We start from the raw sequence: 56513 nt of genomic DNA, 5'->3' as shown, positions 1-56513 counted from the left end.
CGAGGCCCTCCCACGCGTAGCCGAAGGACCGCAAGACCCCCTTTAGAGGGCGAGGATCCTCTCTTGGACGCGGCGGAACCCCTCCCAATCCTCCTCCTCCTGGTGGTCGTGGCCGAGGAGGTGCCAAAGCCCGTGGGCGGCGAGAACCAAAACCTCCTCCTCCAAAGGGGCTCCCCGGGCCTCGGCCTGCCTCCTCGCGGTGTCCAGGCTGATCCAGATGTCCCCGAGGTGGGGGGGAACGAAGGGGTCCCCCGGCTCGTAGTGGGGGAAGGAGAGGACGTCCGTGGCCTCGTCCTCCCCCCACCATTCCCGCTTCAAGGCCCGGATGCGGCGGTCCCCCGTGAGGATCACCGTCACCCCCTTGTCCCCCACGCCGAGCTCCTCCATGAGGGCGGCCAGGGCCCGCCTAAGCCTGGGGACAAGCCCCCGGGGAGGGCGCTTATTGCGCACCACCTCCACCACGCTCCGCCTCCTCGTAGGCCTTGATGATGCGGGCCACCAAGGGGTGGCGCACCACGTCCGACTCCTTGAAGTAGACGAAGGCGATCCCCTCTATGCCCTTGAGGATGCGAATGGCCTCCACCAGGCCGGACCGCTGGTGCTTGGGCAGGTCAATCTGGGTCACGTCCCCCGTGATGACCATCTTGGAGGAGAAGCCCATGCGGGTGAGGAACATCTTCATCTGCTCCGGGGTGGTGTTCTGGGCCTCGTCCAGGATGATGAAGGCATCATTCAAAGTTCTTCCACGCATAAAGGCCAAAGGCGCCACCTCAATGATCCCCGACTGCAGGTACTGCTCAAACCGCTCCGCGTCAATCATGTCAAAGAGGGCGTCGTAAAGGGGCCTGAGGTAGGGGTCCACCTTGGCCTGGATGTCCCCCGGCAGAAAGCCCAGCTTCTCCCCCGCCTCCACCGCCGGGCGGGTGAGGATGATGCGCTTCACCCGGCGCGCCCGAAGGTGGCTCACGGCCATGGCCACGGCCAGGTAAGTCTTCCCCGTGCCCGCGGGGCCGATGCCGAAGGTGATGTCGTGCCGGGCGATGGCCTCCACGTACCGCTTCTGCCCCGGGGTTTTGGGGCGCAGGCGGCCCGGGAGCTGGAGCTCCAGCTCGGGCTCGGTGGCCTGGTAAAGCCCCTCCCCTTCCGCCGCCAGGCGGACCGCCTGCTCCAGCGTGGCCTCGTCCAGCTCCGCTCCCTGGCGCAGGAGGGCGAGGAGGTCCCGGAGAGCCCTCTCCGCCTTCTCCACGGCCTCGGGAGGCCCCAAGACCTCCACCTGCTCCCCCGGGAGACGAGGCGGACCTCGTCCCCCAGGTAGGTCCGGAAGAGGCTCCGCAGGCGCTTCAGGTTGCGGTCGGCCTGGCCCAGAAAGGCCAGGGCCTCCTCGCTCCCCAGGGGGATCACAACCCTTTGGGCTTCTTCAGGATTTCGTGCCATATCATTCCCTGAACCACATCCTTGGCGCGGGTGCCAAGCCGCCTGCCCTTGGGCCGCTCGGGCGCCTCCCCGGAAGGCACCACCGGCTCCGCCTCCTGGAGGCCCGTCTCCCGGGGCCGGGGGGGCGGGACCTGGAGCGCCTCCAGGGAGGTCTCAGGCCGCCGCGGAGGGGGCGGAGGGGGCGGGGGCGCCTCGAGCTCCCCCTCCACGGGAAAGGGAAGGTCGGGCGGGGGGTTCCGGCGGAAAAGCCCCTGGAGGGCCGGGAGGACGATGAAGAAGAGGACGAAGAGGAGGCCCAAAAGGTCGTCTAAGCTCATTCCTCACCCTCGGGCTTCGCCGCGCGGCTGATGGACTCCCGCATGTCGGTGTCGGCCTCGATGTTCTTCAGGCGGTAGTAGTCCATGACCCCGAGGTTCCCCTTCCGCAGGGCCTCCGCCAAGGCCAGGGGCACCTGGGCCTGGGCCTCCACCAGCTTGGCCCGCATGGCCTCCACCAGGGCGCGGTTCTCCTGCTCGGCGGCCACGGCCATGGCCCTCCGCTCCTCGGCCTTGGCCTGGGCGATCTTCTTGTCGGCCTCCGCCTGGTCAATCTGGAGCTGGGCGCCGATGTTCTTGCCCACGTCCACGTCGGCGATGTCCACGGAGAGGATCTCAAAGGCGGTGCCCGCGTCCAGCCCCTTCTCCAGCACGGTCTTGGAGATGCGGTCGGGGTTCTCCAGGACCTCCTTGTGGGAGTTGGCGCTGCCGATGGTGGTGACGATGCCTTCCCCCACCCGGGCGATGATCGTCTCCTCCCCCGCCCCGCCCACCAGGCGGTCAATGTTGGCCCTGACCGTCACCCGGGCGGTGGCCAGGAGTTGGATCCCGTCCTTGGCCACGGCGGCCACCATAGGGGTCTGGATGACCTTGGGGTTCACGCTGACCCGCACCGCCTCCAGGACGTCCCGGCCCGCGAGGTCTATGGCCGCCGCCCGGTCAAAGGTGAGCTTGATGCCCGCCTTGTCGGCGGCGATGAGGGCATCCACCACCCGGTCCACGTTCCCCCCGGCCAGGTAGTGGGCCTCGAGGCGGTCCAGCCTCACGTCCAGCCCCGCCTTGGTGGCCTTGATGAGGGGGTAGATGATCTTGGCCGGGGGGACGCGCCTTAAGCGCATGGCCACCAGGGTGAGGAGGGGGACCCTGACCCCCGCCGCCCAGGCCGAGATCCAAAGCCCCACCGGGATGAAGCTGAAGAAGAGGAAGACGAAAAGCAGGACGACCGCTGCCAGGAAAACGATGCCCAGTCCTTCCATACCTACTCCTCCAACGGTTCCACCACGACCGTTATGCCCCGGACCTCCACCACGCGCACCGGGGTCCCCTTGGGGATGAACCCCCGGTTCGCCACCACGTCCACCCGCTTGGCCCCGAAGCGGGCCACGCCCCCGGGCCTCAGGTCCGTGAGGGCGGTCCCCACCGCCCCCACCTCCACCGCCTCCTCGGTGGCGTGCCCCTGGATGGCGCTTTCCAGGACCAAGGCCCGGGCGGGCCTCGTCCGCGGGAGGTAGCGGAAGACCAGCACCAGGCCGAGCCCCAAGGCGATCACGGCCACGGAGAGGACGAGCAGGGCGTTCTCCCCGAAGGTGAAGTAAACGGAGGCCAAAATGCTCCCCACCCCCAAGACCCCGGCGATGCCGAAGCCTGGGAAGAGGAAGGCCTCCGCGAGGAGGAGGGCGACCCCGAGGAGGAAGAGGAGAAGCTCAAAGGCCCCGGAAAGCCCCGCAAGCCACCCCCCGGCGAAGTAAAGGGCGAGGGCGGCAAGCCCTAAGGCCCCCGCCACCCCGAACCCCGGGGTGAAAAGCTCCACCAAAAGGAGGAGAAGCCCCAAGGCGAGGAGGATCCCCGCCACGGCGGAGCTCGTGAGGAAGCGGGCCACCTGGACGCGGGGGCCCGGGGAAAGCCGCTCCACCTCGGGGCTGAAGCCTGCGGCCTGAAGGGCCTCGGAGAGGCTTGCCGCCTTGAGGTCGGCCACCTTGAGCTCCACCGCCTTGTCGGCGGAGAGGGTCAGGGGCTCCCCCTTGGCGGAAAGCCCGGGGACCTCGAGGCTCGGGTCCACCATGGCCTCGGCAAGCTCCACGGGCCGCCCCCGGGCCTCGGCCACGGCCCGGAACTTCCCCTTGAGGGCGGAGATCACCTTTTGGTCCGCCGCCTGGGGCTCCTGGAAAGGCAGGGCCACCACGGGGAGGGCGGCCCCGATCTCCGAGCCCGGAAGCATGACGATCTGGCGGCAGGAGAGGGCGATGAGGGCTCCGGCGGAGAAGGCGTTCTGGACGATGGCCAGGGTGGGGAGGGGGGTCTGGAGGATGCGGTCGGAGATGCGGATGGCGGCATCCACCCGCCCCCCCGGGGTATCTATGAGGAAGGCCACGCCGCTCGCCCCCTCCCTTTCGGCCCGGGCGAGGGCCTGCTCCACGAAGACCGCCAAGGCGGGGTCAATCTCACCTTCAATGGGCACGAGATAGGTCTTCCCCAGGGCCAGGGGGAGGAGGAGGATCAAAGCCCAAAGCCTTTTCACCGCCCTTATTCTATAGGTCCCACGGGGAAAAGTGTGCCCCAAGCCGCGCTATTCTTAAGGGGATGCTGCGCTTCGCCGTGCTGGGCCACCCCGTGGCCCACTCCCTCTCCCCGGCCATGCACCGCTTTGCCCTGGAAAGCCTGGGGCTTGCGGGGGTTTACGAGGCCCTAGAGACGCCCCTGGAGGCGCTTCCCGTGAGGCTAGGGGCGGTGCGGGAGGGCTATAGGGGGGTGAACCTCACCCTGCCCCTGAAGGAGGCGGCTTTGGCGCACCTGGACTGGGTCTCCCCCGAGGCCCAAAGGATCGGGGCGGTGAACACGGTCCTCCAGGTGGAGGGGCGGCTTTTCGGCTTCAACACCGACGCCCCGGGCTTCCTCGAGGCCCTGAAGGCGGGGGGATCCCCCTAAAGGGCCCCGCCCTGGTGCTGGGGGCCGGGGGGCGGGGCGGGCCGTGGCCTTCGCCCTGAAGGAGGCGGGCCTCGAGGTCTGGGTCTGGAACCGCACCCCGGAAAGGGCCCGCGCCTTGGCGGAGGCCTTCGGCCTGAAAGCCGTCCCCTTGGAAAGGGCGCCGGAAGCCAGGCTTCTGGTAAACGCCACCCGGGTGGGCCTGGGCGACCCCCAGGCCACGCCCTTGCCCCCTGAACTCTTCCCCCAGGAGGGGGCGGCGGTGGACCTGGTCTACAAGCCCCTTTGGACCCGCTTCTTAAAGGAGGCCCAGGCCCAGGGCCTTAAGGTGCAGACCGGGCTTCCCATGCTCGCCTGGCAGGGAGCTTTAGCCTTCCGCATCTGGACGGGCCTCCTCCCAGACCCCTTAGGCATGGAGGAGGCGGCCCTCCGGGCCTTGGGGGAGGCCTCGAGGGCTTGATAAGAAGCGACCTTGGGAGAAGCAATGAACCTCACCCTGGCGGACAAGGTGGTCTACGAGGAGGAGATCCAGAAAAGCCGCTTCATCGCCAAGGCGGTCCCCGTGGCCTCGGAGGAGGAGGCTTTGGCGTTTTTGGCCGAGAACCGGGAGCCTGAGGCCACCCACAACTGCTACGCCTACAAGATCGGCCTCCTCTACCGCTTCTCTGACGACGGGGAGCCCTCGGGCACCGCGGGCAGGCCCATCCTCCACGCCATAGAGGCCCAGGGCCTGGACCGGGTGGCGGTCCTGGTGGTGCGCTACTTCGGCGGGGTGAAGCTCGGGGCCGGAGGGCTCGTGCGGGCCTATGGAGGGGTGGCGGCGGAGGCCTTAAGGCAGGCGCCCAAGGTTCCCTTGGTGGAGCGGGTGGCGCTTGCCTTCCTCGTGCCCTTCGCCGAGGTGGGCCGGGTCTACGCCCTCCTGGAGGCCCGCGCCCTAAAGGCGGAGGAGACCTACACCCCGGAGGGCGTGCGCTTCGCCCTCAGGCTTCCTGAGCCCGAGCGGGAAGGCTTCCTCCAGGCGCTCCTGGACGCCACCCGGGGCCAGGTAGCCCTGGAGTAGCATGAAGGCGATGCTTCCGCTCTTTGAACCCAAAGGCCGGGTTCTCCTGGTGGACGGCCACCACCTGGCCTACCGCACCTTCTTCGCCCTGAAGGGCCTCACCACGAGCCGGGGCGAACCGGTGCAGGCGGTTTACGGCTTCGCCAAGAGCCTCCTCAAGGCCCTGAAGGAGGACGGGTACAAGGCCGTCTTCGTGGTCTTTGACGCCAAGGCCCCTTCCTTCCGCCACGAGGCCTACGAGGCCTACAAGGCAGGCCGCGCCCCGACCCCCGAGGACTTCCCCCGGCAGCTCGCCCTCATCAAGGAGCTGGTGGACCTCCTGGGGTTTACTCGCCTCGAGGTTCCGGGCTTTGAGGCGGACGACGTCCTCGCCACCCTGGCCAAGAAGGCGGAAAGGGAGGGGTACGAGGTGCGCATCCTCACCGCCGACCGGGACCTTTACCAGCTCGTCTCCGACCGCGTCGCCGTCCTCCACCCCGAGGGCCACCTCATCACCCCGGAGTGGCTTTGGGAGAAGTACGGCCTTAAGCCGGAGCAGTGGGTGGACTTCCGCGCCCTCGTGGGGGACCCCTCCGACAACCTCCCCGGGGTCAAGGGCATCGGGGAGAAGACCGCCCTCAAGCTCCTCAAGGAGTGGGGAAGCCTGGAAAATATCCTCAAGAACCTGGACCGGGTGAAGCCGGAAAGCGTCCGGGAAAGGATCAAGGCCCACCTGGAAGACCTTAAGCTCTCCTTGGAGCTTTCCCGGGTGCGGGCCGACCTCCCCCTGGAAGTGGACTTCGCCCGGAGGCGGGAGCCTGACCGGGAAGGGCTTCGGGCCTTTTTGGAGCGCTTGGAGTTCGGCAGCCTCCTCCACGAGTTCGGCCTCCTCGAGGCCCCCGCCCCCCTGGAGGAGGCCCCCTGGCCCCCGCCGGAAGGGGCCTTCGTGGGCTTCGTCCTCTCCCGCCCCGAGCCCATGTGGGCGGAGCTTAAAGCCCTGGCCGCCTGCAAGGAGGGCCGGGTGCACCGGGCAAAGGACCCCTTGGCGGGGCTAAAGGACCTCAAGGAGGTCCGAGGCCTCCTCGCCAAGGACCTCGCCGTTTTGGCCCTTCGCGAGGGGCTGGACCTCGCGCCTTCGGACGACCCCATGCTCCTCGCCTACCTCCTGGACCCCTCCAACACCACCCCCGAGGGGGTGGCCCGGCGCTACGGGGGGAGTGGACGGAGGACGCCGCCCACCGGGCCCTCCTCGCCGAGCGGCTCCAGCAAAACCTCTTGGAACGCCTCAAGGGAGAGGAAAAGCTCCTTTGGCTCTACCAAGAGGTGGAAAAGCCCCTCTCCCGGGTCCTGGCCCACATGGAGGCCACCGGGGTAAGGCTGGACGTGGCCTATCTAAAGGCCCTTTCCCTGGAGCTTGCGGAGGAGATTCGCCGCCTCGAGGAGGAGGTCTTCCGCCTGGCGGGCCACCCCTTCAACCTGAACTCCCGTGACCAGCTAGAGCGGGTGCTCTTTGACGAGCTTAGGCTTCCCGCCCTGGGCAAGACACAAAAGACGGGGAAGCGCTCCACCAGCGCCGCGGTGCTGGAGGCCCTCAGGGAGGCCCACCCCATCGTGGAGAAGATCCTCCAGCACCGGGAGCTCACCAAGCTCAAGAACACCTACGTGGACCCCCTCCCGGGCCTCGTCCACCCGAGGACGGGCCGCCTCCACACCCGCTTCAACCAGACGGCCACGGCCACGGGAAGGCTCTCTAGCTCCGACCCCAACCTGCAGAACATCCCCGTCCGCACCCCCTTGGGCCAGAGGATCCGCCGGGCCTTCGTGGCCGAGGCGGGATGGGCGTTGGTGGCCCTGGACTATAGCCAGATAGAGCTCCGGGTCCTCGCCCACCTCTCCGGGGACGAGAACCTGATCAGGGTCTTCCAGGAGGGGAAGGACATCCACACCCAGACCGCAAGCTGGATGTTCGGCGTCCCCCCGGAGGCCGTGGACCCCGGGATGCGCCGGGCAGCAAAAACGGTAAACTTCGGCGTCCTATACGGCATGTCCGCCCACAGGCTTTCCCAGGAGCTCTCCATCCCCTACGAGGAAGCGGTGGCCTTCATTGACCGCTATTTTAAGAGCTTCCCTAAGGTGAAGGCCTGGATTGAAAGGACCCTGGAGGAGGGGCGGCAGAGGGGGTACGTGGAGACCCTCTTCGGCCGCAGGCGCTACGTGCCCGACCTCAACGCCCGGGTGAAGAGCGTCAGGGAGGCTGCGGAGCGCATGGCCTTCAACATGCCCGTCCAGGGCACCGCCGCCGACCTCATGAAGCTCGCCATGGTGAAGCTCTTCCCCCGCCTCCGGGAGATGGGGGCCCGCATGCTCCTCCAGGTCCACGACGAGCTCCTCCTGGAGGCCCCCCAAGCGCGGGCCGAGGAGGTGGCGGCTTTGGCCAAGGAGGCCATGGAGAAGGCCTATCCCCTCGCCGTGCCCCTGGAAGTGGAGGTGGGGATCGGGGAGGACTGGCTTTCCGCCAAGGGCTGAGGAAGCCCTGGTATAGTGGCCGCCATGAGGCGCTACTTCGGCACCGACGGGGTGCGGGGGGAGGCGGGGAAGCCTCCTCTTACCCCGGAGTTTGTCCTAAAGCTCGGCCAGGCGGCGGGGGCCTATTTCCGGACCCAGGAAAAAAGGCCCGTGGTCCTCCTCGCCAAGGACACCCGGGAGTCCTCGGACCTCCTGGAGGCCGCCCTGGCGGCGGGGCTTATGAGCCAGGGGGTGCGGGTGGAGCACCTCGGGGTCCTCCCCACCCCGGGGGTCGCCCACCTCACCAAGGCCCTCAAGGCCACGGCGGGGGCGGTGATCTCGGCGAGCCACAACCCCTACCAGGACAACGGCATCAAGTTCTTCGGACCCACGGGGGAGAAGCTTCCCGACGAAGCCGAGGAGGAGATAGAGCGCCTTCTCCTGGAAGATCACCCCACCCGGGGGATCGGCACCGTGGGGGACTTCCGGGAGGCGGAGAGGATGTACCTGGACTTCCTCCTCGCCCACGCCCCGGACCTCACGGGGCTCAAGGTGGGCCTGGACCTCGCCCACGGGGCCACCTACCGCATCGGGCCCAAGCTCTTCCAGAAGGCGGGGGCCGAGGTCATGGCCTTCTTCAACACCCCGGACGGCCGGAACATCAACCGGGGCTGCGGCTCCACCCACCCCGAGGCCTTGAGCCGCTTCGTGGCGGAGCTCGGGCTGGACCTGGGCCTCGCCTTTGACGGAGACGGGGACCGGGTGCAGCTCGTAGACCGCAAGGGGCGCCTCTTCCACGGGGACCACGTCCTCTACCTCGCCGCCTTGGCCTTTGGGGAGAAGGGCGTGGTGGGGACGGTGATGAGCAACATGGCCCTGGAGGTGGCCCTCAAGGAAAGGGGACTCGCCTTCCACCGGGCAGCGGTGGGGGACCGGTACGTCCTGGAGAAGCTCAAGGAGACGGGCCTCGCCCTGGGAGGGGAGCCCTCTGGGCACGTGATCTTCCTCCGCCACCACACCACGGGGGACGGCCTCCTCACCGCCCTCCTCACCCTGAAGGCCCTAAAGGCCCTGGGCGGGGACCTCGCCGACTGGTACGAGGCGCTTCCCCTCTACCCCCAGGTGCTCCTCAACGTGCGGGTCTCCGACAAGGCCAAGGTGATGGCGGACCCGAGGCTTGGGGAGGCCGTCCGCGAGGCCGAGGCCCGGCTAGGGGGGAGGGGCCGGGTGAACGTCCGCCCCTCGGGCACGGAGCCCGTGATCCGGGTCATGGTGGAGGCGGAGGAGGGGGCGGAGGAGGTGGCGCGGGAGCTCGCCGAGCGCGTCCGGGCCCTCTCCCAAGAGGCCCAGGCGGTATGATGGACCCCGATGGCGGAACCCCTCGGCCACTACCAGGAGCAGCGGGTAGGGGTGTTCGTGGACACCCAGAACCTCTACCACTCGGCCCGGGACTACTACGAGCGCAACGTCAACTTTGAGAGCCTCCTGCGCTTCGCCGTGGGGGGAAGACGCCTGGTGCGGGCCACCGCCTACGTGGTGGAGAAGGAGGGGGACACCTCCGCCTGGCCCTTCATCTACAAGCTTTCCACCATCGGGTACAAGGTCCGCCGGATGTACCTCACGGTAAAGGAGACGGGAGAAGGCGGGCGGCCCATCTACTCCGGCAACTGGGACATGGGCATCGCTGCCGACATGGTCCGGCTCATGCCCTACCTGGACGTGGTGGTCCTGGGGAGCGGGGACGGGGACTTCGTGGAGATCCTCGAGGTCCTGATGGAGCGGGGCATCCGGGTGGAGGTGATCGCCTTCCGGGAGACCACGGCCCAGAGGCTCATTGACGCCGTGGACCGCTTCACCCACCTCCCCGAGATCCCCGGGGCCTTTATGGAGCCTCGGTCGCCTGAGCGCTAGCCGTGGAAGGCCTGGAAGCCTACGACTACCACCTCCCCCCCGAGCAGATCGCCCAGGAAGGGGTGGAGCCCAGGGACATGGCCCGGATGATGGTGGTCTACCGGGAAGGCCCCTTCCGGGTGGCGCACAAGCGGGTGCGGGACCTGCCCGAGTTCCTGCGCCCCGGGGACGTCCTGGTCTTCAACGAGAGCAAGGTGATCCCGGCGAGGCTTCTCGCCAGGAAGCCCACGGGGGGAAAGGTGGAGATCCTCCTGGTGCGGGAGCGCTCTCCGGGGCTTTGGGAAGCCCTCCTGGGCCCCGCGAGGAAGGCGCCCCCCGGGACCCGGCTCCTCCTCCTCTCTCCCAAGGACCTGGCCCCGGTCCCGGGCCTTCAGGCGGAGGTGGTGGCGGTGGAGGAGGACGGGGTGCGCCTCCTCCGCTTCCAAGGCGACCTCGTGGCCCACCTGGAGGAGGTGGGGGAGGTTCCCCTTCCCCCCTACATCAAGGCCAAGATCCCCATGGAGCGCTACCAGACGGTCTACGCCAGGCGCCCGGGGTCCGTGGCCGCCCCCACCGCCGGCCTCCACTTCACCCCGGAGCTTCTGGAAAGACTTCGTGAAATGGGGGTGGAGCTTCGCTTCCTCACCCTGCACGTGGGCCCCGGCACTTTCCGTCCGGTGAAGGGGGACCCAGAGAAGCACGAGATGCACGCCGAGCCCTACGCCATCCCCGAGGAGGTGGCGGAGGCCGTGAACCGGGCCAAGGCGGAGGGGCGGCGGGTCGTGGCCGTGGGCACCACGGTGGTCCGGGCCCTGGAGAGCGCCTACCGGGAAGGGGTCGGGGTGGTGGCGGGCGAGGGGGAGACGCGGCTCTTCATCCGCCCCCCCTACACCTTCAAGGTGGTTGACGCCCTCTTCACCAACTTCCACCTGCCCCGCTCCACCCTCCTCATGCTGGTGGCGGCCTTCTTGGGGAGGGAGCGGACCCTCGAGGCCTACCGCCTGGCCGTGGCCGAGGGCTACCGCTTCTACTCCCTGGGGGACGCCATGCTCATCCTGTAGAGCGCGAGGGCCAGGGCCTCCAGCTCCTCCCGCAGGTGGAGGGGCCTAAGCCAGCGCCCGGGGATCGCCCCAAGGCCGTAGTAGGCCCCGGCGAGCTGGCCGTAGACCGCCCCCACGGTGTCCGCGTCCCCCCCCAGGTTCACGGCGAGGCGCATCCCCTCCTCAAAGTCCCGCCCCCGGGCGAAGGCCCAAAGGGCCGCGGCCAGGGTCCCGGGGGCGTAGCCCGGCCCCTCCTCCGGCGCCTCCCAAAACCCTCCTTCCACCACCCGCCTTAGGGCGGGGTGGAGGTCGGCCCCCCGGAAGGGCTTAAGGGCGAGGAGGGCCTCTTTGGGCGCCCCCCTCAGGGCCTCCCGGAGGAGCCAGGCGAGGACCTCGGTGGCCTCGAGGGCCTCCCTCGCCCCGTGGGTGGTCCGGGCGGCGCGCCGGGCCAGGGAAAGCAGGTCAGGGTGGTTCTCGTAGGCGAGGACGAGGGGAGCGAGGCGCATCAAGGGCCCGTTTCCCGCCCCCGCCTCGTCCCCCGCATAGGGGTCGCCCGTGGCGGCGTAGCGCTCCAGGGCCCTCCTGGTGGCGTGGCCGAGGCCAAAACAGACCCCGGTGGCGCTCCTGTACCCCTCCCGGTACCAGCGCAGGTAGCGGTCCATCTGGTCCTTGGGGTCAAACCCCCGCTGCAAGAGGCTTTCCGCCAGGCAGAGGGCCTGGCTCGTGTCGTCGGTCCAGAACCCGGGGGGAAGGCGGTGGGGCCCCCCGCCCTTCATCTCCCGGACCTCCGGAAAGGTGCCCTTGGGCAGGCCCTCCACCTGGGCCCCCAGGGCGTCCCCCACGGCGAGGCCCAAGAAGGCCCCGAGGCGCCGGTCCTGCCTCTCCTTTAGGTCCTGCACCCAGGCCCTGGCCTCCTCAGGCCCCAAAAGGGTGGGCCGGCGTTCCGGGGAGAACCAGGCGAGGAGGCGGGCGGCCTCCTGAGGGTCCAGGCCCTCGGGGCTTTGGGCCAGGAGGAGCTTGTGGTCCCCGTCGGCCAGGGCCACCATGCCCAGCACAAGGCCCTCCGCCTCCTCTCCCGGGGAGAGGGGCGGCCCCAGGTAGACCGCGTCCACCTCCTCCCCGTCCGCCGGGTTGAGGAGCCCTTCCACGAGGCCGTAGTTCACGGGGGCGGGGCGGTCTTGGCCCACGAAGCGAAGCCCTCTCCCCTCCCAGGCGTAGCGGTAGGGGCTTCCCCGGCTCCACTCCACGCGCATCCGAAGCCTCATACCGCCTCCAAAAGCAGGCGGGCCACGGAGAGGTAGATGAGGAGGCCCGTGACGTCCGAGAGGGTGGCCACGAGGGGGTTGGACACCAAGGCCGGGTCCACGCCGAGGCGCCTCAGGAGGAAGGGGAGCAAAGCCCCCACCAGGTTGGCGAAGAAGACGATGAGGACCAAGGACACGCCCACCACGGGGAGGAGGAGGGGGTGGCCGTCCCAGTAGACCTTGCCCACGAGGAGAAAGCTCAAGGTGAGGCCGAGGAGGAGGCCCACCCCCACCTCCTTGAGGAAGACCCGCCGCCAGTCCTTGAGGTCCAGGTCGCGGGTGGCGAGGGCGCGGATGATGAGGGTGGCCGACTGGTTGCCGGTGTTTCCCCCGGTGCCCAAGAGGACGGGGACGTAGAAGGCCAAGGCGGTGACGGCCTCGAGGACGCTCTCAAACCCCTGGAGGATGGAGCTCGTGACCATCCCCGTGAGGATCAGGATCACGAGCCACCTCACCCGGGCAAGCCACAGGGCCACCGGGCTCGCCTCGCTATAGACCAGGTCGGGCACGTCCACGGCCCCGAGCTTGTGGATGTCCTCCGTGGCCTCGGCCTCCAGCACGTCCAGGACGTCGTCCACGGTGACGATCCCCACCAGGCGGCCCTCCTCGTCCACCACGGGGAGGACGGCGAAGTCGTAGTCGGCCATGAGGCGGGCCACCTCCTCCTGGTCCGTGTCCGTGCGCACGTAGACCACCTTGGGGTTCAGGATCTCCCTCACCCGGGTCTTGGGGTCGGCCACGATGAGGTCCCTGAGGGAAAGCACCCCCTTAAGGCGGCCCTCCTCGTCCACCACGTAGATGTAGTAGATGGTCTCGGCGTCGGGGGCGGCCCGGCGCAGGAAGCGGAGGACCTCCTCCACGGTCATCCCCTCCCGCACGGCCACGTACTCCGGGGTCATGAGGCCGCCCGCCTCGTCCTCCTCGTACCGGGCCAGGGCCTCCACCTCGGCCCGCGTCTTTGGGTCCAGGAAGTCCTTAAGGCGTTCGAAGTAGGCGGGGTCCTCCTTCCTCACCGCCTGGAGGGCGTCGGCGAGGTCATCCAAGGAGAGTTCCTCCAGGATCTCCTTCAGGCGCCAAGGGGGAAGGGTTTTCAGGTACTCCGCCTGCTCCTCCGGGGAAAGGTGGGAGAGGACCTCGGCGGCCTTGGCCTTGGGGAGGAGGGTGAGGACCACATAGCGGTGCTCCCCCTTAAGCTCGTCCCAGAGGGCGAGGAGGTCCTGGGGGTGGATCTCCTCCAAGACCTCCCGGAGGGCCCGGGTGTCCCCTTCCTGCAACGCTTCTTGGAGGGAAACGGCCAGCTTTTCCTCCACAGGCGGCCTCCTTTCCCGCCGAAGGCCGCCCGGGGGCGGCCCTCAGCGCTCGGGACTCGAGGGCAAGGGCCCTTCGCGCATACCTGCCCTAAGGTAGGGCCCGGGAAGCCCCCCTGTCAAGGCGGGCCTCTAGGAAGCGCTCCAACAGGAAGAGGACCAGGGCGAGGCCCACGAGGAAGGGCCTCAAGGGAAGGGCCTCCTTCCCAGGGGAGACCTCCTCGGGACCCGCGAGAAGCCTCCCCCCGAGGCCTCGGCCAGGGCCCTCAGGACCTCCCGCCCGTCCCGCGGGCTCCACTCCCCCGGGAGGGGAAGGGCGAGGGGGAGGCGGAGCCCCCTGTCCAAAAGCACCCCCTCCCCTTCCACCCGGGCCTCAAAGCGGAGGGGCCCGGTGGGGACCATGGGCCGCCTCGTCCCTCCCGAGAGGATCTCGGGCGCCTCCAGGGGGCCCAAGGCCACCACCCTCACCCCCTCCCCCTCCGGGTAGGCGTAGAGGGCGAGGGCCCGCCTCGCCCCGATGAGCCAGCGGAAAAGCCCCCGAGAAAGGCCGAGGCCTCGGGGAAGTCCCGCCAGGAGCGGGAGAGGTCCGTGGCCAAGGCCGCGACCCTCCCCTCCCCCCGCTCCCCTATGGCGAGGACGGCCCGCTCGCCGCTTGTGAGGAGGACCTCGGCCCAAGGCTCGGCCCTCGCGGGGAGGAGGACGGAAAGGGGCGGGAAGCGGAAGCCTTCGGTGAGGGGGTGGGGCCTGGCCTCCACGGGAAACCGCCCCTCCAAGGCCTCCCCCCGGAAGACCTCCTGCCCCTCCCGGAGGAAGAGGCGGGGAAGCTCCTTTGGGGAGGCCGCCCGGTAGAACCGCCCCCCGCCCCTCTGGGCCAGGGCCTCGAGGAAGGGGGCGTCGGCGTCCGCTCCCAGGGCGATGGCGGAGACCTCCACCCCGCTCCGTTCCGCCAAGGCGAGAAGGGCCTCCCGGTCGTCCGCCACCTGGCCGTCGGTGAGGACCAGGACCCCCTTCCGGGACCGGGGCACCCCCTCGAGGAGGCGGACCGCCTCCCGGAGCGCCCCGCCCATGGCCGTGCCCCCGCCGGCCCGCAAGGAGAGGAGGAGGGTTTCCAGCTCCTTCCTGGCCCGGTCGGTCATGGGCCGCGGGGGAAGAGGACCCGGTGGCCGGAGGCGAAGACCACCACCCCCAGGTAGTCCTCCGGGGTGGCGGTGCGGGCGAGGGCCAAGGCGGCGGAGACCGCCAAGGCGAGCTTCTCCCCCTCCATGCTTCCCGAAACGTCCAGGACGAGGACCAAGGCCGCCCCCTCCCGGCCTAAGGGCTTCAGGGGAAGCTCCTCGGGCAAAGCCCTATCCCAGCCCCCGAAGAAGAGGCCCTTCGGGGTGGCGGTGAAGAGGAGGCCGCCCCCCCGGCGGAGGAAGGCCTTAAGGGCCTCGGGCGCCCCCTCGGGAAGGTCCAAAACCCCCGTGCCCACGACCACCAGGTCCGCCTCCAGGGGAAGCGTAAAGCCCTCCTCCACCTGGAAGCCCTGGGCCTCGAGGTAGCGGGTCGCAGCCGGGTCGCCCAGCACCACGGCCTTCGCCCGGTCGGCAGGGGCCACCTCCACCTCCGCCCCGCTCCGCCCCCAAGGGCCTTCCGCCACCGCCCGGACCGCCGCCTTCTCCGTGAGGGGAAAGGTATAGACGAGGGCCTTCCTCCCCTCCACCCGCAAGGCCCTTTCCAAGACCCCCCCAGGCCCCTCCACCCGGACCCTCGCCTCCGCGGGCACGGGGGCTTCCAGCACCACCCCCACCCCCACGGTCTCCCCGTAGAGGGGGTAGGCCGGGGGAACGAGCCGCACCGCCACGTAAGGCCTCGGGGGAACGTAAAGGGCGTCCAGGGGAAAAAGCGGAGGGATGGGCTCCAAAAGCCCGTCGGAGACTAGGACCGCCCGGCTTGGCCGGTGGCGGAGCGCCTCCTTGTAGGCCTCCTGGAGGTCCGTCCCCTCCCCAAGGTCCAGCCTTCTCGCCGTGGGCGAGGGTAGGGTGGCCGCCCGCTCGGCGAAGGCCACGTAGATCCCGTCTTTGGGGAGCCTCGAGGCCAGGGCGAAGACGGCTTCCCGGGCCGAGGGGGAGAAGTCCAGGAGGTAGACCACCCGCCCCTCAAGGGGCCACCTGGGGTCCAGAAAGGCGAGGAGGAGCAAGAGGAGGACCAGGACCCTGAGGGGGAGCATGCCCCTATGCTACCCCCCTCCTCCCGGAGCCCCTTCGCCGGAGGCGCAGAGCGGCCTCAATCCATCCAGTGCCCGAGCTTCTCCTTCTTGGCCTGGAGGTAGCGCTCGTTAAAGGGGTTGTCCCCGGCCCTCAAGGGGATGCGCTCCACGATCTCTATGCCGAAGCCGGAAAGGGCCCGGACCTTCCTGGGATTGTTGGTGAGGAGGCGCATCTTCCGCACCCCGAGGTCGTAGAGGATCTGGGCCCCCACGCCGTAGTCCCTTAGGTCCGGGGGAAAGCCTAAGGCCAGGTTGGCCTCCACCGTATCCAGCCCCTGGTCCTGGAGGTGGTAGGCCTTGATCTTGTTCACAAGGCCGATCCCCCGCCCCTCCTGCCTCAGGTAGACCAAGACCCCCTTCCCCTCCTCGGCGATCCTCTCTAGGGCCAGGTCCCTCTGGAAGCCGCAGTCGCACCTTAAGGAGTGGAGGGCGTCCCCGGTGAGGCACTCGGAGTGCATGCGCACGAGGACGGGCTCCTCCGGCTCCCAGCTTCCCATGACCAAGGCGGCGTGCTCCTCCCCCGTGAGGGGGTCGCGGTAGCCCAGGATGCGGAACTCCCCAAAGCGGGTGGGGAGCAGGGCCTCCGCCTCCCGCCTTACGTAAAGGTCACCCCGCTCCAAGCGGAAGCGGATGAGGTCGGCGATGGTGCCCACCTTGAGGCCGTGCCTCCTAGCGAAGGCCAAGAGGTCCGGCAGGCGGGCCATGGTGCCGTCCTCCTTGAGGATCTCAATGAGGCTCCCCACCGGGGTGAGGCCGGCGAGGCGCAACAGGTCCACCGTGGCCTCGGTGTGCCCGGCGCGGCGCAGAACCCCCCCGGGCCTCGCCACCAGGGGGAAGACGTGCCCGGGACGGCGGAAGTCCTGGGCCGTGGCCTCGGGGTCGGCGAGGAGCCTGATGGTGGCCGCCCGCTCGTAAGCGCTGATCCCCGTGGTCGTCCCCCGGGCGTCCACGCTCACGGTGAAGCGGGTCCCTTGGGGGTCTTGGTTTTTCTCCACCATGAGGGGGAGGTCCAGGGCCTTGGCCCTCTCCTCCGTGAGGGCCACGCAGAGGAGGCCCCGGCACTCCTTGAGCATGAAGTTCACCCACTCCGGGGTCACGTGCTCCGCCGCCATGATGAGGTCGCCCTCGTTCTCCCGGTCCTCGTCGTCCACCAGGATCACGGGGCGGCCCGCCTTGAGCTCCTCCAGAAGTTCCTTGACGCTGGCGATCCCTTCCATCACGCTCTCCCCAAAAGCCGCGCCACGTACCGGGCGATGAGGTCCACCTCGAGGTTCACCCCATCCCCCACCTTAAGCTCCCCCAGGTTGGTCACCTTTAGGGTGTGGGGGATGAGGGTCACCCAGAAGGCCTCCCCGGCAAGCCCCGCCACCGTGAGGGAAACCCCGTTTAGGGCCACGCTCCCCTTCTCGGCGATGTAGGGGGCGAGCGCCTTGGGGGGGAGGAAGTAGAAGTCCTTGGCCCCGGGGGCCTCGCGGACCTCCCAAAGCCTCGCCACCCCGTCCACGTGCCCGGTGACGAAGTGCCCCCCAAGCCGGTCCCCCACCCTTAAGGCCCTTTCCAGGTTGGGGCGGTGGCCCACCCGCCAGGTGGGGGCGGTGCGGCGCAGGGTCTCCCGGGCGAGCTCCACCCAAAACCCCTCCCCGTCCACCCGGACGGCGGTGAGGCAGACCCCGTCCACCGCCACCGAGTCCCCCTCCTTAAGGTCCTCCAGCACCTTCCGGGCGGCGATGTGGACCCGGAGGAAGGGCCCTTCCTCCACTTTTAGGATCTCTCCGGTTTCCTCCACAAGTCCCGTGAACATCTATCCCTCCGGGTAGGCCTCGAGCCAGAGGTCCTCCCCCAGCCACTCCCTGCGGGCAAGGCGAAGGCGGAGGGCCTCCGCCACCCGCTCCACCCTAAAGCCCTCGGCAAGCCCCCTCCCCTCCCCCAGGATCCGGGGGGCGAGGAAGAGGGCGAGCTTGTCCACCAGGCCCCTTTCCAAAAAGGCCCCGGCAAGCCTCGGCCCCCCCTCCAGGAGCACCCCGTCCACCCCCTCTTCCAGGAGGAAGGCCAGGGCCCTTTCCGGGTCCACCCGCCCCCCTTCCCGGGGGAGGGCCACCACCCGGGCCCCCGCCTCCTCCAGGGCGGAAACCCGCGCCCTCGGAGCCCCCTCCCCCACGAAGACCAGGACCCGGGCAGGTTCGCCCCTTGGACCCTTTTGGAAAAGGCGGGCCGTGGGGGGCGTCCTCGCCTCGGTATCCAGGACCACCTTGAGGGGGTCGCGGAGGGGCGGGGGCTCCACCATGAGGGGAAAGGGGCGGAAGTCGGGTTCCCGCACGGTGAGGGCGGGGTCGTCCTTTAGGACGGTCCCCACCCCCACCATCACGGCGGGAAGCCACTGCCGGTAGGCGTGGGCCACGCGGCGGCTCGCCTCCGAGGAGATCCAGCGGGCGTCCCCCGAAGGGGCGGCCACCTTCCCGTCCAGGGTGAGGGCCGCCTTGAGGAGGACGAAGGGAAGGCCCTTTTTCTGCACAGTGAAGAAGACCTCGTTCTGAGCCCGGGCCTCGGCCTCCAAAAGGCCCGCCTCCACCTGGACCCCCCCCGCCCGCAGGCGCGCAAGCCCCCCTCGGGCCACGGGGTTTTCCTCCCGGGCCGCCACCACCACCCGGGAAACCCCGGCCTCCAGGAGGGCAAGGGAACAAGGCGGGGTGCGCCCGAAGTGGTCGCAGGGCTCGAGGGTCACATAGGCCGTGGCCCCCCGGGCAAGCTCCCCCGCCTCCCTTAGGGCGAGGACCTCGGCGTGGGGTTCCCCCGCCCTGGGATGGAACCCCTCGCCCACGATCCGGCCTTCCCTTACCAGGACCGCCCCCACCAGGGGGTTCGGGCTCGTGTGGCCCCGGGCCCTTTCGGCAAGCTGCAGGGCTCTACGCAGAAAGCGCTCGTCCAGATCGCGCAAGTGGCCCTCCTTCTCCCATCCGGACTTTCACCGTCGGCCCCGGAATTCCACCGGGTCGGGCCCCATTAGGGGCTTCGCGGGCTTTCACCGCCGGTGGGGACTTCCACCCCGCCCCGAAGGAGGTGCCGAAGCACCTGGCCTTAGTATACCATCCCGTTGTGGGCCCCGGCGCCCCCGGGAGGACGGCACCGGAACCCGAGGGGATGGATCAGCGGGCCGCCAGGGAGGCCAGGAACTCCTTGTTGTTCTTGGTGCGGGCGAGCCGGGCGAGGAGCATCTCCATGGCCTCCGCGGGGTCCATATCCGCCAGGACCTTCCGGAGAAGCCACATCTTGTGGGTGACCTCCTCACCGAGAAGGAGCTCTTCCCGGCGGGTGCCGGACTTGAGGATGTCGATGGCGGGGAAGATGCGGCGCTCCTCGAGGCGGCGGGAGAGGTGGAGCTCCATGTTGCCCGTCCCCTTGAACTCCTCAAAGATGACGTCGTCCATGCGGCTACCCGTCTCCACGAGGGCGGTGGCCAGGATGGTGAGGCTCCCGCCCCCCCGGATGTTCCGGGCCGCCCCCAGGAAGCGCTTGGGGAAGTAGAGGGCGGCGGAGTCCAGACCGCCCGAGAGGGTCCGCCCCGTGGGCGGGGTCACCAGGTTGTTCGCCCGGGCCAGGCGGGTGATGGAGTCCAGAAGGATCATCACATGCCCACCCTCCTCCACGATGCGCTTGGCCCGCTCGTGGACGAACTCCGCTACCCGGATGTGGTTCTGGGGCGGCTCGTCAAAGGTGCTGGCGATGACCTCGGCGCCTTGGACGCTCTCCCGGAAGTCCGTGACCTCCTCGGGGCGCTCGTCAATGAGGAGGACGATGACCTTGATGTCGGGCTCGTTCTTGAGGACGGCGTTGGCGATCTTCTTGAGGAGGGTGGTCTTCCCCGCCTTGGGAGGGGCCACGATGAGGCCCCGCTGCCCCCGGCCGATGGGGGCGAGGAGGTCAATGACCCGGGTAGAGAGCTCGTCCGGCGTGGTCTCCAGCTTGATCTGCCGGTCGGGGAACTGGGGGATGAGCTCGTCAAAGCGGGGGCGGTTCTTGGCGGCCTCGGGGTCCAGGTTGTTCACCGCCTCCACCTTGAGGAGGGTGGCGTAGCGCTCGTTCTCCCGGGGCGGCCTGGCCTGGCCCACCACGTAGTCCCCGGCCCTCAGGGCGTACTGCTTGATGAGCCCCGCCGAGACGATGGCCACCCGGGACTCCAGGTTGTGGAGGTTCTCGGTGAGGAAGCCGTACCCGTCCTGGCTGATCTCCAGGTAGCCCTTGACCAGCCTCAGCCCCTCTCCCTGGGTCTGCCGCTCCAGGAGGGCCATGATGAGCTGGTCCTTCTTCATGCGCTTGTAACCTTCAATGCCCGCCTCCTGGGCCAGGAGGTGGAGCTCGGGCAGGATCTTGCTGGCAAGCTCCTGGTAAGTTAGGGGGGTTTCCTGCAGGTTTTCCTTTCTTCTCATGGCTTAACCTTCTCCCAATCCTCCAAAAAGCGCTTAAGGCCAATGTCCGTGAGGGGGTGCTTCAGGAGTTGCTTAAAAACAGCGTAGGGCATGGTGGCGATGTCCGCCCCAAGAAGGGCGGCCTCGGTGACGTGCCGGGGGTGGCGGATGGAGGCGGCGATGACCTTGACGGGAAGGTCCTGGACCTGGATCATCTCCACGATCTCCCGAAGGAGCTCCCCCCCGTCCCAGGAAATGTCGTCCACCCGCCCCAGGAAGGGGCTCACGTAGCTGGCCCCCGCCCGGGCGGCAAGGAGGGCCTGGTTGGCGGAGAAGATCAGGGTCATGTTGACCTTGATCCCCTCGGCGGCAAGGCGCTTGCAGGCCTTGAGGCCCTCCTCGGTGGTGGGGAGCTTGACCACGATCTGGGGGTGGATGGCGGCAAGCCGCCTGCCCTCCGCCACCATGGCCTCGGCCTCGAGGGCCGTCACCTCCGCCGAAACCGGGCCGCCCGCCGTTTCGCAGATCGCCCGTAGGTGGGCGGCGAAGGCCTCCTCGGTCAGGGCCTCCCCCTTGGCGGCGAAGGCCTTGGCCACCAAGGTGGGGTTGGTGGTCACCCCGGAGAGCACCCCCCAAGCGGCGATCTCCCGTATCTCCTCCAAGCTCGCGGTGTCCAAGTAAAGCTCCATGGCTGGCTCCTTGTGGCGTGGGATGGTTTCGGCTTGGCCTCAGTCTAGCAGGCCCCGGGCGGGCGTTGTCAAGCCAGGGCATGGGCTGCTAGCATGGGCTTAGCCGCCGACGGGGGATTTTACCCCAGGAAGCAGGCGGTGTAAAGGCGAGGATGGGGAGAGTACCCCTGCCCAAGAGCCCCAAGCGAGCCGGGGAGGGTGGGAGCCCGGCGGTGAGGGCAGGCGGGAAGATCGCCCCGGAGCCGCGGGAGGAAAGGGGCCCAAGGCCCCGAGTAATGCCCGCCGGGTGGCGCCCGTGATCGCGCCCCAACGAGGGCCTGGGGGCTTCCCCAGGAAGCGCGGTGGTACCGCGGAAGCCTTTTGTGGCTTTCGTCCGCGCCTTCGGGCGCGGGCGTTTTGCTAGGAGGTGGGAGATGTTCAAGGAGGTCGGCGAGCCCAACTTTCCCAAGCTGGAAGAGGAGGTTTTGGCCTTCTGGAAGCGGGAAAAGATCTTCCAAAAGAGCGTGGAAAACCGCAAGGGTGGTCCCCGCTACGTCGTCTACGAAGGACCCCCCACCGCCAACGGCCTCCCCCACGTGGGCCACGCCCAGGCCCGGAGCTACAAGGACCTCTTCCCCCGCTACAAGACCATGCGGGGCTACTACGCACCCCGGAGGGCGGGCTGGGACACCCACGGGCTTCCCGTGGAGCTCGAGGTGGAGAAGAAGCTCGGCCTCAAGAGCAAGCGGGAGATTGAGGCCTACGGCATTGAGCGCTTCAACCAGGCCTGCCGTGAGTCCGTCTTCACCTACGAGAAGGAGTGGGAGGTCTTTACCGAGCGCATCGCCTACTGGGTGGACCTGGAGAACGCCTACGCCACCCTGGAACCCACCTACATTGAGAGCATCTGGTGGAGCTTGAAGAATCTTTTTGACCGGGGCCTCCTTTACCGGGACCACAAGGTGGTGCCCTACTGCCCCCGCTGCGGCACCCCCCTCTCCTCCCACGAGGTCGCTCTGGGGTACAAGGAGATCACCGACCCCTCGGTCTACGTCCGCTTCCCCTTGAAGACCCCTGAGCGGCTAGGCCTTAAGAAGGCGAGCCTCCTCATCTGGACCACCACCCCCTGGACCCTGCCCGGGAACGTGGCCGCGGCGGTCCACCCGGAGTACACCTACGCCGCCTTCCAGGTGGGGGAAGAAGCCCTGATCCTGGAGGAGGGGCTGGGGAGGAAGCTTTTGGGCGAGGAAGCCCCGGTCCTCAAAACCTTCCCGGGCAAGGCCCTGGAGGGCCTCCCCTACACCCCCCCCTACCCCCAGGCCCTGGAAAGGGGCTACTTCGTGGTCCTCGCCGACTACGTGAGCCAAGAGGACGGGACGGGCATCGTCCACCAGGCCCCCGCCTTCGGCGCCGAGGACCTGGAGACGGCGAGGGTCTACGGGCTTCCCCTCCTGAAGACCGTGGACGAGGAGGGGAAGCTCCTCGTGGAGCCGTTTAAGGGCCTCTTCTTCCGCGAGGCCAACCGGGCGATCCTAAGGGACCTCAGGGGGCGGGGCCTTCTCTTCAAAGAAGAGGGCTACCTCCACAGCTACCCCCACTGCTGGCGTTGCTCCACCCCCCTCATGTACTACGCCACGGAGAGCTGGTTCATCAAAAATACCCTCTTCAAGGACGAGCTCATCCGCAAGAACCAGGAGATCAACTGGGTGCCCCCCCACATCAAGGAGGGCCGCTACGGGGAGTGGCTCAAGAACCTCGTGGACTGGGCCTTAAGCCGCAACCGCTACTGGGGGACGCCCCTCCCCATCTGGGTCTGCCAGGCGTGCGGCAAGGAGGAGGCCATCGGGAGCTTCCAGGAGCTAAGGGAAAGGGCCACCAAGCCCCTCCCCGAGCCCTTTGACCCCCACCGCCCCTACGTGGACCAGGTGGAGCTCGCCTGTGCCTGCGGCGGGACCATGCGCCGCGTCCCCTACGTCATTGACGTCTGGTACGACTCCGGGGCCATGCCCTTCGCCTCCTTACACTACCCCTTTGAGCACCAAGAGACGTTCCGGGAGAGCTTCCCCGCAGACTTCATCGCCGAGGGGATTGATCAGACCCGGGGCTGGTTCAACTCTCTCCACCAGCTTGGGGTGATGCTCTTCGGCTCCATCGCCTTCAAGAACGTGATCTGTCACGGCCTCATCCTGGACGAGAAAGGCCAAAAGATGTCCAAGTCCAAGGGGAACGTGGTGGACCCCTGGGACATCATCCGGGAGTTTGGGGCGGACGCCCTCAGGTGGTACATCTACGTCTCCGCGCCCCCCGAGGCCGACCGGCGCTTCGGGCCCAACCTGGTCCGGGAAACGGTGCGGGACTACTTCCTCACCCTTTGGAACGTCTACAGCTTCTTCGTGACCTACGCCAACCTGGACCGGCCCGACCTCAAGAACCCCCCTCCCCCAAAGAAGCGGCCCGAGATGGACCGCTGGCTCCTCGCCCGCATGCAGGACCTCATCCAGAGGGTGACGGAGGCCCTCGAGGCCTACGACCCCACCACGAGCGCCCGCGCCCTGAGGGACTTCGTGGTGGAGGACCTCTCCCAGTGGTACGTCCGCAGGAACCGGCGCCGCTTCTGGAAGAACGAGGACGCCCTGGACCGGGAGGCGGCCTACGCCACCCTCTACGAGGCCCTGGTCCTGGTGGCCACCCTCGCTGCCCCCTTCACCCCCTTCCTCGCTGAGGTCCTGTGGCAGAACCTGGTGCGGAGCGTCCGGCCCGAGGCCAAGGAGAGCGTCCATCTCGCCGACTGGCCCGAGGCCGACCCGGCCCTCGCGGACGAGGCCCTGGTGGCCCAGATGCGGGCGGTGCTTAAGGTGGTGGACCTGGCCCGGGCGGCCCGGGCGAAAAGCGGGGTCAAGACCCGCACCCCCCTTCCCCTCCTCCTCGTGACCGCTCCCACGGCCTTGGAGCGGGAGGGGTTAAAGCGCTTCGCCCACGAGATCGCCGAGGAACTCAACGTTAAGGAGGTGCGGGTGTTGGAACCCGGGGAGGAGATCCTCTCCTACCGGGTCCTGCCCAACCTCAAGCTCCTGGGGAGGAAGTACGGCAAGCTCGTCCCCAAGATCCGGGAGGCCCTGCAGAGGGAAAGGGAGCGCGCCGCCACCTTGGCGCTTAAGGGCGAGGCCATTCCCCTGGAGGTGGAGGGCGAGGCCCTCACCCTCCTCCCGGAGGAGGTCCTCCTCGAGGCCGAGGCCCCCAAGGGCTACCAGGCCCTGGAGAAGGACGGGTACGTGGCCGCCCTCAAGGTGGAGGTCACGGAAGCGCTCCGCATGGAGGGCCTTGCCCGCGACCTCATCCGCCTCCTGCAGCAGGCCCGCAAAGACATGGGCCTCAGGGTCTCGGACCGGATCCGGGTGGGCTACGAGGCGGAGGGCCCCTACCTCGAGGCCCTCAAGCGGCACGGGGCCTGGATCGCCGAGGAGGTGCTGGCCACCGCCTTCGGGGAGGGCCTTTTCGGCGGGTTTGAGGCCCGGGTGGAGGACGAGGAGGGCAAGGCGGTCTTCCACTTGGCCCGGGCAACGTGAGGCCGCCCCATAGGCCCCCCCGGGCTTTACCGGGGGAAGGCCCTTGGGTATAGTGCCCCCGTGCTGCCGAAGGACCTCCTAGAACCTCTCGGGCTTGACGCCCTCCTCGTCACCCGGCCGGAGAACGTCCGCTACCTTTCGGGCTTCCCCCACCCCGAGGACGCCCAGGTCCTGATCACGGGGGAAGGGGCCTTCCTCCTCACCGACCCCCGCTACCCGGAGGCCGAAAGGGAAAGCCGCATCCCCGCCAAGGTCCTCAGACGGGAAGAGCGGGAGGCCCTCCTCAAGACCCTGAAGGGCCGGGTGGGCTTTGAGGCCGAGCACCTCCCCTACGCCGCCCTGGAGCGCCTGAGGGAGCTCGTCCCCGCCGAGTGGGTGCCCACCAAGGGGGTGGTGGAAAAGCTCCGGCTCCGCAAAACCCCGGAGGAGGTGGAAAGGATCCGCAAGGCCCAGGCCCTGGCGGAGGAGGCCCTGGCCCACGTCCTCCCCCTCCTCAGGCCCGGGGTGGAGGAGCGGGAGATCGCCCTGGAGGTGGAGTTCTTCCTCAAAAGGCGGGGGGCCGAAGGGGCGGCCTTCCCCCCCATCGTGGCCTCCGGGGAGCGGGGGGCCCTGCCCCACGCGCGGGCCTCGGAGAAGCGCCTAAAGGCAGGGGAGCTCGTCACCCTGGACCTCGGGGCGCGGCTTGAGGGGTACCACTCGGACATGACCCGCACCTTCGCCCTCGGCAGGCCCAAGGAGGAGCTCCGCCGGGCCTACAAGGCGGTGGCGGAGGCCCTGGAGGCGGCCCTCGCCGCCTTGGCCCCTGGGAAGACGGGCAAGGAGGTGGACGCGGTGGCCCGAAAAGCGCTGGAGGCCCACGGGCTGGACCGCTACTTCGTCCACTCCCTGGGCCACGGGGTGGGCCTCGCCGTCCACGAGGGGCCGAGCCTCTCCCCCTACGGCGAGGACGTCCTGGAGCCCGGCATGGTGGTCACGGTGGAGCCCGGGGTCTACCTGCCGGGGCTTGGGGGCGTGCGGCTTGAGGAGCTCGTCCTCCTCACCGAAAGCGGCGTGGAGCTCCTCTCCCGCTTTCCCCGGGACTTTCAGGAGCTCTAATGCAAAGCCCGTAAGATGGGGGCGTGTACGCCATCCGCGAGGGGCTAAAGCAGGTTTTCCGCCACCCCACGGCAAGCCTCGCCACCTTCTTCACCGCCCTGGTCTCCTTCACCCTGCTCTACTTCCTGGGGCTCCTCCTCTGGAACCTGGAGCGGGTGGTCCAGACCATGGAGCGGGAGCTGGAGGTGGCGGCCTTCCTCGGCGCCAAGGCGGACGTGGAAGGCCTTCTCGCCGAGATCCAGGAGTGGCCCGAGGTGGCCTCCGCCCGGCTCCAGACCAAGGAGGAGGCCCTGGCCCAGCTGGTCCTGGACTACCCCTACCTGGCGGAGGCCAAGGACCTGGTGGAAAACCCCCTGCCCGACACCCTGCGCCTGCGGCTTAGGGAACCCGAGGCGGTGCGGCGGGTGGCGGAGCGCCTCGCCCGCCTCCCCGGGGTGGAAGGGGTGGAGTACGGGGGAGAGATCACGGAAAGGCTCGTCCAGCTCCTCCAGGGGAGCCGCGTGGCCATGCTGGTCCTCGTGGGGCTTCTCCTCCTCAACACCTTCTTCAGCGTCATGGGCTCCATCCGCCTCTCGGTGGAAAGCCGGCGGGAGGCCCTGGGCATCATGCTCCTCGTGGGCGCCACCCGGCGGTTCATCCAGGCCCCCTTCGTCGTGGAGGGAACGCTCCTCACCTTGGGGGCGGGGCTTCTCGCCGTGGCCGTGGGGGCCTTCCTCTACCGGGCCTTGGCCCAGGCGGTCCAAACCCTCCTGCCCTTCGTCCCCGTCCTTTCCCCCGAGGACCTGGGACGGACGGCGGGCCTCGTCCTCCTCCTGGCCCTCGTCCTGGGCGCAGGCGGGGCTTTCGCCGCAAGCCGGGCCCACCTGCGGGAGGTGTGAGGTGGGCCGCCTCCTCCTTCTCCTCCTCCTCCTTGCCCCCGCCTGGGGCCAGGACCTCGCGGCCCAGGAAAAGCGCGTCCAGGCCCTGGAAGCCCAGGCCGCCCGGGCCCGGGCCCTGGAGGAGGAGGCGGCGAAGCGCATCCAGGCGCTGAACCGGGAGCTCGCCCAGATCTCCCAGAGGCTCAAGAACCTCCTCGGGGAAAAGGCGGCCCTGGAAAAGGAGATCGCCCGCCTCGAGGCCGAAAGGCGGCGGCTTAAGCAAGAGACGGCCCGCCTCGAGGAGGAGGTGCGGCAAACGGAGGCCAGGATCGCCAAGCTGGAGAAAGACCTCGAGGCCTTGCGGGAAAGGCTCCAGGCCCTCATGGTGAGCCTGCACCGGGAGCGGGCAGGCCGCTACCTTCCCTTGCTTAGGGCCGAGTCCTTTACCGACCTCGCCGTCCGGGCCCGCTGGGTGGGGTACATCTCCCGCCAGGACACCGCCTTGGTGAAGACCCTCCAGGCCACCCTGAAGGCCCTTAGGGAGGAGAAGGCGAGGCTGGAGCTTCTGGTCCAGTCCCTCACGGCCAAGGAGGCGGAGCTCGCCGAGACGCAGCGGGCGTTGGAAGCGAAGCGGCGGGGGCTGGAAGCGGTCCTCGCCGAGCTCAGGCGGGAGGAGGCGGGCAAGAAGGCCCTGCTCCGGGACGCCCTCGAGGAGCGGGCCCAGCTCCAAAGCCGCCTGGCCGAGCTGCAAAAGCGGCTCCTGGAGGAACGGCAGCGCCTAAAGGCCCTCCAGGAGGAGGCCGAGAGGCGGCGCCGGGAAGAGGAGGCCCGCCGGGCCGCCCAGGCCAGCGTGGTGGTCCCGCCGCCCCCTCTTCCGGCCACGGTGGGCCGCCTCGCCTTCCCCGTCCCCGGGGGACGGATCGCCGTCCCCTACGGGAAGGAAGGCCCCTTCCAGGTGATCGCCGCCCCCGCCCCGGGAAGCCCGGTCCAGGCGGCCGCCGACGGGTACGTGGCCGGGGTCTTGTACCTCCCCAACCTGGGCTACACGGTGATGCTGGTCCATACGGAAGAGCTGGCCACCGTCTACACCAACCTGCAGGCCCCTTTGGTGCAGGAGGGGGACCGGGTGCGCCAGGGACAGGTGATCGGCTACCTGGGCGGGGGCCTCCTCATCCAGCCCAACGAGCTGGAGTTCCGCGTGGCCCTCCGCACCGGGGACGCCACCCGCTTCGTGGACCCGAGCGCCTACTACTGAGGCCGGGGCGGGGTGCCCGAGGCGCAGGGGCTTAGCGGTAAGGCCCCAAGGCCCTGGGGTCCCGCACCGCCAGGAAGGCCCCGTAGACGTGGGCGGCCCCCGCCTCGAGGAGGGCTCCCCGGGCCCGGAGGAAGGTGGCCCCGCTGGTGAGGACGTCGTCCACCAAAAGCCAAGTCCCCTCCACCCGCACCCGGGCCCCGAAGAGGTCGCCCGGGAGGAGGCGGCGCTCCTTGAAGCCCCGGGTGGGCTGGCCCGGGGTGTACCGCCTCCGGAAGAGCACCGGGCGGTAGGGCACCCCTAGGGCCTCGGCGAGGGCCCGGGCCAAAACCTCGGGCGGGTTGTAGCCCCTGAGGGCGAGCCGGTGGGGCAGGGTGGGCACCGCCGTGACGCCCTGGAGCCGCCACCCCCTCGCGGCCACGGCCCGGGCCAGGGGCTCGGCCAGCGCCCGGGCCAAGGCCTCCCGCCTCCCGTACTTCAGCGCCCGCACCAAGGGACCCACCCGGGCGTAGTGGCCCAGGTAGACCATCTCCCCCGTGGAGAAGGCCTCGAGGCCCGCCCGGCAACGCCCGCAGAGGGCGGGAAGGTCCAAGGGCCCGCCGCACCCCGGACAGGCGTGGCCCAATAGGGCCTCAATCCAGCCCCAAGGCACGCCGCAGCCCTTCAGCGAAGGGAGGGTAGAGGACCCCCTTCTCCGTGATGATCCCCGTGAGGTACCGATGGGGGGTCACGTCAAAGGCGGGGTGGTAGGCGGGAAACCCCTCGGGGGCGATCCGCACGCCGCGGAAGGCCACCACCTCCTCCGGGGAACGCTCCTCTATGGGGATGCCCTCCCCGCTCGCCAACCGGGGGTCCACGGAGGAAAGGGGCAAGGCGGCGTAGAAGGGGATCCCGTGGTGGTGGGCCAGCACGGCGAGGGCGTAGGTTCCCACCTTGTTGGCGAAGTCCCCGTTCAAGGCCATGCGGTCCACCCCCACCACCACCGCGTCCACGGCTCCCCGGGCCATGAGCCAGCCCGCCATGCTGTCGGTGATCAGGGTGGCGGGTACCCCCGCCTTCTGGAGCTCGTAGGCGGTGAGGCGGGCCCCTTGGAGGTAGGGCCTGGTCTCGTCCACCCAGACGTGCCGCACCCGCCCAAGCCTGTAGGCCTCCACGATGGCCCCGAGGGCGGTGCCGTAGCCGCCCGTGGCCAGGGGACCCGTGTTGCAGTGGGTGAGGACCTGGCCCCAGAGGACCTGGGCGCCGTGGCGGCTGATGGCCGCCTCCGTTTCCTCCACCTCTTGCCAGATGCGCCGCGCCTCGAGGAGGCTTCCCGCCAGGTCCCCCCAAAAGGGGCGCATCCGGTCCAGGGCGTGGAAGAGGTTCACCGCCGTGGGGCGGCTCGCCCTGAGCCTCCGGTCCGCCTCCTCGAGGTCCTCCCCCGCCAGGTGGGCCAGGACCATGCCGAAGGCGGCGGAGACGCCGATGGCCGGCGCCCCCCGGACCACCATGTCCCGGATGGCCTGGGCCATCTCCCGGGCGGTGCGCACCGGGACGTAAACCTCCTCCTGGGGCAGGCGCCTCTGGTCCAGAAGCCAGAAGACCCCCTCCTCCTCCGCGAAGCGAAAGGGAAGCACCCGATCCACGCCGCCTCCTAAAGGAAAGCGGGCGGGGCCATCCCCCGCCCTAGACCAGAGGGCCTAGCGCCCCTTGCGGTAAGAGTCGCCGTAGCGCCGCTGGAACCGCTCCACCCGCCCCTCAGTGTCCACGAAGCGCTGCTGCCCCGTGTAGAAGGGGTGGCACTTGGAGCAGACCTCCACGTAGATCTCGGGCTTGGTGGAGTAGGTCTCAATGACGTTGCCGCAACCGCAGATGATGCGGGCGGGAACCAGCTTAGGATGGATGCCTTCCTTCACGTTCGCCTCCTTCTTCGCACGGTCTTGGCCGTGCGCAAGCCACCTTTTAGTGTACAGGGGGTGAACCCCTAAGGGCAAGGCCTCCTCACCCCGGGGGAAGCCTCCGCCAGCGCCGCCTGGGCCAGACGCCCCTAAGGAGGGAAAGCGCCCCGAGGCCCAGAAGCGCCAAAGCCCCCACCGCCCAGAGCACCGCCAGTAGCCCCAGGCCCACCAGGGCGAAAAACGCCAGGAGAAATGGCCACGACCAAGCGGGAAGCCTTCGCACCCCTTTACCCTAACACACGCGCTTGCTAAAATAAAGTAGCCCGGGACGAGGGCGCGGTCGCGCCCGAGGGCCGAACCCCTCGGGTGAGGAAAGTCCGGGCACCATAGGGCAGGGTGCCAGGTAACGCCTGGGCGGGGTAACCCGACGGAAAGTGCCACAGAGAAGAGACCGCCAGCGGCCGGGGGTTTCCCCCGGTGCGGGCAAGGGTGAAACGGTGGGGTAAGAGCCCACCGCCTGGCCTGGCAACAGGCCGGGGCACGGCAAACCCCACCCGGTGCAAGGCCCGGTAGAGGGGAAGGGCTTGCCCGGCCCGCCAGAACCCCTGGGATGGGCCGCTTGAGGCCGGTGGCGACACCGGTCCCAGAGAGATGACCGCGGAAAACAGAACCCGGCTTACGCCTCGTCCCGGAGGCGCCCGAGCGTTCGGGCGCCTGTTTTTTTTGCCCCGGGGTGGGACAGAGGTGGGAGGAGGGTGGGAGAGAGTGGAAAACTGTGGGGCCTCCATGCTATACTTCGCGTCAGAAAACCTTCCAGCCCCACGGTCCCCGGAGGCCCTCCTCCGCCCCGGACCCGAGGCCCGGAAGGTGGGACCAGGTGGAAGATGCCCTTCGGCGAGTACCAGTACAGCCTGGACGACAAGGGGCGGGTGGTCATCCCCGCGCCCTTCCGCGACTTCGTGGAGGACGGGCTGGTGCTCACCCGGGGGATGGAGGGGTGCCTCTACGTCTTCCCCCTGGACCGGTGGAAGAAGATTGAGGAGCAGCTGGTCAACCTGCCGCTCACCGACGCCGAGGCCCGGGCCTTTGTGCGCTTCTTTTACTCAGGGGCGCACAAGACCCGCATAGACAGCGCCTCCCGGGTCCTCATCCCCCGCCCCTCCGCCTCTTCGCCGGGCTCAAGGAGGGGGGGGAGGTGGTCATCGCCGGGGCCCCGGGGAGGCTGGAGATCTGGAGCCAGGAGCGCTGGTGGAAGGCCATTGAGGAGGTGCTGGCCAAACCGCCGGCCCCGGAGGCCTTGAAGGGACTGGTGGGATGAAGCCCATGACCCACGTTCCCGTCCTCTACCGAGAAGCCCTAGACCTCCTCGCCGTCCGGCCCGGGGGGGTGTACGTGGATGCTACCCTGGGCGGGGCAGGGCACGCCCGGGGCATTCTGGAGCGAGGAGGCCGGGTCATCGGGCTGGACCAGGACCCCGAGGCCGTGGCCCGGGCTAAAAGCCTCCACCTTCCCGGTCTCACGGTGGTGCAGGGCAACTTCCGCCACCTAAAGTGCCACCTCGCTGCCCTCGGCGTGGAGCGGGTGGACGGGATCCTGGCGGACCTCGGGGTCTCCAGCTTCCACCTGGACGACCCAAGCCGGGGCTTCAGCTACCAGAAGGAAGGGCCTTTGGACATGCGCATGGGCCTCGAGGGCCCCACGGCCAAGGAGGTGGTGAACCGGCTCCCCCTGGAGGCCCTCGCCCGCCTATTGCGGGAGCTCGGGGAGGAACCTCAGGCCTACCGGATCGCCCGGGCCATCGTGGCCGCCCGGGAGAAGGCCCCCATAGAGACCACCACCCAGCTTGCGGAGATCGTCCGCAAGGCCGTGGGCTTCCGCAGGGCGGGCCACCCAGCCCGCAAGACCTTCCAGGCCCTCAGGATCTACGTCAACGACGAGCTCAACGCCCTCAAGGAGTTCCTGGAGCAGGCCGCCGAGGTCCTGGCCCCAGGGGGGCGGCTCGTGGTCATCGCCTTCCACTCCCTGGAGGACCGCGTGGTCAAGCGCTTCCTGCGGGAAAGCGGCCTAAAGGTCCTCACCAAAAAGCCCCTCGTCCCCTCGGAAAAGGAGGCGGCCCAAAACCCCAGGGCCAGGAGCGCCAAGCTCCGTGCGGCGGAAAAGGAGGCTCCGTGAAGGCGGCGCTCAGGCTCGGGCTCATCTATTGGGCGGTGCTCCTCCTGGTCTTCGCCCTAGGGCACCGGAACCAGGTGGAAAAGGAGGCCAACGCCAGGCTGGCGCGTGAGCTTCAGGCCCTGGAAGCGCAAAAGGCGGCCCTTGTCATGGAGAAGTGGCGCCTCCTCCGCCCCGAGCGCCTCCTGGCCTGGGCGGAGGAGGAAGGGTTCGTCCCCATGAGCCTGGGGAGGTGGTCCCGGTGACCGCAGGCCGGGAGCGGGTCCACCTCGTGGTGCTCGGCTTCCTCGCCTACGTGGCCCTCCTCGCCCTCGGGGTCTACACCCTGGCCCTCCACCCCCCGAGGATCCAGCCCGCGCCCCCCCCGCCCCCGCCGCCTCGAGGGGGGCTTTACGCCGCCGACGGCACCCCCCTCGCCCTCACCCTGGAGGGAAAACGGCTCCACCCCTTGGGGCGAAGCGCAAGCCAACTCCTGGGCTTCGGGGAGCGGGCCTCGGGCCGGGGCCTGGAGGGGCTGGAGCGGGACCTCAACGCTTCCTTGAGCGAGGGGCGGTCCTACACCCTGACCCTAGAGCCCTTCGTTCAGGCCCTGGCGGAAAGGGCCCTTTGGCGCGGGCTAAAGGAGAGCCGCGCGGACTACGGGAGCGCCGTGGTCATGGACGCAGAGGGGCGCCTCCTCGCCGTGGCCAACGGCCCCCCTTTGACCCCGACGCCCCGAGGAAAAGCCCCGCGGAGGACATCTCCTGGCGCAACCACGCCTTCCTCGTCCCCTTGGAACCGGGGTCCACGGCCAAGACCCTCACCGCCGCCATGCTCCTGGAGGAGGGCGCCGCCACCCTCGCCACCCGGGTGGAGGCCCCCATGCGGAGGGAGCTTGAAGGCTGGACCATACGGGACATCGTCCCCCATCCTCCCGTCCTGACCCTGGAGGAGGTGCTCCGCTACTCCTCCAACGTGGGCATCAGCCTCCTCGCCGAACGCCTCCCCAAGGAAACCTTCTTCGCCTACATGGAGGCCCTGGGCCTCACCCGCGCCGACCTCCTGCCGGGCATCCGGGTGGCGGCCCCCCTCTTCCAACCCCCCGAGAAGTGGAGCCGGGTGGCCTACGCCAACCACACCTTCGGCCAGGGCTTCCTCATCACCCCCCTGCACCTGGCCGCCGCCTACGGGGCCCTGGTGGACGGGGTCTACCGGACCCCCGTCCTCCTCAAGGGAACGGAGGGCCGTTCCTGGCGCGTCTTCTCCCCGGCCACGGCCCAGGCCCTGCGGGAGGCCCTGGCCCGGGTGGCCGTGCCCACAGCCCACCTTCCGGGCTACCGCCTCGGGGGTAAGACGGGCACCGCCCAGGTGGTGGTGAACGGGCGCTACTCCCAGGAGGTGTTCACCGCTTGGTTCGCCGGGTTCGTCCCCGCCGACCGCCCCCGGTTCACCGTGGTAGTCGCCGTCCACTACCCCAAAACCCAAATCAACGGGAGCCAGGTGGCCGCCCCCATCTTCCGGGAGATCGCCGCCGGGCTCTTGGCCTGGGCGGGCCTGCCCCCCTATGCTGAAGGGCGGTGAGGATGTTGTGCAAGGGACGTATGTTAGGGAACTAACGCCGGAGTGGGTGGCCCGGGCCGTGGGGGGACGGCTCCATCCGGGCGGAGGGCCGGTGCGGGACCTGGTCTGGCACAGCGGCGCCGCCACGCCGGGAAGCCTCTTCGCCGCCCTCCCCGGGCGCACCACCCACGGGCGGCACTACATCCCGAAGGCCCTGGCCCGGGGGGCAAGCCTGGTCCTGGCCGACCGGGCAGGCCCCGCCACCCTGGAGGTGGAGGACCCCTGGCAGGCCCTCCTGCGCCTGGGCGAGGCCCTCCGCCGCCTCTTCCCGGGCCCGGTCCTGGCCGTGGGGGGAAGCTCGGGCAAGACCACCACCAAGGAGGCCCTGGCCCAGGGCCTGGGCCTTCCCGCCCCCCCGGGGAACCTCAACACCGCCCCGCCCCTCGTCCGCTTCTTCTGGCACCTGGACCCCCAAAGCCCCGGGGCCGTGGTGGAGCTCGGCGTGGACCGCCAGGGGGAGATGGCGGAGCTCTTCGCCCTGGCAAAACCCCACCTCGCCGTCCTCACGGCCCTCGGGAGGAGCACCTGGAGGCCTTCGGGACCCTGAAAAAGGCAGTAGAGGAAGAGGCCCACCTCCTCCGGGCCCCCACCGCCTTGGTGGGGGAGCAGGCCGCCCCCCTCGTCCTAGGCCTCAGGGAAGACCTCCTCGTCTACGGGTTCGCCGAGGGCACCTTCCGGGGACGGGAGTTGGAGCTCGGCCTCCGGGAAAGCCGCTTCCGCTACGGAAGGCTTCTCGTGCGCGTTCCCTACCCCGGGCTTGGCCCCGCCTACGGGGCGCTTGCGGCCCTGGCGGCGGCCGAGGTCTTGGGCCTTTCCCTGGAAGAGGTGGCGGAAAGGCTCTCCCGCCTCACCCTCCCCCCGGGGCGCATGGAGATGCGGGAGGTGGGCGGCGTGACCTTCGTCAACGACGCCTACAACGCCAACCCCCTTTCGGTGAAGGCCGGCCTCCGCTGGCTCGCCGCCCAGCCGGGGCGGAAGTGGGCCGTGCTCGGGGAGATGCGGGAGCTTGGCCGGGAAAGCCTCCGCCTCCACCTCGAGGTGGCGGAGGAGGCGGCGAGGCTCGGCCTCTCCCCCCTTTACCTGGGGCCCCACGCCCGGCGTCAAGCCGCCCTTTCCGGCGAGGCGGCGGAGAGCCTGGAGGAAGCCCTGGCCTGGCTCAAGGCCCGGGTGGCCCCGGGGGACCTCGTCTACCTCAAGGCCTCCAGGGCCGTGGGCCTGGAGCGGATCGTGGAGCTATGGGACGCGCCCTTCTCCTCCTAGTCCTCCTCGCCGCTTGCGCCCCCCTGCCCGAGGGGCCGAGCCTCCCCTACCCCGGGGGGTTCATCCGGGGAAGCGTGGTGGAGGGCCGCTTCCAGGCCATCCTCCCCGGGGCGCCCCTCCTCGTGGACGCGGACAGCGAGGCCCTCTACGCCGCCTACCCCTACCAGCTCCTCGAGGTGCGGGCGGGGAAGGTCCAGAGCCTGCACCTCCCCGGGGTGCCCCGGTTCCTCAGGGCCCGGCCCGGCCTCGCCGTGGGCCTCGAGGGCGGCGTCCTGACCCAAAGGGGCCTCCTCCCCTACCCCGCCCAAGACGCCCTGGAGACCCCCGAGGGCCTCTACTGGGTGGACGCGGAGGGGCTCCACCTGGAAGGCCGCCTCCTCCTCTCCGGGAGCTTCCGCCAGGTGGTGGCCTGGGAGGGGGAGGTGGTGGCCCTGGGGACGGAGGCCCACTTCTTCCCCTCGGGGCGGCGCCTCGCCCTGCCCGCCCCCGCCCTTAAGGCCCAGGCCGCCCGGTGCGGGGTGGCCTTCCTCGCGGAGGGCGGGCTCGCCCACCTCCTCACCCCCACGGGCCTCGCCCCCCTGGGCCCGGCGGAGGACCTCGCCGCCTGGGAGAACACCCTCTACCTGAGCCCCGGGGAACGGACGCTCCGCTGCGGGGAGGCGCCATGGTTCTAGCCACCGCCCTTCTTCTCGCCTGGATCCTTACGGCCTTCTGGATCGCCCTCGCCCCTGGCCTGGGCTTGGGAAAACGGGTCCGCGCCGAGGGCCCTGAGGCCCACCTGGCCAAAGCGGGCACCCCCAGCATGGGCGGGGTGGCCTTCCTCCTGGCCGCCGCCTTGGCCTACGGGCTTCACGGGGGGGACGCCTTTAAGGGGCTTTGGCTCCTCGGCCTCGGCTTCGCCCTCCTCGGGGCGGTGGACGACCTGGCGGGAAGCCGCCTGAGGCCCCTCAGGGCCCGGGAGAAGCTCCTCGCCCAGGGGGTCATGGGCCTCGCCTTCGCCCTCTGGGCCTCGAGGCTTGTGGACTACACCCCCTGGCCCTGGCTGGACGTCCTCCTCATCCTCCTCGCCGTGGTGGGGGCGGCCAACGCCTTCAACTTCACCGACGGCCTGGACGGCCTCCTCGCCTCGGTGACCGCCGTGATCCTCCTGCCCTTCTACCCCTACCCCCTGGCCCAGGCCCTACTGGGCGGGGTGCTGGGCTTCCTCTGGCACAACGCCCCCCGGGCCAAGGTCTTCATGGGGGACACGGGGAGCCAGGCCTTGGGGGCTATGGTGGCGGGGCTCTTCGTCCTTGCGGGGAAGCTCTGGCTTCTGCCCCTCGCCGCCATCGTCCCCGTGGTGGAGGTGCTCTCGGTGGTGGCCCAGGTGGCCTACTTCCGGCGCACGGGGCGCCGCCTCCTCCGAATGAGCCCCCTCCACCACCACTTTGAGCTCCTCGGCTGGGACGAGGCCAAGATCGTCTTCCGCTTCGCCGTGGTCACCGCCTTGGCCGTGGCCTTGGCCTTCGGAGGTGGGCGATGAGGCTCGTCTACGGCCTGGGACGGAGCGGGCTCGGCGTCCTCCGCTTCCTGAGGAAACGGGGGCTTCCCGCCCGCTTCTACGACGACCGCCCCCGGGAGGAGGAGGTGAAGGAGGCTTTGGCCTTGGGCTTCCGGCCGGACTGGAACCTGGAGGAGGCCTACGAGGAGGTGGTGGCCGCCCCCGGGGTGCCCCTGGACCACCCCCATCTGAGGAGGCTTGCCGCCCGGGGCGCCAAGGTCCTCGGGGAGGCGGAGCTCGCCTACCGCCTTTCCCCCACCCCCATCGTGGGGATCACGGGAACCGCAGGCAAGACCAGCACCACCCTCTTCACCGCCCACCTCCTCCGCGCCCACGGGCTTAAGGCCCGGGAAGGGGGAAACGTGGACCCTCCCCTTGTGAGCGTGGTGGACGAGGCGGAGGTGGCCGTGGCGGAGCTTTCCAGCTTTCAGCTGGAAAGGATCCACGCCTTCCGCCCCAGGGTGGCCGTCCTCTTGAACCTCGGGGTGGACCACCTGGACCGGCACGGCACCGTGGAGGCCTACCACGCCGCCAAGCTCAACCTCCTCAAAAACCTCACCCCCGAGGACGCCCTCGTCTACAACCGCCTGGACCCCAAGGTGCGCCGGGCGGCGGAGGCGAGCCCCGCCCGCCCCTACCCCTTCACCCCGGGGCCCACCCCCAGGGAGACCAACCTCCAGGCCGCCTTGGAGGCCACCCGGGCCTACCTGGACCTTCTGGAAAGGCCTCTAGACCCGGAAGCCGTGGCCGAGGCCCTAAGGACCCTCCCCGAGGCCCCCCACCGCTTCCAGGCCTTCGCCCGTAAGGGGGAGGTGGTCTTCATTGACGACTCCATCGCCACGAGGACCGAGGCGGTGCGGGCCGCCCTCGAGGCCGCCCCCGCCCCCATCGCCTGGATCCTGGGCGGGGAGGACAAGGGGGCCGACCTCACCCCCCTTCTCCCCCTCCTCCGCCGGGTCCGGGTAGCCCTGGCCCTCGGCCGGGACGGCCCCCGCTTCGCCCGGGCCTTGGAGGGGAGGACCGAGGTGGTGGTCATCGCGGAGAAGGACGGCCGCACCGCCATGCGCAAAGCGGTGGAGGAGGCCCTCTCCCGGCTGGAGCACGGGAGCGTCCTCCTCGCGCCCCTGGCGGCGAGCTTTGATCAGTTCCGCGACTACAAGGACCGCGCCCAGGCCTTCCGGGAAGCGGTCTTCGCCCTGGGAGGTGAGCCATGGACCCCGTCCTTCTCCTAAGCGCCCTCCTCCTCCTCGCCTTCGGCCTCATCGGCGTGGGCACGGCGGAGCCCGGCCTCCTCCAGGACCACCTCCTCCGGGTGGGGGCTGCCCTAATAGCCTTGGTCCTCGGCCACCTCCTTCCCCCCCGCCTCCTCCTCCGCTATGCCCTCCACATCTTGGTGGGCGTCCTCCTCCTCCTCGTCCTGGTCCTCCTCCTGGGGGACGGGCCCGGGGGGGTGCGCCGCTGGTTCTACCTGGGCCCCGTGGCCCTCCAGCCCTCGGAGCTCGCCAAGCTGGCCCTGATCCTCTACCTCTCCTCCTTCGTGGAGCGGCGGGGGGAGGACTACCCCATCCTGGGGCCGGTCCTGGCGGTGGGCTCCCTGGTGGGCCTCGTCCTGGTGGAACCCGACTTCGCCACGGCTGCCTTCCTCGCCGGGCTGGCCGCCCTCCTCTTCGTCCTCGCCGGCATCCCCTGGCCAAGGCTCCTGGGGATGGGCCTTGCGGTGGCCCTGGTGGTCCTCCCCTTCTCGGGGCTCTACCTCGCCCGGTTCCGCTACGTCTCCGAGCGCTTCGCCAACTTCATGGACTACCTCCAGGGCGAGTCGGCGCCGGGGGGCGGGGCCTACCAGGTGGTCCAGGCCAAGAAGGCCCTCCTCCTGGGCGGCCCCTTCGGCCAGGGGCCGGGGGCCACCCTGCCCCACCTGCCCGAGGCCCACAACGACATGGTCTTCGCTAGCGTCGTCTTCGCCACCGGGTGGCTCGGCGGGGCCGTGGTCTTCCTCCTTTACACCCTGATCCTGCTGAGGAGCCTGGCGGTGGCCCTGAGCCTGAAGGGCGGGGAGCGCCTCCTCGCCCTCGGCCTCGGCCTCTACCTCGCCCTCCAGGCGGCGCTCAACATCGGGGTCACCCTGGGGTCCTCCCGGTGACGGGGGTGCCCCTGCCCCTGGTGTCCTACGGGGGGAGCAGCCTCTTGGTCTCCGGCTTCGCGGTGGGCCTCCTCTCCCGGCTCGCCCGGGGGGCGGCGGAGAGGCCCAGGCGGAAGGGGGTGGCCCGGTGATCCTCCTGACCGGCGGGGGCACGGGGGGCACCTCTTCCCCGCCCTGGCGGTGGCGGAGGAGCTCAGGCGGCGGGGCCACCCCGTCTTCTACCTGGGGGCGGAGGGGGGCCTCGAGGCCCGCCTCCTCCCCAAGACCCCCATCCCCCACGCCCTCATCCCCGCGGGGAAGCTGGACCGGAGCGCCCTAAGGCCCCAGGAAGCCCCCAAGGTGCTCCAAGGGGTTCTCCGGGCCCAGGCCCTCCTCCGGCGCCTCAGGCCCAAGGCGGTGCTCAGCACCGGGGGGTACGCCGGCTTCCCCGGGGGGATGGCGGCGAGCCTCCTCGGCATCCCCCTCCTCCTCCACGAGCAGAACGCCCGCATGGGCCTCGCCAACCGGGCCCTGGCCCCCCTGGCCAAAGGCCTGGCCCTTTCCGTCCCCTTGGCCCTCCCTGCGCCCCTGGCGCGGAAGGCCCGGGTGGTGGGCTACCCCGTGCGGGAGGTGCGCTACCCCAAGGACGAGGCCAAGCGCAGGCTCGGCTTTGACCCCCAAAGGCCCCTTCTCCTTGTCCTCGGGGGAAGCCAAGGCAGCCTGGAGCTCAACGAGCGCCTCCCCCCGGTCCTCAGGGGCCTTCCCGTCCAGGTGCTCCACCAGGTGGGGGAAAGGTGGGTGGAACGCTTCCGGCCCCTCGAGGGGGAGGGCTACCGGGTGGCGGGCTTCGTGGACACCCCCCTGGCCATGAGCGCCGCCGACCTCCTCCTTTCCCGGGCCGGGGCGGGGACGCTGGCGGAGGCGGCCTTCCACGGCCTCCCAGCCATACTCTTCCCCCTTTCCCCTAAGCTGGACGGCGGAGCCCAGCTCGCCAACGCCCGGGCCTACGCCCAAGCGGGGGGGCGGTTTTGGGGGCGTGGGACCGCCTTTCCTCCCAGATCCTCGAGGCCCTGGAGAATCTGGAGGCGCGCCAAAGGGCCATGGCCCGCCTCTCCCCCGAGGGGGCGGCGGCGCGCCTCGCCGACCTTCTGGAGGCGTTCCTATGAGAAAGGCGCACATCATGGGCATTGAAGGCGTGGGCATGAGCGCCCTCGCCCGGCTCCTCATGGCAGAAGGGGTGGAGGTGACAGGGTGCGACCTCGCCCCAGGCCCTAGGGCAAGGCGGCTCGGGGTTCCCGTGCACCCGGAGCACGACCCCGGTCACCTCGCCGACGAGGACACCTTGGTGGTCCCTACCCCCGTGCCCCCGGACCACCCCGAGGTGGTGGAGGCCCGGAAGAGGGGCCTTAGGGTCCTCCGCCGGATGGAGCTCCTCGCCCACTTCCTCGCGCAAAGGCCCTCCGCGGGCGTGACCGGAACCCACGGCAAGACCACCACCACGGGGATGCTTGCGGCCATCCTCCTGGAGGCGAACCTGGACCCCTGGGTCTTCCTGGGGGGGGAGCTCGCCCTCCTCCCCGGCAACGCCCGCCCTGGCCGGGGGCCCCGGGTGGCCGAGGTGGACGAGTCGGACCCCCTCTTCCGGGAGGTCCGGGTGAGCGTCGCCGTGGCCACCAACCTGGAGGCGGACCACGTGGCCCCTCCCGGGGAGCGGGCCCCCAACTACCACGAAAGCCTGGAGGCTCTAAAGGAGGCCATGCGGGGCTTCCTCTCGGGCGCAAAGACCGTGGTGGTCCCCGCAATGGACCCAGGCCTCCTCGCCCTCACCGAGGGGCTTCCCCGGAGGCTCTTCGGCCCCGGGGGGAGGTTTGGGCGGAGAAGGTGGACCTAAGTCCCTCCGGGGCCTCCTTCCGCCTCGTCCACCGGGAAGGCCCCCTGGGGGAGGTCCACCTGCGGGTGCCGGGGAGGCACAACGTCCACAACGCCCTCGCCGCCGCCCTCGCCGCCCTAGCCCTGGGGGCGTCCCCGGAGGCCATCTCCCGGGGGCTTTCCCGCTTCCCCGGCGTGGGGCGGCGGTTTGAGCGGGTGGGGGAGGTGGGCGGGGCCTGGGTGGTGGACGACTACGCCCACCACCCCACCGAGGTCCAGGCCACCCTGGAGGCAGCCCTCCTCTCGGGGCGGCGGGTCCGCGTCTTCTTCCAGCCCCACCGCCTCCTCCGCACCCAGGAGCTCTGGGAGGCCTTCGCCCAGGCCCTCAAGGAAGCCCACGAGGTGGTGGTCCTGCCCGTCTACACCGCAGGGGAGCGGGGCCGGGAAAGCCCCGAGGCCCTCTCCGACCGCATCGCAAAGAGGCTTGAGGACCTGGGCCGGCCCGCGCGCCGGATGGACAAGGAAGAGGCCCTGGCCTACGCCCGCGCCACGGCAAGGCCCGAGGACCTTCTCCTTTTCATGGGGGCTGGGGACGTGACCCTTCTCGCGCGGAGGCTCGTCCATGAGGGTTGAAAGGGTGCTGCTCAAGGACTACACCACCCTGGGGGTAGGGGGGCCGGCGGAGCTCTGGACCGTGGAGACCCGGGAGGAGCTTAAGCGGGCCACCGAGGCCCCTTACCGCGTCCTGGGCAACGGCTCCAACCTCCTCGTCCTGGACGAGGGGGTGCCGGAGCGGGTCATCCGGCTTGCGGGCGAGTTCCGGACCTACGACCTGAAGGGCTGGGTGGGGGCGGGGACCCTCCTTCCCCTCCTCGTCCAGGAGGCGGCCCGGGCGGGGCTTTCCGGCCTCGAGGGCCTCCTCGGCATCCCCGCCCAGGTGGGCGGCGCGGTGAAGATGAACGCGGGCACCCGCTTCGGGGAGATGGCCGACGCCCTGGAGGCGGTGGAGGTCTTCCACGACGGCGCCTTCCACGTCTACTGTCCGGAGGAGCTCGGCTTCGGCTACCGGAAAAGCCATCTCCCCCCCGGGGGCATCGTCACCCGGGTGCGCCTCAAGCTGAAGGAGCGCCCCAAGGAGGAGATCCTGAGGCGCATGGCCGAGGTGGACCGGGCCCGCAAGGGCCAGCCCAAGCGGAAAAGCGCCGGGTGCGTCTTCAAGAACCCCCCGGGCCAGTCGGCGGGGCGGCTCATTGACGAGCGCGGCCTCAAGGGGCTTCGGGTGGGGGACGCCATGATCTCCTTAGAGCACGGCAACTTCATCGTCAACCTGGGCCAGGCCCGGGCAAAGGACGTCCTGGAGCTCGTCCGCCGGGTACAGGAGGAGCTTCCCTTGGAGCTGGAGTGGGAGGTGTGGCCGTAAAGGAGGGGTAAGATGGGCGTGGTGAAAGGCGTTCTCCTCCTCATCCTCGGGGCGAGCCTCTACGTGGCGAGCCTCGTGGCCGTCCCCGTGGAGGAGGTGCGGGTGGAAGGGCTACGCCACCTCTCCAGGGAGGCCGTCCTGCAAACCCTCCGCCTCGCTCCGGGCGACCCGTGGCTTTGGGTCTGGGGGAACAGGCTCCGGCCCCTCCTGGAAAACCCCTGGGTGGCCGAAGCCCACCTGGAAAAGCCCGCCTTGGGACAGGTGGTCGTCCGGGTGCGGGAACGCCGGCCCTTCCTCCCCCTGGAAACCGGGGACGCCCTGGCCGAGGACGGCGTCCTCCTCCCCCAAGGCGCCCCCCTCGCCCCCGGGCCCCGGGTGCGGGGGGTAGGGCCCCTCCCCCGGGAAGCCCTCCTCTCCCTGGGCCGGGCCTTCCCCCAAGCCCGGGAGATCCGCTACACCCCGGCGGGCTTCTGGGTGGAGCTGGAAGGGGCCACCCTCTTTGCCCCCGAGGCCGCGTATCTGCTAAAGTACGCCCAAACCGCGCGCCCTAAGGGGCGGGTTTTCGTGTATTCTTGGGGGGTGAGTCAGCGCCCATGATCATCGCCGGTTTGGACGTAGGCACCACCAAGGTCACCACCGTCATCGGGGAGCTCGCCCCTGACGGCGTTTTGGACATCATCGGCGAGGGCACCGTCCCCTCCCAGGGGCTGCGGCGCGGGGTGGTGGTCAACCTGGAAAGGACCACGGAGGCCATCCGCCAAAGCCTCTTCCAGGCGGAAAGGGTGGCCGGGGTCAAGGTAGAGCGGGTGGTGGTGGGCGTGGGTGGACCCCACCTCAAAAGCGTCACCAGCCACGGCCTCGCCGCCATCCGCCGCGGCCACACCATCGCCGAGGCGGACGTGGAGCGGGCCATAGAGCAGGCCAAGGCCTACCCCTTTGAAGGGGAGCTGGAGCTTTTGCACGCCCTGCCCCTGGAGTTCAAGGTGGACGGCCAGGAGGGGATCCGGGACCCTGTGGGGATGGCGGGGGTGCGCCTCGAGGTGGACGTCCACCTCATCGCCGCGGGCCGGGGTCCCCTCGCCAACCTGCGCCGGGCCGTGGAGGAAGCGGGCCTCGCCCTGGACGCCGTCTGCGTCCAAGTCCTGGCCAGCGGACTCGCCGTCCTCACCCCCGAGGAGGAGGAGATGACCGTCCTGCTCCTGGACATCGGCGGCGGCACCACCGACGTGGCCGTCTTCCGGGGGGGAAGGCTTGCCCACTCGGCCGTAATACCCCTGGGTGGGGACCATGTGACCCACGACATCGCCCAGCTCCTCAAGATCCCCTTTGAGGAGGCGGAGCGGGTCAAGCGCAAGTACGGAGCCGCCCTACCGGAGCTTGCCGACCCGGAGCTTGTCCTGGAAATCAACCAGGAGGGCGGCGCCCTGGGCGAGGTTCCGGCCCCGGAGCTCGCCCGCATCATCCGGCCGCGGATGCGGGAGATCCTCCATCTGGCGCGCCAGAGCGTGGACGAAACCCTAGGGCCTTTGGAGATCCAGGTCAACCGCGTGGTCCTCACGGGGGGCGGGGCCCTCCTCCGGGGCACCGACCTCCTCGCCCGGCAGCAGTACGGCCTCCCCGTGCGGGTGGGCAAACCCCATGGGGTCTCGGGGCTTACGGACGTGGTGGCCTCCCCCGCCCATGCGGCGGCGGTGGGGCTTGTCCGCTACGGGGCAAGCCTCCCCCTAAAGCCCCAGGAGGCGAAGCGGATTAGGGAAAAACGGGAAAAACCGGAGGAAAAGCCCAAGGGCGAGGGGCTTTGGGCCAGGATCAAGGAGTTTCTGAGCAACCTGTTCTAGGAGGGGGGTATGGAAGGAGCGGTCATCAAGGTCATTGGGCTTGGGGGTGCGGGGAACAACGCGGTGAACCGCATGATTGAGGCGGGGCTATCCGGCGTGGAGTTCATCGCCGCCAACACGGACGCCCAGGTACTGGCCAAGAGCCTCGCCGACCACCGGATCCAGCTCGGGGAGAAGCTCACCCGGGGCCTCGGGGCCGGGGCCAACCCCGAGATCGGGGAGAAGGCGGCCCTCGAGGCCGAGGACCTCATCGCCGAGGCCCTGGAGGGAGCGGACCTCGTCTTTATCACCGCAGGCATGGGGGGCGGCACGGGGACGGGAAGCGCCCCCGTGGTCGCCGACGTGGCCAAGCGCCTCGGGGCCCTCACCGTGGCCGTGGTCACCCGGCCCTTCAGCTTTGAGGGCCCCAAGCGGATGCGGGCCGCCGAGGAGGGCATCAAAAAGCTCAAAGAGCGGGTGGACGCCATGGTGGTGGTCCAGAACGACCGCCTCCTCTCCGCCGTGGACAAGAAGATGACCTTAAAAGACGCCTTCCTCATCGCCGACCGGGTGCTCTACCACGGGGTCAAGGGCATCACCGACGTCATCAACCTCCCCGGCCTCATCAACGTGGACTTCGCCGACGTCAAGGCCCTCCTGGAAGGCGCGGGCCAGGTGCTCATGGGCATCGGGGCGGGCCGCGGGGAGAACCGGGTAGAGGAGGCGGCCAAAAGCGCCATCATGAGCCCCCTTCTGGAGCGCTCTATTGAGGGCGCCAAAAGGCTTCTCCTCAACGTGGTGGGCTCCGAGGAGCTCTCCCTCATGGAGGCCGCCGAGGTGGTGGAAAGGATCCGGGAGGCCACGGGCCACGAGGACGTGGACATCCTCTACGGGGTCACCTACGACGAAAGGGCCCAGGACGAGCTTAGGGTCATCCTCATCGCCGCAGGCTTCGCGGAGAGCACCGTGGTGCCCCGCCCCGCCCGCCCCGTGGACTTCCCCACGGGCCACGTGGACCTCACGAACTACGACATCCCCGCCTTCATCCGCTACGGGGACGGGGACTACCCGCCCAGGCGGGGCAACTGAGCCTCCTCTTCCCGTGATCGTGGCCGGCATAGACCCCGGGATCACCCACCTGGGCCTCGGGGTGGTGGCGGTGGAGGGGAAGGGGGCTCTCAAGGCCCGCCTCCTTCACGGGGAGGTGGTCAAGACCTCCCATAGGGAAAAGGCCGAGGCCCGGGTGGGCCGCATCCACGCCCGGGTCCTAGAAGCCCTCCACCGCTTCCGGCCCGAGGCGGTGGCGGTGGAGGAGCAGTTCTTCTACCGCCAGAACGAGCTCGCCTACAAGGTGGGCTGGGCCCTGGGGGCCGTCCTGGTGGCGGCCTTTGAAGCGGGGGTACCCGTCTACGCCTACGGCCCCATGCAAGTAAAGCAGGCCCTGGCAGGGCACGGCCACGCCGCCAAGGAGGAGGTGGCCCTCATGGTCCGGGGCATCCTAGGCCTGAAGGAGGCCCCGAGGCCAAGCCACCTGGCAGACGCCTTGGCCATCGCCCTGACCCACGCCTTCTACGCCCGCATGGGCACGGCGAAGCTCCTTTAAAAGCACCCAAAGCTTAAAGCTTGTACCCCAGGCGCCGAAGGAGGTCCTTGCGCCAGGCCACCTCGGCCTCGTCCTCCACCCCCAGGGGCTTGAACCCGTCCATGACCCCCAGGATGGCCCGCTGCTCCCCCTCCTCGGCCACCACCACCTTGAGGGGGTTGGCGGTGGCGGCGAAGATCCTCACCACCTCGGGGCAGGCCTTCACCGCGTGGAGGACGTTGATGGGGTAAAAGCCCTCTCCCAACACGATGAGGAAGGTGTGCCCCGCGGCGAGGTTTAAGAGGTTTTTCACCGCCAACTCGGTGAGCTCGGGGTCGGTGCCCGAACGCCGGATGAGGCGCTTGCCGCTGGCCTCGGAGAAGGCGAGGCCGAACTTGATCCCGGGCACGGCGGTAACCAAGGCCTCGTGCAGGTCCTCCACCGTCTTGATGAAGTGGGCCTGGCCCAGGATGACGTTGAGGTTCTCGGGCTTCTCTATGGGAATAAGCTTGAGTTCCATGCCCCGATTTTACCGAAGGCCACCTTAACACGGGAAAACGGGTGTAGGATAAAGGCCATGGACGTCCTGGAGAAGGCCGTGGCCGGGGAGAGGCTTTCGGAGGCCGAGGTGCTGGCCCTCTTTGACCTTCCCCTCCCAGAGCTGGCCGCCGCCGCCCACGAGGTGCGGCTTAAGAAGACCGACCCCGAGGTGGTGACCTTCCTCATTGACCGGAACATCAACTACACCAACGTCTGCACCGTGGCCTGCGCCTTCTGCGCCTTCTACCGCACCAAGAGGCAGAAGGACGCCTACACCCTGAGCTACGAGGAGATCGGGAGGAAAGTGGAGGAGCTCTACCAGGTGGGGGGCAGGCGGATCCTCATGCAGGGCGGGGTGAACCCGGAGCTTCCCCTGGAGTGGTACCTGGACCTCCTCCGCTACCTCAAAAGCCGCTTCCCCGACCTCCGCATAGACGCCTTCAGCCCGAGGAGATCCTGGGCCTAGAACGCCTCACGGGCCTTAGGGCGGAGGCGATCCTGGAAAAGCTAAAGGAAGCGGGCCTGGACGGCCTGCCCGGGGCCGGGGCGGAGATTTTGGTGGACGAGGTCCGCCTGAAGGCAGCCCCCGCCCGGATCCGGACGGCGGACTGGTACCGCATCGTGGACGCCGCCCAGGCCCTGGGGCTTTACACCCTCGCCACCATGGTCATCGGCTTCGGAGAAGGCCCCAAGGAGCGCACCGCCCACCTCCTGGGCCTTCGCGCCCAGCAGGACAGGGCCCTGGAGCGCTATGAGAACGGCTTCGCCGCCTTCGCCCTGTGGACCCTTCAGGTGGAGCACACCCGCTTAAAGGGCAAGGCCCCAGGGGCCACGGCCCACGAGTACCTGAAGACCCTCGCCATCGCCCGCCTCGCCCTGGACAACTTCGTCCACTTCCAGGCCTCCTGGCCCACCCTGGGCTTCAAGGTGGCCCAGGCGGCCCTCTACTACGGGGCCGACGACTTCGGGAGCACCATGCTGGAGGAGAACGTGGTCTCGGCGGCCGGGGGGCACGGCCGCACCCACGCCACGGTGCGCCAGATCGTGCGCCACATCGTGGACGCGGGGTTTAAGCCGGCGGAACGGGACCCCCTCTACCGCATCCTCCGCTACCCCGACGCCGAGGCCATCCTCAGCGAGCCCGAGCCCGTAGAGCTCCCCCTCGCCTAAGGGCAGTTCCCCGAGCGGTAGAGGTCGTAGTCGGTGTAGACCGAGGCCTGGTAGGGGTCGCCCCCCTTCTGGGCATCGTAACCGTTCCAGCCGTGCTTCACCTTGAGGGTCTTGGGGCTTCCCACCCAGTAGAGCTTGGTGCCGGAGCCGTTGGCGTAGAGGAGGTACTTGCTGCAGGTGTCCCCCAAGACCGCGTCGCCGCGGCTGTAGCGGCCGTTGTTGTCGTCGTCCCGGTAGGCCACCACCCGATAGCTCCCCTCGCTGGCCTCCGGGGGAGCTCCATCAGGTAGCCCTTGGTGAGGCTCGGGTCTTTGATTTCCAGCTGGTTGCTGTAGTCCACCTGCCCCTCCGTCGTGAGGCCCACCAAGGCCAGGCGCAGGCCCTGGACCACGCCGGACCAGTCCCCCTGGAACTCTCCGGAGACCTTAGGCCCCCAAAACCTGGAATAAGCCCACAGGCTCCGAGGAGGAGGCCGCCTGCCAAAACTAAAGGCCACTGCCGCATGGGTTTGTCCTCCAGGGCCCAGGGTAGCGGCTTTTTATTAAAACGAAGTTAACCTTCTCTCAAGCCGGGGTTGGCCTCGAGGCGCTGGAGGCCCTGGCGGATCTCCTGGAGAAGGGGCGCAAGGGGCCTCCCTTCTTCCAAGGCCCGGACCAAGGCGCTTCCCACCACCACCCCGTCCGCCACCGCTGCCTGGGCGGCGGTCTTTCGGCTGGAGACCCCAAACCCCACGGCCACGGGGAGAAGGGTCTTGGCCTTAATGCGGCGCACCAGGTCCTTCACCTCCTCGGGTAGCCTCTCCCGCATCCCCGTGACCCCGGTGACGGAAACGGCGTAGACGAAGCCCGTGACGTAGGCCGCCACGGTGGCGATGCGGGCATCCGTGGAGGTGGGGGCGAGGAGGAAAACCGTCTCCAGACCGATCTCCTGGGCGAGGCGCACGAGGCCTGGGTCCTCGTCCGGGGGAAGGTCAGGGAGGATCACCCCCGTGGCCCCCGCCTGCTTGAAGAGGCCGAAGAAGCGCTCCGGCCCCCAGGCCAGGACAGGGTTCAGGTAGGTCATGAGGAAGAGGGGTTTTTCCGTGAGGGCGCGCACCTCGCGGACGAGCTCCAAAGCGCCCTGGACGCTCATCCCCTTCCTCAGGGCCACCTCGCTGGCCCTTTGGATCACGGGGCCATCCCCGAGGGGGTCAGAGTAGGGAAGGCCGATCTCCAGAAGGTCGGCATAGGGCAGGACCTCCTCCACCGCCTGCAAAAACCCCTCCCGGCTGGGGAAGCCTGCGGTGAGGTAGGGGATGAGGGCGGCCCGGCCCTCAGACCTGGCCCTGGCAAAGGCCTCGAGGGTGGTCACAGCTCCCCTCCCAGAAGGCGCATCACCTCGGTCACGTCCTTGTCTCCCCGGCCGGAGAGGTTGATGACCACCACCTGGTCCTTGTCCATCTCCGGCACCACCTTGGCGGCGTAGGCGATGGCGTGGGCCGACTCCAGGGCGGGGATGATGCCCTCGAGGCGGGCCAGAAGCTTAAACCCCTCCAAGGCCTCCTTGTCGGTGACGCTCACGTACTCCGCCACCCCGGTGTCGGCGTAGTAGCTGTGCTCCGGCCCCACCCCTGGGTAGTCCAGCCCGGCGGAGACGGAGTGGGCCGGGGTGATCTGGCCATCGTGGTCGTAGAGGAGGTACATGTAGCTCCCGTGCAAAACCCCCCGCTTCCCTGCCCCAATGCTGGCCGCATGCCGCCCGGTGGAAAGCCCCTCCCCCGCGGCCTCCACCCCGATCAGGCGGGGCCTTTGGCCCTCGGGCAGGTAGGCGAAGGGAGCAAAAAGGCCGATGGCGTTGGACCCGCCCCCCACTGCGGCGATGAGGGCGTCGGGCAGGCGGCCGAAAAGCTCCAGGCTTTGCCGCTTCACCTCCTCCCCGATCACGCTCTGGAAGTCCCGGACCATCATGGGGTAGGGGTGGGGCCCCACCACTGAGCCAAGGATGTAAAAGGTGGTGCGCACGTTCGTGATCCAGTCGCGGATGGCCTCGTTGGTGGCGTCCTTCAGGGTGCGGCTCCCCGCGGCCACGGGCCGGACCTCGGCCCCCAAAAGCTTCATGCGGAAGACGTTTAGGGCCTGCCGCCTCACGTCCTCCTCCCCCATGTAGACCACGCACTCCATGCCGAAAAGGGCCGCCACCGTGGCCACGGAGACCCCGTGCTGCCCCGCCCCCGTTTCGGCGATGACCCGCCTCTTGCCCATGCGCTTGGCGAGAAGGGCCTGGCCCAGGGTGTTGTTGATCTTGTGGGCCCCGGTGTGGAGGAGGTCCTCCCGCTTGAGGTAGACCTGGGCCCCACCCCAGTACTCGGAAAGCCGCTTGGCGTGGTAAAGGGGCGTGGGCCTGCCGGCGAACTGCCTGAGGTAGTGGGCAAGCTCCTCCAGGAAGGCCGGATCCTTCTTGGCCTCCCGGTAGGCCGCCTCCAGCTCCTCCAGGGCGGGGATCAGGGTCTCGGGCACGTACCGCCCCCCGTAGGGGCCGAACCGCCCCCGGGCATCGGGCAGGGGAAAGTCGGGTAGGGTCAGCATGCTTCGCTCCTAAAGGCGCCTCGCGCCAAGACAACTCCCATCCTACCCCGGAGGGGCCTCCCGGTAAACTCGGGGGATGGAAGGGCCTCTCGCGATCCCGGTTTTGGACAAGGGCTTCGTCCGCCTGGTGGATCAGATGGGGGACGACCGCGCCATCGTCCAGGCGGCCCGGGTCTCCTACGGGGAAGGGACGAAGACGGTGCGGGAGGATGCCGCCCTCATCGACTACCTCATGCGTCACCGCCACACGAGCCCCTTTGAAATGGTGGTCTTCAAGTTCCACGTCAAGGCCCCCATCTTCGTGGTGCGGCAGTGGTTCCGCCACCGCACGGCGAGCGTCAACGAGGTTTCGGGGCGCTACTCCATCCTCAAGGAGGAGTTCTACGAGCCCGAGGCCTTCCGCAGGCAGGCGAAACGAAACAAGCAGGCCTCGGAAGGGGCCCTCTTGGACGAGGAGGCCTTGGCCCTCCTAAGGAAGGTGGAGCAGGAGGCCTACGGGGCCTACCGGGCCCTTCTGGAGAAGGGCGTGGCCCGGGAGATGGCCCGGATGGTCCTTCCCCTGAACCTCTACACCCAGTTCTACTGGAAGCAGGATCTGCACAACCTCTTCCACTTCCTCAAGCTCCGCCTCGCCCCCGAGGCCCAGTGGGAGATCCGCCAGTACGCCAAGGCCATCGCCGAAATCGTCAAGGAAAGGGTCCCCCTCGCCTGGGCCGCCTTTGAGGAACACCTCCTGGAAGGAGCCTTCCTCTCCCGCACGGAGCTTAGGGCCCTAAGGGGCCTCTTGACCCCCGAGGTCTACGAGAAGGCCCTCTCCTCCTTGGGCCTTGGGGGAAGCCGCCTGAAGGAGGCCCTGGAGAAGGTCTTCGGGCCCGGGGAAGCCCCTTAAACGAGCTCCTCCACCTTCTTCCCTGTCCGCGCCTCCAGGAGGCGGTAGAGTTCCTCCTCCGTCAGGGTAGGGACCCCGAGGGAGCGTGCCTTTTCCAGCTTGCTCCCCGGGTTTTCCCCCACCACCAGGTAGCTCGTCTTCCGGCTCACGGAGTCCGTCACCTTGGCCCCAAGGCGCCTCAGGAGGGCCTTCACCTCTTCCCGGGGGCGGGAAAGCTCCCCGGTGATGACGAAGGTGAGCCCTTTGAGGGCCTCGCCCCCCTTCTCCTTGGCCTCCATCTCCACCCCTGCCTCCTTAAGCCTCCGCACCAGGTCGCGGAAGGCGGGGTCCTTTAGGGTCTCCAGGATGGCCCTCGCCGTGAGCTCCCCCACCCCCTCCACCTGCAAAAGCTCCTCCAAGGAGGCTTCTAGGAGACGGTCCATGCTCTGGAAGCGGGCCGCCAGGTTCCGGGCCAAAACCTCCCCCACCCCGGGAAGCCCCAAGGCGTAAAGAAGGCGCTCTAGGCCCCGGTGCTTGCTCGCCTCTATCTGGCGGAGGAGGTTCTCTGCGCTCTTCTCCCCCATGCGCTCCAGGCCCAAGAGGTCCTCTTTTCTCAAGCGGTAGAGGTCGGCCACGTCCTTGACCAGGCCCTTTTCCAAAAGCTTCTCAATGAGCTTCTCCCCCAGGCCCTGGATGTCCATGGCCTTGCGGGAGGCGTAGTGCCGGATGGCCTCAAAGCGCTTGGCGGGGCAAAGGGGGTTGGGGCAGCGGTGAACCTTCCCCTCCTTAACCAGGTGGAAGCCGCACTCGGGGCAGGTCTCGGGCCAAACGATGGGGCGCTCCTCCCCGGTGCGCCTCTCCTTGAGGACCCGGATGACCTCGGGGATGACCCCGCCCGCCTTGTGCACCAAAACCCAGTCCCCGATGCGGATGTCTAGCTCCTCTATGTAGCTCTCGTTGTGCAGGGTAACCCGGGAAACCTCGCTTCCCTCAATGAAAACAGGCTCCAGGATCCCCACCGGGGTCACCCGCCCGGTGCGCCCCACCTGGAAGACCACGTCCAAAAGCCTCGTCTCCTTCTCCTCGGCAGGGAACTTGTAGGCGATGGCGAAGCGGGGGGCGCGGGCGGTGTAGCCGAGCTCCCGCCAAAGGGAAAGATCATCCAGCTTCGCCACCACCCCGTCCGCCTCAAAGGGAAGCGCTCGCCGCTTCTTCAGCCAGTCCTGGTAGACCTCTTCCACCCCTTCCGCCCCCAAGGCCCGGGTAAAGCCGTGCTCTACGGGAAAACCCTTCTCCTTGAGCCAAAGGAGAAGCTCGTACTGGGTTTGAAGCCCGCTTTCCTCCAGCCCAAGCCCAAGGGCGTAAAAGGTGGCCCTTAGGCCCCGCTTGGCGGTGATGCGGGGGTCCTTCTGCCGTAGGGAGCCCGCCGCCGCGTTCCTGGGGTTTTTGAAGACCTTCTCCCCCTTTTCCTCCAGCTCCTCGTTGAGGCGGAGGAAGGCCTCTATGGGCATGTAGACCTCGCCCCGGACCTCGAGGCGCTCCGGCACCCCTTTGAGCCTCCTCGGGATGGTGGGAATGGTGAGGAGGTTTTGCGTCACCTCCTCCCCCACCTCCCCGTCCCCCCGGGTGGCCCCCCAGACCAGGACCCCGTCCTCGTAGTAAAGGTTCACCGAGAGGCCATCCACCTTGTGCTCCACGGTGTAGGCAAAGGGGCCTTCCCGCCCCAAGGCCCGCCCAATCCGCTCCTCAAAGGCCTTGAGCTCCTCGAAGCTGAAGGCGTTGTCCAGGGAATACATGCGGGTGGGGTGGCGGATGGGGCGGAAGGTGGACTCCAAAGGCCTTGCCCCCACCTGCTCCGTGGGGGAGTCCGGGCTTTTAAGCTCGGGGAAGCGCTCCTCAAGCTCCTTAAGCTCCCTAAAGAGCCGGTCGTACTCGGCGTCGGAGATCTCGGGGTCCGCCAGGACGTAGTAGCGGTAGTTGTGGTAGCGGATGAGATCCCTGAGCTCGTTCACCCGCTTCCTCGCCTCTTCCAGGGTCATGGCCCTAGTCTACCTTGGGCTATACTTGCCTTTGGAGACAGGGGCGCATCCCCTATCCCGAAAGGAGGCGTTATGAGGAGGCTTTTGTGGTTGCTCACCCTAGGCGCGCTCGCTGTGGCCCTTACGGCCTGCCCCAGAAAAGCGGAGGAGCAGGCCGGCGCGGAGGCGGCTCCGACTGAGGAAACGAGCCTTCCCGGGGCCAACATCCGGGTGGGGCTTGCCTTTGACGCCGGCGGCAAGTTTGACCGCTCCTTCAACCAGTCCGCCTGGGAAGGAGCGCAACGGGCGGCCCAGGAGCTTGGCGTCCAGATCTTTGACTTTGAGCCCGCCGATCCCTCCCAGGTGGGCCAGGGCATCCGCACCTTCGCCGAGGAAGGGTTTGACTTGGTGATCGGCGTGGGCTTCGCCAACGAGCCCGCCATCACCGCCACCGCCCAGGAGTTCCCCAACGTGAAGTTCGCCGTGATTGACGCCGTTCCCGGGGAGGGCAAGCTTCCCAACGCCTTGGGCGTGGTCTTCCGGGAGCACGAGGGGAGCTTCCTCGTGGGCTACGTGGCGGGCAAGCTCTCCCGCACCGGCGTGGTGGGGTTCATCGGCGGCATGGACATCCCCCTCATCCACAAGTTTGAGGCGGGCTTCCGCGCCGGGGCGGAGTACGCCTTCAAGGAGGACAAGATCCAGGGCAAGGTCCTGGTGGGCTACGTGGGCAACACCCCCGCCGCCTGGAACGACCCCGCCAAGGCCAAGGAGATCGCCTCCAGCCAGGCCCGTCAAGGGGCGGACATCATCTACGCCGCCGCCGGCGGCTCCGGCCTCGGCCTCATTGACTTCGTGAAGGAGGAGATGTGCCTCAGGGAAGGCGGGGCCGTGCGCTTCGTGCGCGAGGACCGCTTCGCCGGCGTGCCCAAGTACCCCGCCTACGAGGAGAAGTGCGGCGAGGGCACCACACCCCTCTTCTTCATCGGCGTGGACTCCAACCAGAACTATCTGGGCGACACCGACAACGACCCCACCACCCTCAACCACGGCCTGACCTCCATGGTCAAGCGGGTAGACGTGGCCGTGTACGACACCATCAAGAGCGTCGTGGACGGCACCTTCCAGGGCGGGGTCAAGGACCTGGGCCTCGCCGAGGACGGCGTGGGCTACGCCCTGGACGAGTACAACCAGGCCCTGATCCCCGAGGAGGTGAAGGCCCGCCTCGAGGAGCTGAAGCAGGCCATCATCAACGGGGAGATCCAGGTGCCCGAAACCCGGTGACGACTCCCCGCTCTGAAGAGCGGGGCTTCGCGGTTCTCATGGGACAGCCCACGCCGCCCCTGTCCCCGCAGGCTCCGTCCGAGCCCAGAAAAAACCTTGACTCCGTATCTGGGAGGTGGCGTTTCAGCACAGACTCTCCCACGGAGAATTATACCACAAAATGACCGCTCACCATGCTTTGCCGCCAAAACCGGGCGGCGTGGGGGAGTCCATGTATCCCCGGTTTGGTCACGGGCAGAGCCCGTATCTTGCAAACCGGGGGATTATAGCTCCCCCACACCCCCTCTTTCCGCTAAGGGGGCTTTGGGCTGAAGGCCGGGGCCTTCTGGCCCCGGTTTTCCCGTATACTCCTGGCGTGGCGAAGGCCCTGGTCCTCAAGGACATCACCAAGCGCTTCCCCCTGGTTCTGGCCAACGACCGCATCAGCCTGGACCTGGAGTGGGGCGAAGTCTTGGCCCTGGTGGGGGAAAACGGTGCCGGCAAGTCCACCCTGATGAAGATCGTCTACGGCCTTCAGCCCCGGACGCCGGAGAAATGTGGGTGGACGGGAAGCCCTATAGGCCTAAAAGCCCTCTGGACGCCATAGGGGCCGGCATTGGCATGGTCCACCAGCACTTCATGCTGGTGGAGCCCTTCACCGTCTTGGAGAACCTGGTTTTGGGCCTGGAACCGGGAAGCCCCCTTTTCCTGGACCTCGAGGCCGCCCGAAAGCGGGCTGAGAAGCTCATGGAGGAGCTGGGCTTTGAGGTCCCCCTGGACGAGAAGGTAGAGAACCTCCCCGTGGGGTTGCAGCAGCGGGTGGAGATCCTCAAGGCCCTCTACCGGGAGGCCAGGATCCTCATCCTGGACGAGCCCACGGCGGTCCTCACTCCCCAGGAAGCGGAGGAGCTTTTCCGCTTCCTCCGGGCCTACGTGGCAAGGGGCAACGCCGCCATCTTCATCAGCCACAAGCTGAAGGAGGTGCTGGAGGTCTCCGACCGCATCACCGTGATTCGGGACGGCAAGGTGGTGGGCACGGTACGCACCAAGGAGACCAGCCTGGAGGCCCTGGCCCGGATGATGGTGGGCCGGGAGGTGGTGCTCAGGGTGGAAAAGACCCCGGCAAGGCCTGGGGAGGTGGTGCTGGAGGTGGAGGGCCTCGAGGCCCCGCCCCGCCTCAAGGGGGTAAGCTTCCAGGTGAGGGCCGGGGAGATCGTGGGCATCGCCGGGGTGGAAGGCAACGGCCAGACCGAGCTCGTGGAGGCCCTTACCGGCCTAAGGCCCTTTAAGGGCAAGGCCCTCCTCCTGGGCCGGCCCCTTCCCCCTTCGGCCCGGGGGGTCCGGGACCGGGGGGTGAGCCACGTGCCCGAAGACCGGCTCGCCCGCGGCCTCATCCTGGACTTCTCCGTGAAGGAGAACGCCATCCTGGGGGACCAGCACCGCCCTCCTTTCCGGGGCTTTTTGGGCTTCTTGGACGACCGAGCCGCCGAAGCCCACGCCAGGAAGCTCGTGGAGGCCTACGACGTCCGCCCCCGCTCCACCGCCCTCTCCGCCCGGCGCTTCTCCGGGGGGAACCAGCAGAAGATCGTGGTGGGGCGGGAGCTCCTGCGCAGGCCCCGCCTCCTCATCGCCGCCCAGCCCACCCGTGGGGTGGACGTGGGGGCCATTGAGTTCATCCACCAACGCCTGGTGGAGGCCCGCGACCAGGGCATGGCCGTGCTCCTGGTCTCCGCTGACCTCTCGGAGGTGCTCTCCCTGGCCGACCGCATCCTGGTGATGTACGGGGGACGGATCGTGGGGGAGCTCACCCCCGAGGAGGCCACGGAGGAAAGGCTCGGCCTCCTCATGGCCGGCATCCCCGCCTAGGGGGCTACTCCCTTAGCTCTCCCGCCACCCGCCCCAGGACCACCACCTCCCCCGTGCGCAGGGCGTAGCGCACCCGCTCGCCCCGGACGAACCCCTTCTCGTCCCGGCTTTCCACGCCGCTGAAGAGGTAGGCGTACCCCTCCTTTTCCCGCAAAAGGGCCCGCTCCGCCCGGGTGGTGCGGCCTCCCTGGACGAACTCCACATCCCCAAGAAGCCAGAGAGCGTCCTCGTCCAGGAGGTAGCGGAGGGCCTGGGCCTTGCCCTTTAGGGGCTTCTCCCCTTCCCGGCTCAAGGCCAAGGGCCCTTCCAGAAAGGCCTCCCCGGTGTCGTTGCGGTAGCGGAGCCTCACCCCCTCCACCCGGGTCGCCCCCTGGGCGAGGGCCACCGCCCCCGGGGCGGGCCGGACCTCGAGGCGCCCCTCCTCCTCCAGGTAACGGGCCTCGCCCCCGGAGAGAAGAAGCTCCTCCCTCCCTCCCCGCTCCACCAGGGCCAAAGGCCCCCGGGCCTCCACCTCCTCCCCCAGGCGCACCTCCACCCCCTTGGGGTCGTAGAGGACGAGGCGGAGGTAGGTCTTCGCCCCTTCCTCCCCCGCCCGCCTGAGGCGCATCAGGTAGGGAAGCCCCTCCCGAAGGAGGTCCTTGTTGTAGGCGGCCTCCACCCGGTCCCCCGGGGAAAGGCCCGCCTCGAGGACGCTCCCCGCGTCCAGGAAAAAGGCCCGCTCCCCCACCACCGCCCGGGAAGGGGTGAGCTCTCGGAGCTCCCCCACGTAAAGGTCCCCATAGTCGGCGTAAAAAAGGCTCCCCTCCTCCCCCGAAACCGAGGCCACCACCTGCTTGTCCTTGCGGACGAGCTCCACCTCTGGGCGGTAGACCTCCTGGGCCAGGACGAGGGCAAGGCCTAGGAGGCCAAGGAGGGAGAGCCTGAGCCAGGGCACCTACCTCTCCCCGAGCTTCTTGAACTCCTCCAGGGGCAGGCGGAAGGCGCGGCCGTAGACGCGGACCTGGTGGCGGTTCACGTTGTGGAGGAGGGTTCCCCCGGAAAGCCGGAAGCCCTCCTTCGCGTTCTCGCTCACGGCGGGCCTCCCCAAGACGATGGCCTCCCCGGTGGTGTCGTCGTAGTAGAGGCTCTCCCCGCGGGTCACGAGGTCGCCGTCCTCGAGGACCACCCCCCCGGTGGCGATGAGCCTTTTGGGGCCGGTGAGGCTCCGCACCTCCTTGGCCCGGATCCTCAGGTCCCCGTCCTTGCGCTTGCGGACGAGGACTACCTCCTTGGGGTCGGTGAAGACGGCGAGGCCCCGCTCCTCCTCGTAGTACACAAGCCCCGCCCGCCCCTCCTGGTTGCCGCTCTTGAGGAGGGCGTTTTCGCTGGTGGAGGTGTCGGTGTCCACCTGGAAGGTCATCCGGGCCGCCT

Annotated in this window: 44 protein-coding genes, 1 other RNA gene, 12 pseudogenes and 1 riboswitch (2 of these 58 cut by a window edge); of the genes and pseudogenes, 32 read left to right on the top strand and 25 right to left on the bottom strand. The window is 69.2% G+C overall.

Translation table 11 applies throughout. From position 1 onward, the window contains the following. The 6 genes and pseudogenes from AV541_RS05525 to AV541_RS05500 form a co-directional block, all read right to left on the bottom strand. Positions 1 to 88, bottom strand: the 5' end (the start) of a protein-coding gene (locus AV541_RS05525; RefSeq protein ID WP_014510351.1) for a diacylglycerol kinase. 311 nt of this gene lie to the left of the window's left edge; 88 of the gene's 399 nt are visible here — the first part of the coding sequence; it begins with the start codon at positions 86 to 88; its stop codon lies off the left edge, out of view. Continuing rightward, positions 43 to 462, bottom strand: a complete 420-nt coding sequence (gene ybeY / locus AV541_RS05520; protein ID WP_060384443.1) for an rRNA maturation RNase YbeY — start codon at positions 460 to 462, stop codon at positions 43 to 45. Before ybeY ends, AV541_RS05525 begins: the two co-directional genes overlap by 46 nt. Further along, positions 440 to 1434, bottom strand: a pseudogene (locus tag AV541_RS05515) (PhoH family protein). The gene ybeY and the pseudogene AV541_RS05515 overlap by 23 nt, the downstream one beginning before the upstream one ends. Then, a complete protein-coding gene (locus tag AV541_RS05510) occupies positions 1398 to 1751 on the bottom strand; it encodes a hypothetical protein (RefSeq protein ID WP_060384442.1) in 354 nt (117 codons plus the stop codon). Before AV541_RS05510 ends, AV541_RS05515 begins: the two are co-directional and overlap by 37 nt. Continuing rightward, the gene (gene floA / locus AV541_RS05505) at positions 1748 to 2725 is read right to left on the bottom strand and encodes a flotillin-like protein FloA (protein ID WP_008632461.1); all 978 of its coding nucleotides are present in this window, start codon (positions 2723 to 2725) and stop codon (positions 1748 to 1750) included. The genes AV541_RS05510 and floA overlap by 4 nt, the downstream gene beginning before the upstream one ends. Before the next feature lie 2 nt (positions 2726 to 2727). Then, positions 2728 to 3987, bottom strand: a complete 1260-nt coding sequence (locus tag AV541_RS05500; protein WP_060384441.1) for an NfeD family protein — start codon at positions 3985 to 3987, stop codon at positions 2728 to 2730. Positions 3988 to 4049: 62 nt separating this feature from the next. Between AV541_RS05500 and aroE the strand changes: the two are divergent. The 6 genes and pseudogenes from aroE to queA all read left to right on the top strand — a co-directional run bounded on the left by aroE (position 4050) and on the right by queA (position 10886). Beyond that, positions 4050 to 4851 (top strand): annotated as a pseudogene (aroE, locus tag AV541_RS05495) (shikimate dehydrogenase). 24 nt (positions 4852 to 4875) lie between these two features. Next, positions 4876 to 5451, top strand: a complete 576-nt coding sequence (locus AV541_RS05490; protein WP_060384440.1) for an IMPACT family protein — start codon at positions 4876 to 4878, stop codon at positions 5449 to 5451. 1 nt (position 5452) lies between these two features. After that, positions 5453 to 7956: pseudogene (gene polA, locus AV541_RS05485) on the top strand (DNA polymerase I). Positions 7957 to 7980: 24 nt separating this feature from the next. Continuing rightward, positions 7981 to 9294 (top strand): phosphoglucosamine mutase, encoded by a 1314-nt coding sequence (gene glmM, locus AV541_RS05480; RefSeq protein WP_060384830.1) that lies wholly within the window; start codon positions 7981 to 7983, stop codon positions 9292 to 9294. A gap of 9 nt (positions 9295 to 9303) precedes the next feature. Further along, a complete protein-coding gene (locus AV541_RS05475; RefSeq protein ID WP_011173134.1) occupies positions 9304 to 9846 on the top strand; it encodes a LabA-like NYN domain-containing protein in 543 nt (180 codons plus the stop codon). A gap of 2 nt (positions 9847 to 9848) precedes the next feature. After that, positions 9849 to 10886 (top strand): tRNA preQ1(34) S-adenosylmethionine ribosyltransferase-isomerase QueA, encoded by a 1038-nt coding sequence (gene queA / locus AV541_RS05470; RefSeq protein ID WP_060384439.1) that lies wholly within the window; start codon positions 9849 to 9851, stop codon positions 10884 to 10886. Here queA and AV541_RS05465 read toward each other — a convergent pair. From AV541_RS05465 to fsa, 8 genes and pseudogenes are all read right to left on the bottom strand, one after another. Beyond that, complete coding sequence (locus AV541_RS05465; protein ID WP_008632477.1) at positions 10853 to 12118, bottom strand: ADP-ribosylglycohydrolase family protein; 1266 nt, start codon at positions 12116 to 12118, stop codon at positions 10853 to 10855. The genes queA and AV541_RS05465 overlap by 34 nt on opposite strands. 8 nt (positions 12119 to 12126) lie before the next feature. Continuing rightward, positions 12127 to 13479: a magnesium transporter gene (gene mgtE, locus AV541_RS05460; RefSeq protein ID WP_060384438.1), complete on the bottom strand. Its 1353-nt coding sequence runs from the start codon at positions 13477 to 13479 to the stop codon at positions 12127 to 12129. 88 nt (positions 13480 to 13567) lie between these two features. Beyond that, positions 13568 to 15685 (bottom strand): annotated as a pseudogene (locus AV541_RS05455) (VWA domain-containing protein). Between the two features lie 56 nt (positions 15686 to 15741). Further along, positions 15742 to 16941 carry a bifunctional 3,4-dihydroxy-2-butanone-4-phosphate synthase/GTP cyclohydrolase II gene (locus tag AV541_RS05450; protein ID WP_060384437.1) on the bottom strand — a complete coding sequence of 400 codons (1200 nt, stop codon included), beginning with the start codon at positions 16939 to 16941 and terminating at the stop codon, positions 15742 to 15744. Next, positions 16941 to 17525 (bottom strand): riboflavin synthase, encoded by a 585-nt coding sequence (locus AV541_RS05445; RefSeq protein WP_060384436.1) that lies wholly within the window; start codon positions 17523 to 17525, stop codon positions 16941 to 16943. Before AV541_RS05445 ends, AV541_RS05450 begins: the two co-directional genes overlap by 1 nt. Continuing rightward, positions 17526 to 18659 (bottom strand): bifunctional diaminohydroxyphosphoribosylaminopyrimidine deaminase/5-amino-6-(5-phosphoribosylamino)uracil reductase RibD, encoded by a 1134-nt coding sequence (ribD, locus tag AV541_RS05440; protein WP_060384829.1) that lies wholly within the window; start codon positions 18657 to 18659, stop codon positions 17526 to 17528. 3 nt (positions 18660 to 18662) lie between these two features. Beyond that, positions 18663 to 18784: riboswitch (FMN riboswitch) on the bottom strand. 83 nt (positions 18785 to 18867) lie between these two features. Beyond that, positions 18868 to 20148: a transcription termination factor Rho gene (gene rho, locus AV541_RS05435; protein ID WP_060384435.1), complete on the bottom strand. Its 1281-nt coding sequence runs from the start codon at positions 20146 to 20148 to the stop codon at positions 18868 to 18870. Further along, positions 20145 to 20816, bottom strand: coding sequence for a fructose-6-phosphate aldolase (fsa, locus tag AV541_RS05430; RefSeq protein WP_060384434.1), 672 nt, complete (start codon positions 20814 to 20816; stop codon positions 20145 to 20147). The genes rho and fsa overlap by 4 nt, the downstream gene beginning before the upstream one ends. 413 nt (positions 20817 to 21229) lie before the next feature. Between fsa and ileS the strand changes: the two genes are divergently transcribed. The 4 genes from ileS to AV541_RS05410 are packed head-to-tail and all read left to right on the top strand — an operon-like array spanning position 21230 to position 27568. Then, a complete protein-coding gene (ileS, locus tag AV541_RS05425; RefSeq protein WP_060384433.1) occupies positions 21230 to 24361 on the top strand; it encodes an isoleucine--tRNA ligase in 3132 nt (1043 codons plus the stop codon). A gap of 60 nt (positions 24362 to 24421) precedes the next feature. Further along, a complete protein-coding gene (locus AV541_RS05420; RefSeq protein ID WP_060384432.1) occupies positions 24422 to 25456 on the top strand; it encodes a M24 family metallopeptidase in 1035 nt (344 codons plus the stop codon). Between the two features lie 23 nt (positions 25457 to 25479). Then, on the top strand, positions 25480 to 26334 hold the full coding sequence (locus AV541_RS05415) for a cell division protein FtsX (protein ID WP_060384431.1): 855 nt from the start codon (positions 25480 to 25482) through the stop codon (positions 26332 to 26334). Position 26335: 1 nt separating this feature from the next. Further along, complete coding sequence (locus AV541_RS05410; RefSeq protein ID WP_060384430.1) at positions 26336 to 27568, top strand: murein hydrolase activator EnvC family protein; 1233 nt, start codon at positions 26336 to 26338, stop codon at positions 27566 to 27568. 31 nt (positions 27569 to 27599) lie between these two features. Here AV541_RS05410 and AV541_RS05405 read toward each other — a convergent pair whose 3' ends face one another. From AV541_RS05405 to AV541_RS05390, 4 genes are all read right to left on the bottom strand, one after another. Continuing rightward, positions 27600 to 28217, bottom strand: coding sequence for a ComF family protein (locus tag AV541_RS05405; RefSeq protein ID WP_060384429.1), 618 nt, complete (start codon positions 28215 to 28217; stop codon positions 27600 to 27602). Then, positions 28198 to 29190: an S-methyl-5-thioribose-1-phosphate isomerase gene (mtnA, locus tag AV541_RS05400; protein WP_060384428.1), complete on the bottom strand. Its 993-nt coding sequence runs from the start codon at positions 29188 to 29190 to the stop codon at positions 28198 to 28200. Before mtnA ends, AV541_RS05405 begins: the two co-directional genes overlap by 20 nt. Positions 29191 to 29244: 54 nt before the next feature. Next, complete coding sequence (rpmE, locus tag AV541_RS05395; protein WP_008632496.1) at positions 29245 to 29460, bottom strand: 50S ribosomal protein L31; 216 nt, start codon at positions 29458 to 29460, stop codon at positions 29245 to 29247. Positions 29461 to 29545: 85 nt separating this feature from the next. After that, complete coding sequence (locus AV541_RS05390; protein WP_041444431.1) at positions 29546 to 29725, bottom strand: hypothetical protein; 180 nt, start codon at positions 29723 to 29725, stop codon at positions 29546 to 29548. A gap of 41 nt (positions 29726 to 29766) precedes the next feature. Between AV541_RS05390 and rnpB the strand changes: the two genes are divergently transcribed. The 17 genes and pseudogenes from rnpB (at position 29767) to ruvC (ending at position 44838) form a co-directional block, all read left to right on the top strand. Next, positions 29767 to 30137, top strand: an RNA gene (rnpB, locus tag AV541_RS05385) — RNase P RNA component class A. A 189-nt stretch (positions 30138 to 30326) separates the two neighbouring features. Further along, positions 30327 to 30760, top strand: a pseudogene (gene mraZ / locus AV541_RS05380) (division/cell wall cluster transcriptional repressor MraZ). Next, a complete protein-coding gene (gene rsmH / locus AV541_RS05375; RefSeq protein WP_060384427.1) occupies positions 30757 to 31614 on the top strand; it encodes a 16S rRNA (cytosine(1402)-N(4))-methyltransferase RsmH in 858 nt (285 codons plus the stop codon). Before mraZ ends, rsmH begins: the two are co-directional and overlap by 4 nt. Next, positions 31611 to 31856 (top strand): hypothetical protein, encoded by a 246-nt coding sequence (locus AV541_RS05370; protein WP_038035373.1) that lies wholly within the window; start codon positions 31611 to 31613, stop codon positions 31854 to 31856. Before rsmH ends, AV541_RS05370 begins: the two co-directional genes overlap by 4 nt. Beyond that, positions 31853 to 33171, top strand: a pseudogene (locus AV541_RS05365) (peptidoglycan D,D-transpeptidase FtsI family protein). Before AV541_RS05370 ends, AV541_RS05365 begins: the two are co-directional and overlap by 4 nt. Beyond that, positions 33155 to 34470: pseudogene (locus AV541_RS05360) on the top strand (UDP-N-acetylmuramoyl-tripeptide--D-alanyl-D-alanine ligase). The pseudogenes AV541_RS05365 and AV541_RS05360 overlap by 17 nt, the downstream one beginning before the upstream one ends. Further along, positions 34446 to 35144 (top strand): hypothetical protein, encoded by a 699-nt coding sequence (locus AV541_RS05355; RefSeq protein WP_060384426.1) that lies wholly within the window; start codon positions 34446 to 34448, stop codon positions 35142 to 35144. The pseudogene AV541_RS05360 and the gene AV541_RS05355 overlap by 25 nt, the downstream one beginning before the upstream one ends. After that, positions 35135 to 35992, top strand: coding sequence for a phospho-N-acetylmuramoyl-pentapeptide-transferase (locus AV541_RS05350; RefSeq protein ID WP_060384425.1), 858 nt, complete (start codon positions 35135 to 35137; stop codon positions 35990 to 35992). Before AV541_RS05355 ends, AV541_RS05350 begins: the two co-directional genes overlap by 10 nt. Further along, positions 35989 to 37242 carry a Mur ligase family protein gene (locus tag AV541_RS05345; RefSeq protein ID WP_060384424.1) on the top strand — a complete coding sequence of 418 codons (1254 nt, stop codon included), beginning with the start codon at positions 35989 to 35991 and terminating at the stop codon, positions 37240 to 37242. The genes AV541_RS05350 and AV541_RS05345 overlap by 4 nt, the downstream gene beginning before the upstream one ends. Further along, positions 37221 to 38281: pseudogene (locus tag AV541_RS05340) on the top strand (FtsW/RodA/SpoVE family cell cycle protein). The gene AV541_RS05345 and the pseudogene AV541_RS05340 overlap by 22 nt, the downstream one beginning before the upstream one ends. Further along, positions 38278 to 39295: pseudogene (locus AV541_RS13085) on the top strand (UDP-N-acetylglucosamine--N-acetylmuramyl-(pentapeptide) pyrophosphoryl-undecaprenol N-acetylglucosamine transferase). The pseudogenes AV541_RS05340 and AV541_RS13085 overlap by 4 nt, the downstream one beginning before the upstream one ends. Beyond that, positions 39292 to 40631: pseudogene (murC, locus tag AV541_RS05330) on the top strand (UDP-N-acetylmuramate--L-alanine ligase). The pseudogenes AV541_RS13085 and murC overlap by 4 nt, the downstream one beginning before the upstream one ends. Next, positions 40621 to 41418, top strand: coding sequence for a UDP-N-acetylmuramate dehydrogenase (locus tag AV541_RS05325; protein WP_060384423.1), 798 nt, complete (start codon positions 40621 to 40623; stop codon positions 41416 to 41418). The pseudogene murC and the gene AV541_RS05325 overlap by 11 nt, the downstream one beginning before the upstream one ends. Positions 41419 to 41430: 12 nt before the next feature. Beyond that, the gene (locus AV541_RS05320) at positions 41431 to 42015 is read left to right on the top strand and encodes an FtsQ-type POTRA domain-containing protein (protein ID WP_008632515.1); all 585 of its coding nucleotides are present in this window, start codon (positions 41431 to 41433) and stop codon (positions 42013 to 42015) included. Continuing rightward, the gene (gene ftsA, locus AV541_RS05315) at positions 42012 to 43256 is read left to right on the top strand and encodes a cell division protein FtsA (RefSeq protein ID WP_060384422.1); all 1245 of its coding nucleotides are present in this window, start codon (positions 42012 to 42014) and stop codon (positions 43254 to 43256) included. The genes AV541_RS05320 and ftsA overlap by 4 nt, the downstream gene beginning before the upstream one ends. Positions 43257 to 43265: 9 nt before the next feature. Continuing rightward, complete coding sequence (gene ftsZ, locus AV541_RS05310) at positions 43266 to 44324, top strand: cell division protein FtsZ (RefSeq protein WP_060384421.1); 1059 nt, start codon at positions 43266 to 43268, stop codon at positions 44322 to 44324. A gap of 13 nt (positions 44325 to 44337) precedes the next feature. Next, positions 44338 to 44838, top strand: coding sequence for a crossover junction endodeoxyribonuclease RuvC (gene ruvC / locus AV541_RS05305; protein WP_060384420.1), 501 nt, complete (start codon positions 44338 to 44340; stop codon positions 44836 to 44838). Between the two features lie 13 nt (positions 44839 to 44851). Here the strand turns inward: ruvC and AV541_RS05300 are convergent, their stop codons facing one another. Further along, positions 44852 to 45337, bottom strand: a complete 486-nt coding sequence (locus tag AV541_RS05300; protein ID WP_008632519.1) for an adenosine diphosphatase — start codon at positions 45335 to 45337, stop codon at positions 44852 to 44854. A 57-nt stretch (positions 45338 to 45394) separates the two neighbouring features. On the opposite strand from AV541_RS05300, the pseudogene AV541_RS05295 reads away from it, so the two are divergent. Beyond that, positions 45395 to 46527: pseudogene (locus AV541_RS05295) on the top strand (CofH family radical SAM protein). Here AV541_RS05295 and AV541_RS12270 read toward each other — a convergent pair. The 3 genes from AV541_RS12270 to trpB form a co-directional block, all read right to left on the bottom strand. Then, positions 46524 to 46772 carry a hypothetical protein gene (locus tag AV541_RS12270; RefSeq protein ID WP_244880458.1) on the bottom strand — a complete coding sequence of 83 codons (249 nt, stop codon included), beginning with the start codon at positions 46770 to 46772 and terminating at the stop codon, positions 46524 to 46526. The pseudogene AV541_RS05295 and the gene AV541_RS12270 overlap by 4 nt on opposite strands. A 307-nt stretch (positions 46773 to 47079) precedes the next feature. Further along, positions 47080 to 47877: a tryptophan synthase subunit alpha gene (trpA, locus tag AV541_RS05285; protein WP_060384419.1), complete on the bottom strand. Its 798-nt coding sequence runs from the start codon at positions 47875 to 47877 to the stop codon at positions 47080 to 47082. Further along, a complete protein-coding gene (gene trpB, locus AV541_RS05280) occupies positions 47874 to 49091 on the bottom strand; it encodes a tryptophan synthase subunit beta (protein ID WP_060384418.1) in 1218 nt (405 codons plus the stop codon). The genes trpA and trpB overlap by 4 nt, the downstream gene beginning before the upstream one ends. Positions 49092 to 49167: 76 nt before the next feature. On the opposite strand from trpB, the gene thyX reads away from it, so the two are divergent. Then, complete coding sequence (gene thyX, locus AV541_RS05275) at positions 49168 to 49980, top strand: FAD-dependent thymidylate synthase (RefSeq protein WP_060384417.1); 813 nt, start codon at positions 49168 to 49170, stop codon at positions 49978 to 49980. Here the strand turns inward: thyX and ligA are convergent. Beyond that, a complete protein-coding gene (gene ligA, locus AV541_RS05270; RefSeq protein WP_060384416.1) occupies positions 49977 to 51998 on the bottom strand; it encodes an NAD-dependent DNA ligase LigA in 2022 nt (673 codons plus the stop codon). The genes thyX and ligA overlap by 4 nt on opposite strands. Positions 51999 to 52070: 72 nt before the next feature. On the opposite strand from ligA, the gene AV541_RS05265 reads away from it, so the two are divergent. The 3 genes and pseudogenes from AV541_RS05265 (at position 52071) to AV541_RS13545 (ending at position 55103) form a co-directional block, all read left to right on the top strand. Further along, positions 52071 to 53258 carry a BMP family lipoprotein gene (locus AV541_RS05265; RefSeq protein ID WP_060384415.1) on the top strand — a complete coding sequence of 396 codons (1188 nt, stop codon included), beginning with the start codon at positions 52071 to 52073 and terminating at the stop codon, positions 53256 to 53258. Positions 53259 to 53418: 160 nt separating this feature from the next. Further along, positions 53419 to 54059, top strand: a pseudogene (locus AV541_RS13550) (ATP-binding cassette domain-containing protein); the annotation flags it as partial. A gap of 255 nt (positions 54060 to 54314) precedes the next feature. After that, positions 54315 to 55103: an ATP-binding cassette domain-containing protein gene (locus tag AV541_RS13545; protein WP_420855392.1), complete on the top strand. Its 789-nt coding sequence runs from the start codon at positions 54315 to 54317 to the stop codon at positions 55101 to 55103. A 4-nt stretch (positions 55104 to 55107) separates the two neighbouring features. Here the strand turns inward: AV541_RS13545 and AV541_RS05255 are convergent, their stop codons facing one another. Continuing rightward, positions 55108 to 56037 (bottom strand): hypothetical protein, encoded by a 930-nt coding sequence (locus AV541_RS05255; protein ID WP_060384414.1) that lies wholly within the window; start codon positions 56035 to 56037, stop codon positions 55108 to 55110. Beyond that, a protein-coding gene (locus tag AV541_RS05250; protein WP_011228440.1) for an LptA/OstA family protein crosses the window boundary here: on the bottom strand, positions 56038 to 56513 show its 3' portion. Its footprint extends 385 nt past the window's final position; the window shows 476 of its 861 coding nt (coding positions 386-861); its start codon lies beyond the right edge, outside the window; its stop codon occupies positions 56038 to 56040.

This window comes from Thermus parvatiensis (assembly GCF_001535545.1).
Classification (GTDB): Bacteria; Deinococcota; Deinococci; order Deinococcales; family Thermaceae; genus Thermus; species Thermus parvatiensis.
This window is presented reverse-complemented; position numbering and strand designations above follow the sequence as displayed.

Coding starts and splice junctions, on each gene's coding strand:
- thyX (WP_060384417.1), top strand. CDS start 49,168: ATGGAAGGGCCTCTCGCGATCCCGGTTTTGGACAAGGGCTTCGTCCGC.
- rho (WP_060384435.1), bottom strand. CDS start 20,148: ATGAGAAGAAAGGAAAACCTGCAGGAAACCCCCCTAACTTACCAGGAG.
- rsmH (WP_060384427.1), top strand. CDS start 30,757: ATGAAGCCCATGACCCACGTTCCCGTCCTCTACCGAGAAGCCCTAGAC.
- AV541_RS05510 (WP_060384442.1), bottom strand. CDS start 1,751: ATGAGCTTAGACGACCTTTTGGGCCTCCTCTTCGTCCTCTTCTTCATC.
- ftsZ (WP_060384421.1), top strand. CDS start 43,266: ATGGAAGGAGCGGTCATCAAGGTCATTGGGCTTGGGGGTGCGGGGAAC.
- AV541_RS05490 (WP_060384440.1), top strand. CDS start 4,876: ATGAACCTCACCCTGGCGGACAAGGTGGTCTACGAGGAGGAGATCCAG.
- AV541_RS05265 (WP_060384415.1), top strand. CDS start 52,071: ATGAGGAGGCTTTTGTGGTTGCTCACCCTAGGCGCGCTCGCTGTGGCC.
- AV541_RS05320 (WP_008632515.1), top strand. CDS start 41,431: ATGGGCGTGGTGAAAGGCGTTCTCCTCCTCATCCTCGGGGCGAGCCTC.
- AV541_RS05345 (WP_060384424.1), top strand. CDS start 35,989: ATGAGGCTCGTCTACGGCCTGGGACGGAGCGGGCTCGGCGTCCTCCGC.
- AV541_RS05465 (WP_008632477.1), bottom strand. CDS start 12,118: ATGCGCGTGGAGTGGAGCCGGGGAAGCCCCTACCGCTACGCCTGGGAG.
- AV541_RS05475 (WP_011173134.1), top strand. CDS start 9,304: ATGGCGGAACCCCTCGGCCACTACCAGGAGCAGCGGGTAGGGGTGTTC.
- glmM (WP_060384830.1), top strand. CDS start 7,981: ATGAGGCGCTACTTCGGCACCGACGGGGTGCGGGGGGAGGCGGGGAAG.
- floA (WP_008632461.1), bottom strand. CDS start 2,725: ATGGAAGGACTGGGCATCGTTTTCCTGGCAGCGGTCGTCCTGCTTTTC.
- trpB (WP_060384418.1), bottom strand. CDS start 49,091: ATGCTGACCCTACCCGACTTTCCCCTGCCCGATGCCCGGGGGCGGTTC.
- AV541_RS05450 (WP_060384437.1), bottom strand. CDS start 16,941: ATGGAAGGGATCGCCAGCGTCAAGGAACTTCTGGAGGAGCTCAAGGCG.
- ligA (WP_060384416.1), bottom strand. CDS start 51,998: ATGACCCTGGAAGAGGCGAGGAAGCGGGTGAACGAGCTCAGGGATCTC.
- AV541_RS13545 (WP_420855392.1), top strand. CDS start 54,315: ATGATGGTGGGCCGGGAGGTGGTGCTCAGGGTGGAAAAGACCCCGGCA.
- AV541_RS05355 (WP_060384426.1), top strand. CDS start 34,446: ATGGGACGCGCCCTTCTCCTCCTAGTCCTCCTCGCCGCTTGCGCCCCC.
- ileS (WP_060384433.1), top strand. CDS start 21,230: ATGTTCAAGGAGGTCGGCGAGCCCAACTTTCCCAAGCTGGAAGAGGAG.
- ftsA (WP_060384422.1), top strand. CDS start 42,012: ATGATCATCGCCGGTTTGGACGTAGGCACCACCAAGGTCACCACCGTC.
- AV541_RS05325 (WP_060384423.1), top strand. CDS start 40,621: ATGAGGGTTGAAAGGGTGCTGCTCAAGGACTACACCACCCTGGGGGTA.
- AV541_RS05350 (WP_060384425.1), top strand. CDS start 35,135: ATGGTTCTAGCCACCGCCCTTCTTCTCGCCTGGATCCTTACGGCCTTC.
- fsa (WP_060384434.1), bottom strand. CDS start 20,816: ATGGAGCTTTACTTGGACACCGCGAGCTTGGAGGAGATACGGGAGATC.
- AV541_RS05445 (WP_060384436.1), bottom strand. CDS start 17,525: ATGTTCACGGGACTTGTGGAGGAAACCGGAGAGATCCTAAAAGTGGAG.
- AV541_RS05300 (WP_008632519.1), bottom strand. CDS start 45,337: ATGGAACTCAAGCTTATTCCCATAGAGAAGCCCGAGAACCTCAACGTC.